The following is a 57671-nucleotide window of genomic DNA, read 5'->3' as shown; positions in this document are numbered from 1 at the left end:
CTCCGTTATTTCGCAAGTCCACGACGATACCGCTAATGCCCTTTTCTTTCAGACTCGCGATCTCTTTTTTGGTGTCATCGGCCAGCCCAACATAGAATCCGGGGACCGTCAGTACGCCAACTTTTTCGTCACCGCGCTCAATCACTTCAGATTTTACTGCGCGATCTTCCAAGCGAATCTTGTCACGGGTTAGCGTGACATTGTAACTTTTAGCATTCGCCCCTTCGGGTAAGATTTTCAGTTTAACTTCACTGCCTTTCGGGCCTTTAATCAGCTCGACCACATCGTCCAGTCGCCAGCCAATCACATCGACAATCGCTTCGTCTTCTTGGCCCACACCAATAATTCGATCACCGGGTGACAACTGTTTGGACTTGGATGCAGGGCCACCCGCAACGAGAGAACGAATCACTGTGTATTCATTTTTTATCTGCAATACCGCCCCTATCCCTTCGAGGGATAAATTCATTTCCGACTGGAATTGCTCAGCATTGCGTGGTGATAGGTAGCTAGTATGTGGGTCAACTTCACGCGCGAAGGCGTTCATGTAGACCTGGAACACATCTTCGCTATGGCTTTGCGTTAAACGCTTTAACGCGCTGTTATAACGCTTGCCCAAAGTCTCTCGGATTTCTTCATCCTCTTTCCCCGTTAAGCGCAGGTTTAAGGCATCATTTTTTACCCGCTTATCCCAGATAGCATCCAGTTCGTCCTCGTTAGCCGCCCATGGCAGCTCAGTACGATCCAGCACCATGCTTTCGTCAGCAGAGAAATCAAAGGGTTTATCCAACACGTGCAGCGCGTACTGATAACGCTCAAAGCGTTTTTTCAGCACACGGTTGTAAATCGCATAGGCCGCTTGTGTCTCACCTTCTTTGAGCTGATCATCTAAACGCGTTTTCCAACGAGATAGACGTTCGACATCATCTTGGGTTAAAAACACACGATTATAATCCAGTGTTTCCAAGTAACGATCAAAAATCGCCGCCGAGAAGGCATCGTCGAGCGCGAACTGCTTATAGTGGGATCGAGTGAAACGAGAAGTTACACGCTTGGAAGCGGTTTCGTGCTGGGGTTCAGCGGACAGTGAAGGTAGTTCACTGAGTTGAAAATTGGCTTCTACGGCCTGGGCAGAGGCTGCCAGCATCAAGCTGGCAGCGATAGCCGAAACGCGGCGTCGACAAAACATGCGTCGAGGAGTCTCCTTTAGGCGCTGAGGTGCTCCGCTTTTACTAACATGGTTAACCCGTTAGTCAGGCGAACACGCACCTCATCCTTATTAATTTCAACAATGGTCGCTGGCAGATTACCGTTGCCCATGTTCACATTCACGTCTTTACCTACGACAACATCGTTGGCGTTGAGTTCGCGACGTGGCTCACTCTCTTTCTTAGTCATTTTAGCGGGCTTTGGTTTACTCGTACGGTCTTTCGCTGATTGCGCGGCCGCCTTCTTGCCTTTAGGTGCAGTCTTACCCGCACTTTTCGCCTGGCCTTCTGACTTTTTCGCTTGTTGCTGCTTACGACGCTCTGCCGCACGCGCTTTGCTTTCTGACAAGGTCTGCGCAGCATGGTCGATATGCTCTTGCTCAAGCTCGCCACACGCATTGCCATCAAGGTCAACGCGTGACGCCCCTGGTTTCACGCTGTGCAGATAACGCCAGGAAGACGTGTACTGACGAAGCGCGGCGCGCAATTGGGTCTTGCTTACCTTGGGATCGCCTTCAAGACGTGTCGCAAGATCTTGAAAAATACCAATTTTTAATGGCTTGGCTTCGCCTTCAACAGTAAAACATTTAGGGAAACGTTCAGCAATGTAGGCAATGACTTCTTTGCTGTTCGCGAGCTTTTCAGTATTTTCCATGTTTTTTCCTGGCCTGCTGCGAGAAACCACAGCAGCGTATCTACGTGTATTTAAGTATGAAAGTGGTGCGTATTATAGATACCTGATATGAAAAAACTACCAAGATTGGCGAAATCACAAGTGTTTTTGCATTTCTTTGACCAAGGTAGCGAGTCCATGTTCATCTTCTTGGTCAAAGCGACCGATACTTGGACTATCAATATCCAGTACTGCCTGCAATTGATTATTGACCCGAACAGGCACCACAATTTCCGAGTTACTCGCCGCATCACACGCAATATGTCCTTCAAAGGCGTGCACATCCTCTACTCGCATTACGGTATCTTGACGATAGGCGGCCCCACATACCCCTTTATCATAGGGGATGCGTACACAGGCTGGTTGACCTTGAAACGGGCCAAGCACTAACTCTTCTCCCTCGTCGAGATAGAAACCCACCCAGTTAATATCTTCAAGCTGGCTATTGAGTAACGCACTTATATTGGCCAGTTTTGCAATAAGGTTGGGTTCCCCTTCGCACAACGCAACCGCCTGTTGGGTTAACAAGCGGTAAAAATCAGCTTTGTTTTCCATAAATCACTGCATCTCAAACAACAAGACCATTACAATAGAAATAATCCAAAGACTTTTCAATTGAGTATCACTATTTATGATCACCTGGCGCTGGCTTCTTGACCAAGCTCGACCCCATCGCACCCGGCTCATTTGGGCTAACGTGGTAGCCATTGCCGCCACCTTGGTCAGTGTGCCTATCCCATTACTCATGCCGTTATTGGTCGATGAGGTGCTATTGGATAAGCCAGACTGGGGACTTGCGGTACTCAACACCCTCCTGCCTATAAGCTGGCAACAGGCGGGCATTTACATTGCCGCTGTGCTGATCATTGTCGTTATCATGCGTATCGTCAGCCAAGGACTTAACATTCTACAAAGCCGCCAATTTACYCTGGTTGGTAAGGCAATCACCTACAAAATCCGCCAACACTTGATCGCCAAGCTTGGGCGGATCAGCATGCGTGAATACGAATTACGCGGGAGTGGCGGCCTCACCTCTCACCTTGTCACCGATGTCGAAACCATCGATAAGTTTATTGGTACCACACTAAGCAAGTTTATTATTGGTCTGTTGACGGTCACCGGCACCGCGGTCGTCTTACTTTGGATTGATTGGCGACTAGGCTTGTTCATCTTACTGATTAACCCTATTGTCGTGGCGTTAAGCCGCACCCTTGGCCAACGAGTTAAGCACCTTAAAACACAAGAGAACCAATCTTTTGAGCGCTTCCAGCAACGTCTCGTGGATACGTTAGACGGTTTGTATCAACTTCGTGCTGCCAATCGAGAACGTGAGTATTTGCGTCAGCTTGACCACAGTGCCAGTGAGATTAAAGACAGTGCTGACAAGTATGCCTGGCAGTCAGAAGCCGCGGGACGCTTATCATTTTTAATGTTCTTGATCGGCTTCGAGCTCTTTCGCGCTGTAGCAATGGGAATGGTCTTTTTCAGTGATTTATCGATTGGTCTGATGTTCGCGGTGTTTGGTTATTTGTGGTTTATGCTCGGCCCAGTCCAAGAGCTGCTCGGGATTCAATTTGCTTGGTATAGTGCTAAAGCCGCGATGACGCGTATTAATGAGGTTTTACAACTGGCCGAAGAGCCGCGTCGACCCGCGGGCATTGACCCAAGTCGTATCGCCGCCCACACACAGGCCTCGGGCTTAACGGTCGAGATTGATAATCTATGTTTCTCCTACGATGAGGATAAGTCGGTACTCAATGGTTTAAGCATGCGTATCCCTGCCGGCCAGCGTGTGGCATTGGTTGGTGCCAGTGGCGGCGGAAAATCAACCCTTATTCAGTTGCTGTTAGGACTGTATCCGGTAGAACAAGGTGATATACGCTTTAACGGCCACTCGATTAACCATGTCGACATGGATGCTCTCCGTCATCAAATTGCCGTGGTATTGCAACAGCCAGTGCTGTTTAATGATACGTTGAGAAATAACTTATGCTTAGGCCGTCACCTTGCCGACACCGCGCTTTGGCAAGCTATCGAGCACGCCCAATTGGGGGATGTGGTGACACAACTCACCGACGGGCTAGATACACCGCTTGGACGACAAGGGATCCGTTTATCTGGCGGTCAGCGACAACGTGTGGCGATTGCACGAATGCTCCTGAGTGACCCTAAACTGGTTATTTTGGATGAAGCCACGTCCGCCCTAGACACGGCCACTGAGCGCGCGCTACATCAAGCAATGCAAACATTTTTGGCGGGACGGACGACCCTTATCGTGGCTCACCGCCTCTCTGCGGTTAAAGAAGCCGATGTGATTTATGTGTTGGATGAAGGACAAGTGACCCAACAAGGCACGCACACAGAGTTAGTCAATGCGCCGGGGGTATATCAAACCTTGTATGGGCAAATACAACAGGCGGCGGGAAAGTAGACCATGACACAGTCACCAGACAAACCGTTTGCGGCGTCCCCACCTTTAACGAGGTGCTCGGGGTGCGATCTGGTGTTACAACCGTGCCAAACGGACTCCGATCACCTTGCTATCTGCCCACGTTGCGCGACCAAGCTCGCGCACGGACGACGGCTGTCTTTTAATGGAGAGATAGCCTTGGCACTCACGATTTTGGTGCTGTTTCTTCCCGCTCACCTTCTGCCGCTCCTTTCCATCGATTTGTTGGGAAAAACCATCACCACATCCGTGCTTACCGGCGCCAAGATTCTCTGGTCTTCATTCCCGTTTGTCGCTAGCCTCGTCGTATTCTGTGCTTCATTTGCGCCGCTTTTGTTCACCTGTGCGTTATTGGTGATGCACCTGTCTCGACGCCAACAATCCATCCGCTGGTTTCGCCCAGCGGTACGCGTGATTGCGCACAGCCGCCACTGGGTGATGGCGGATGTTTTAATGGTCAGCTTAGCCATCGCCTGTTTTAAAATTCAAGACTACGCCACCTTGCACTTTTCCATGGGGCTTGCCTGCTATGCGACGATACAAATCCTACTATCGGTTTTACTGGTACGGGTAAACACGCAAAGATACTGGGATGCCTTTACTCGCCCAGCACCAGAATCCGAGCCATCCCCTCTTATCCGGTGCAGCCACTGCGGCTTAACACAAGGGCACCAGGAAAGCGCTCACTGTCGTCGATGTCATTTACCGCTTCACCGCCGAATGGTTCGAAGCGAGCAAAAGACTTGGGCCTGTTTAATTACCGCTACCATTTTTCTGTTTCCGGCCAACCTGTTCCCAATCTCCATTTTGTTCTCCAACGGCATTCGACTTGAAGACACCATTTTTTCGGGCGTCGCGAGTCTGATTAATAATGGGATGCCAGGCATCGCTGCGATCATTTTTACTGCCAGCATCGTCGTGCCCGTAGCAAAGATACTAGGGCTAGGTTTGATATTAATAAGCTTACGGTGCACCACCGCCATCACACCACGTCAACATATGTGGCTATACCGAGGGGTGAAATGGATTGGAAAGTGGTCGATGATGGACTTATTTGTGATTGCGTTTATGGTCGCCTTAGTCGATCGTGGTCGCATTATGGACTTTATGCCTGGACCGGGTGCCATTGCATTCGGCTTGGTCGTGGTATTAACCATGCTTGCCACTGAATTTCTTGATACGCGTTTGATATGGGATCATCATGAGCGACAAACAAGACATACCCTCACCGATCGTTAAAAGCAGCTATGGCTTGTCTCCCCTATGGATACTGCCTGTATTGGCCTTGCTGATGGCCGCTTGGCTCCTGTTTCAATCCATCAGTGAAGCGGGGCAACGGATTCAAATTGTGTTTAGCGATGCGCAAGGCTTGGAGGCTGGCCAAACCACGATCCGTTACCAAGGGTTGGAAGTGGGTAAGGTGCGAAATATTACACTCGCGGATGACTTGGACGGCATTTATGTTGACGCCAATATCTATCCAGAGGCGACGCAACTGCTCACAAGTGGCACCGAGTTTTGGCTTGTGAAACCACGCGCCTCGATCACTGGGATCAGCGGCCTCGAAACCTTGGTCTCAGGCAACTATATTGCCTTACAACCGGGTAGCGGCGACCCCAGCCTATCCTTCGTCGCGCGTGACGAACCACCGACAGATATCGCAGAAAAAGCCGGCACAACCGTCAAGCTACACGCACCGACATTAGGCTCACTGAATGTCGGTTCGCCGATTTACTATCGGAAAATTCGTGTCGGCGAAATTTACAGTTACCGGCTTGATCAAGATTCGCAAGGGGTGACGCTCTCCGCGTTAATTGAGCCGCAATTCTCGCATTTACTCAAACAAGACTCACGCTTTTGGTCGATCAGCGGTGTAAAAGCCAATGTTGATGTGTCGGGTGTTGATGTGCAGCTCGAGAGTGTGGCGAGCTTGATTGCCGGTGGCATTGCATTCGACTCCCCGAAAGCAAGCCCAACACTTGAGGACAATCGCCCTTTTCAGCTTTACCAAAGCCTTTCGCAGGCCGCACGCGGTCAATCGATACAAATAGCGCTCCCTGAACAACATGGGCTGCCCGGCGCGGGGACGAAGATCACCTATCAAGGATTAGAAGTCGGTGAAATTACCCACATAGACGTCGCGGCACAGCAACAACGCCCAGTCGCAACCGCACACATTGACCCGAGCATGACCTGGCTGCTCAACCAAGACACCTACTTTCAGATAGAGCAGCCCCAAATTGGTTTTGATGGACTAAAGAATCTGGGTAATTTAGTCCTCGGCAACTACTTGACGATCCAACCTGGTTCGGCAGATGCTGATCCCGCGATGCCTGACGATGTATTTACCGCCCGAACCTGGCACCAACAGCAAAAGCAACTGACCGGTGCCCTCACAGTAACCTTAACCGCAGACGATGCATACGGCTTAACCCCCCACACCAAAGTATTGCATCGCGGCATTCAAGTGGGCTTTATCGACCGTGTCGCGCTCAATGAAAGTGACACTGTCACTTTAAAGCTATTGATTTATCCAGAATACCGCCACTTGGTGAAACAACAATCGCAGTTTTTTATTCTCGGTGGGATCACGGGCGAGCTCAGTGGTGACGGTCTCAATGTGGTCGTGCCAGCGATGGAACAAATCGCCGACCCGGCTTTAAGCTTTACCAGCGAAGGGGCGAAAGGCATCAAGGAGACGTATCCACTGTACACCTCCCCTATTCAAGCGAAGCACGCCAAGCAAGATGCACGCGGTGAAACACGCTTTACCTTAGTGGCGAGTCGTATGCCTAGTGTGAGTGAAGGCAGTCCCGTGATGTACCGCAATTTTGTGGTCGGCCAAGTGGAAGGATATCAGCTTAACGGCAACACTGTGTCCATCGCCATTGCGGTGAGTAATCGCTATAAGCATCTGATTAATCCACAAACCGTATTTTGGAATCAATCTGGGCTGGATATCAAAGCCAACCTCAGCGGCGTCGAAATAAATACAGGCTCGTTGCGCTCACTGGTTAACGGCGGTATCGCGTTCGGCACCATGCCTGGTATTAGTAATAAACGAAACGGAGATTGGAAGCTTTACCCCTCAAAGCAAGAAGCCGCTCAATACGGCGTAGATATTAGGCTAACGGTTGACCAGGCCAACGGGGTAAAAGTGGGCAGCGCGATCCGTTATCAAGGAGTCGATGTTGGCGAAGTGATCACCCTAAGCCCCGACTTCGACCACGAAAACGTGACCATTCAGGCTCGTCTCTACCCTGAATACAAAAATGCGCTTGCACGCACCGGCAGCTATTTCTGGCTCACTCAACCCGTCCTCAGTCTGACCAAAACAGAGAACTTGGACTCACTATTTGGCACCTATATCTCGGTGGTCCCCGGCGAGGGTGACTTCACCCAACAGTTCACTCTCCATGACTCACCCAAATACCCAAAAGGGCTGACACTCATCCTGGAGAGCGACGCTCGCCACTCTATCGCCCCTGGCACACCGGTATTACATCGCGATATCGAAGTGGGTATTGTCTCTAGCGTTAGATTAGGCGAGCTGTCTGACCGAGTCATTTTCGAACTACAAATCGCGCCTCAATATGCGCACCTGGTTCGTGAAAACACGGTCTTTTGGAACGAGTCCGGGGTCGATGTCTCCATTGGGCTAACGGGGGCAGATCTCAAAAGCGGCACGATTGATAGTTTGCTGAAAGGCGGTATTGCTTTCTCAACCCCAGACGATCAACCTTTGCAGCCAGTGGCCAATGATCATCGTCACTTCTTGCTGCACAGTGAGAGTAAAAAAGTATGGCAAGAATGGCGAACGGCTATTCCAACACCCTAAGCTGCTTGTACTAAGCGACCCTCGATACGCTCGCTAAAAAATCAGGGACCTCGACGCGCTCGCTAGGTCCCTGATAATACTTATCCTTTAACAAAATTGTGTCACAAACTGGCATGTCGTTATTGATAGACTACACTTTAGTAATCACAACCTAAATATTGGCATATGGCTCCTTGAGCCTTTTCCCTGAACCCGGAACAGGACGTTCCGGGTCTTTTTTTATCGGGAATTTGTGACACCGTCACTTGTTCAGGTAAATGCCGTCCTGTTCAATACGAATTTTACGTTGCTTATAAAGCCCACCCAGTGTTTTCTTAAAGGTCGCCTTGCTGGTACGAAAGAGAGAAAAAATAGCGTCAGGTGAGCTTTTATCATTAAGTGGTAAAAAGCCCCCTTTGCTCTCTAGCATCTTAATCACTTTGTCACTGAGATCGTCAACCCGCGCTTTACCATGTTTTTGTAATGCCAGATCAACTTTGCCATCCTCACGAACGGTTTTTACATAGGCACTGAGTTTTTTGCCGATAAACAGCTTACCGAACGCTTCAGCGCGATAGATAAGCCCCCAATGCTGGTTATTCACCACGCACTTAAAGCCAAGGTCGGTGATGTCAGTAATGATCACCGAGACCTTATCGCCGACTTTTATCTGAGGCGGCTCCTCACTGATAAACTTATTGAACTTGCGGCTAGCAACAATACGCCCGGATGCCTTGTCGGTATAAACCCGCACCACATAGGGTTTTCCCTCCTCCATGCGCGTACGTTGCTCGCTAAAGGGCACCAACAAATCTTTGCTTAACCCCCAGTCGACAAACGCCCCGACCGTATTGACGCCAACACAGCGCAATGATGCAAACTCACCCACTTGCGCATAGGGCGTTTCAGTCGTGGCAATAATCTCATCTTCGGAGTCAAAGTAGATGAACACATTGAGCGTATCACCAACACGGGTATTCTCAGGGACGTAACGGGTCGGCAGCAAAATATTGCCAAAGTCATCGCCATCAAGGAACACGCCAAAGTCTGCCTGTTTCACCACTGATAGTTTGTTGTATTGCCCTAGTTTAATCATTGTCTCAGCGCTGTAGAAAATAATGCCCGTGAGTATACGCAATTTGTCCTTGAGATGTGGAAGAAATACGGTTCGGGTGAGGAAAAAAACACCACCCCATGTCAACCAATACCCCTACATTCTATCCCTTGTTAGCGGCTGCCAGGCTGTTAGGCTTAAATGATTAACCTAAAGGGGGATGCATGGCAGTATTTGATGGTGAACATATTCGGTTTAGCTTTAGCCAATTAGGGAGCGCATTGGGTAAAGCAGTGACCCCTACGCCTTTGGACAACGGCCGGCTTCTAACATACAACGCCGCGCTAGCTGATGAACTCGGCTTAACGACGGCAGACATTCACAGTGAACGCTTTCGTGCAATTCTGTCTGCGGAGGCGTCGCTTGCGGGCCGCAAACCCTTTGCAATGAAATACACAGGGCACCAATTCGGCCAATACAACCCTGAGCTCGGTGATGGTCGTGGGGTGTTATTGGGAGAGTGGCGTGATGATAATGGCACACTCTGGGACTGGCATTTAAAAGGGGCGGGAAAAACCCCCTATAGCCGCCACGGCGACGGGCGTGCGGTGTTACGTTCCACCCTCCGTGAGTATCTCGCGAGCGCAGCCATGAAGGGACTCAACATCCCTACCACGCAGGCATTAGCCATGGCCACCAGCGATACCCCGGTGATGCGCGAGCGCATCGAGACGGCCGCAACCTTACTTCGGGTCTCGGAAAGCCACGTGCGTTTCGGCCATTTTGAGTACTTGTTTTACAGCCAACAGCACGATGCACTGGGTACGCTGGCCGACTATGTCATTGCACGCCATTTTCCTGAGCTTGCCGAGGCCGAGAAACCTTATGCCGCCTTGCTACAAGAAATTGTCGAGCGCACGGCAGAAATGATTGCCAAGTGGCAAGCGGTTGGTTTTAACCATGGTGTCATGAATACCGACAATCTGTCGATTTTAGGCCAGACCTTCGATTATGGCCCCTATGCTTTTTTGGATGATTTCAACCCGAGCAATATTTGTAATCACACTGATTACACGGGGCGATATGCCTTTAATCAGCAGCCTGCTATCGCGCTATGGAACCTCTCTGCGCTTGGCTACGCCTTTACCCCACTGCTTGAAAGTGACGTGATTAACGACATTCTCGGCGGTTATGAACACCATCTCCAGGTAGCTTACAGCAAAGCCATGCGCGACAAACTAGGGTTGTCCGATGCACAGCAAGGGGACAGTGATTTGTTCAACGCGCTTTTTTCATTGCTCGAATCTCAACAAGTCGACTACACCCTTTTCTTTCGCAGGCTCAGTGACATCAAGCAAGAGGCGCTATTAAGTGCAAAGACACTCAGCCAGTTTAACGACCTCGTATCAGATGCCGATGCCTTAACGGCTTGGTTAAGCGAATACCACCAACGGGTGGCAGATCATGACGACAACACTCGCCTCGCTGGCATGCAGGCAACCAATCCTAAGTTTATTTTACGTAATTATTTGGCCCAGCAGGCGATAGAGGCGGCAGAACAAGGTGACATGCAGCCAACTCACAATTTGATGACAGTACTGGCTTCCCCGTTTGCGTCACATTCCGCGCTTGACTCCCTTGCTCGACGTCCCGCCGATGAAGAGAAAGATATGACCCTTAGCTGCTCCTCGTAGCCTAAACGTGCGCCTGAGTCATTTGCCACTGAGGCGCTCATATCAATCCACTAAAATACGCCTCGGTGATCACCGCTCTGACAAGAAAAATCCAACAGATGTCACATTGATGCTTTCATAGGCGGCGTTTTTTGCTATCTTACTGGCTTCGCAACAGAATAAGATGTGAGGAAGGCTGTCCTCTATGCCACTGAAAACCGATGAGCTTCGAACACGTGTGGTTGATACCATGCCTACGCCTGCAGAGGTGGAAGCTGCCCACCCCATCAACGACAATGTTGCTCACCATATTACCGCCGCACGACAGGCGATCAGTCGTATTCTCAATGGCGACGATACGAGGCTGCTAGCGATTGTTGGTCCCTGCTCTGTTCATGATCCCGACGCGGCCCGTGATTACGCAGCCAAGCTTAAACCGCTCGCCGATAAGTACAGCGACCAATTATTGGTGGTGATGCGCACATATTTTGAAAAGCCACGTACGGTTGTCGGTTGGAAAGGCCTTATCAATGACCCGCACCTTGACGGAAGCGGTGATATTCGTGCAGGCCTGTTTACGGCGCGTGAGCTCCTGCTCGATATCAACAAAATGGGACTGCCAACTGCTACCGAGTTTCTCGACATGATCACGGGTCAGTATATCGCTGACTTGATCAGCTGGGGAGCGATTGGCGCCCGCACGACAGAATCACAAATTCATCGTGAAATGGCCTCTGCACTCTCCAGCCCTGTCGGCTTTAAAAATGGCACAGACGGCAATATCCGTATTGCCGTCGATGCCATTCGCGCCAGCAGAGAGTCTCACCTTTTCTGCTCACCCGACAAAAATGGCAGCATGACCATTTATCGAACCGCAGGCAACCCAGATGGGCATGTCATTTTACGCGGCGGTCATCAGCCGAACTATTACCCCAACGATGTGAAAGCCGCCGCGCAAACGCTAAGCGATTTCAAATTGCCTGGTAAGCTTGTGGTAGACTTCAGCCACGGTAATTGCCAAAAGCAGCATCGCCGCCAGCTTGATGTATGCGCGAATATTGCTGATCAGATCCGCCATGGCGAGCAAGCGATTGCCGGTATCATGGCTGAGAGCTTCTTACAAGAAGGCAATCAAACCATGGGTGACGAGCAATCACGCGTTTATGGCCAGTCGATCACTGACCCCTGTCTGGGATGGGCCGATACCGAGCGCTTGCTCGAGCAACTGGCTGATGCCGTCGCGGCGCGCAACACCCCATAATGACTGACGATTTATCGGCGTGACTGGCTCACGCCCCAATTAGGAAAAGACTATGCCTTCATTTGATATTGTCTCTGAAATTGACAACGTTGAGCTAAAAAACGCAGTGGACAACGCCAACCGAGAGCTTGCAACTCGCTTTGATTTTCGTGGTGTTGAGGCCAGCTTCGAACTCGATAAAGAAACCGTGAAAGTAACGGCTGAAGCGGATTTTCAGGTTAACCAAATGATGGACATGTTGCGCAGTAATCTCGCCAAGCGTGGTGTTGATGCACGCGCCATGGATATCCAAGACATGGTTCACTCTGGCAAAACCTTTTATCAACAGGTGAAATTTAAAAACGGTATTGAAACGCCTGTCGCGAAGAAGATCACCAAAGCGATTAAAGATGCCAAGATGAAAGTGCAAACCCAGATTCAGGGCGAGCAAGTACGTGTCACCGGAAAGAAACGGGATGATTTGCAGGCAGTGATTCAATTAATCAAGGAAAGTGACTTTGAGCAGCCTTTCCAATTTGAAAACTTTCGCGACTAGCCCCGAGCACTTGTTATCGATAGCATAAAAAACGGGCCTGTTAGACTTAGGCCCGTTTTATTCGGCAGCGCGTGTCAGTCGCTAAGCGCTTTTTCGTGACAACACTCGCATCATACTACTTGTACTTGCTTTTGATTTCCTCAAGCGTGCCATCGGCGGTCGCTTGATCAATGCCCGCTTGTAGCTTTTCAACATAGCTATCTGGCGTGTTGTTACTAAAGCTATAGTAGAGCTGAGACTCATCCAAGACATGAACTACTTCAAACTGGCTGGTGTCAATATTGTTTTGGCTCATAATGAAGGCACTGACGTTTTCCTCGTAAGCCCACATATCAACTCGGCCCGCCGCCAATTGTTTGGCGAGTAAATCCGCTTTTGGCGAGAGGCGTAGCGCGCCTTCATCGACACCCATTGAGCGTAACAAGTGCTCACCGACGTCATCGCGTACAACGCCGACTTTATAGTTGGCAAAGTCACTCGCATTGTCGATAGTGATCCCTTTGCTTTTAGGGGCCCAGACAACAATTTTTGTGTCTGTAATCGGCCCTACCCATTTAAACTTATCTTCCCGTTCATCCGTCCGTGTGGTTGAAAACAATACGGTATTGGGCTCAGACAGTGCCGTGGCATAGCCACGTGCCCATGGCTGAATCTTCACTTGATCTCGGCTTACCGGATCCCCTGCTGCTTCTGTTGCAGCTTCGAGAAAATCAACCGCAATTCCCTTTAACTCACCGCGCTCTTCATAGTTAAACGGCGGATACACCTCAGTGATATAATCAAGATCGCCTAAGTTTTCAGCGACTGTGGTGGTTGAGAAAACCAGCAAGCTGGCGGCAATGAGTGACTTCATTGGACTACCTCTTTTAACCTTCCATTAAATGTGCTCAGCCAACATTATTATTATTAGCTCATACCAAATTGGAGAAGCTGAATAGGATAAGTTAGCTCATACCAAATTGGAGAAGCTGAATAGGATAAGGCGTGGCCTTGTCACTATTCACTCACCTCCTCTAGTGTAGTCAGCTTCCATGTCCCGTGCGCAGTTTTGCCGGAGGTTGTGATCTAACTTCCGTTTTTTCTATGTACAAACGTTTGAATAATCAGAAAAAAATGAGCCGTTCAGCGCTGATAACAAATTTAAACGCTCTCTCATATACCTCTGCCGATCCCGCACAATCAAGTAAAAAAGTTGAATTAGGTCACCATTCATGCCTAAACTTTGTCCCCAATTACAGCGTAATTATGGGCTATCGCAGACTGACGCCTTTAAAGCGTTTCGCAAGGGATCATTTTTGCCACGAAGGCACCAGATAACGCCCAATACTCATCATCGACCTAATTAAAAGACAACATCGAGTCTGATCATTCATGAATAACCAAAAACGTCCTCTCTATATTCCCTATGCGGGACCAGCCTTGCTAGAAACGCCATTGTTGAATAAAGGAAGCGCATTCAGCGTCGAAGAGCGTAAGTTTTTTAACCTCGAGGGCTTATTGCCTGACGCCATCGAAACGATTGAAGAACAAACTGAGCGTGCCTACCAACAGTATCAGCGCTTCGAGAACGATATCGACAAGCATATTTATCTACGCAACATCCAAGATACCAACGAAACGCTTTTTTACCGGTTAGTTTCCAACCATATTACCGAAATGATGCCCATCATCTATACTCCGACGGTAGGCGCAGCCTGTGAGAACTTCTCCAATATCTATCGCCGAGGCCGCGGGTTTTTCATTTCTTACCCTAACCGCGATCGCATTGATGATGTACTTAATAACGCCTCTCGTCATAACGTCAAAGTGATTGTTGTCACCGATGGGGAGCGTATTCTCGGACTCGGCGATCAGGGGATTGGCGGCATGGGCATCCCGATTGGTAAGCTATCGCTTTACACAGCTTGTGGCGGGATCAGTCCAGCCTACACACTCCCTATTGTGTTGGATGTCGGTACCAATAACCCACAACGCCTTTCTGATCCCATGTATATGGGCTGGCGTCACACCCGCATCAGCGGACAAGAATACGATGCCTTTATTGAAGAGTTTATCCAAGCGGTTCAACGCCGCTGGCCAGATGCCTTGATTCAATTTGAAGACTTTGCACAAAAAAATGCTATGCCGATCCTAGAGCGATATAAGGATAGAGTCTGCTGCTTTAATGACGATATTCAAGGTACTGCCGCGGTGACTGTTGGCTCTTTGATTGCAGCGTGTAAAGCCGCAGGTACTAAGCTCTCCGAGCAACGCATCACATTTTTGGGCGCTGGATCAGCCGGTTGTGGTATTGCCGAAGCGATCATCGCGCAAATGGTATCTGAAGGTATCTCCGATCAAGAGGCGCGCGCACGTGTCTACATGGTCGACCGTTGGGGGCTATTAATTGATGCCATGCCTAACTTACTCGACTTTCAGCAACGACTGGTGCAAAAGAGCGAGGCGCTCAACCACTGGCAGTTAGAAGACAGTAACATTTCGTTGCTCGATGTCGTGCGGAATGCGAAACCGACCGTATTGGTCGGCGTCTCTGGCGCACCTGGATTATTTACCGAGGATGTGGTGAAAGAAATGCATGCCAATTGCCCACGTCCTATCATTTTCCCTCTCTCTAACCCTACCAGCCGTGTGGAGGCGACGCCCTTTGATATTTTGCGCTGGACTGACGGCCAAGCGCTGGTTGCCACAGGGAGTCCGTTCGAACCTGTTCGTTTAGACAATGGCAAGACCTTTCCTATTGCACAGTGTAATAACAGCTATATTTTCCCAGGCATTGGGTTGGGCGTGTTAGCGGTTGCTGCATCCCGGGTGACAGATGGCATGCTGATGGCCTCATCGCGCGCTTTAGCTGAGTGCTCGCCATTAGCCAAGCGTGGCACAGGTGCCCTGCTACCGTCGTTGGAAGATATCACGCAGGTATCAAAACGCATCGCGTTTGCGGTTGCGAAAGAGGCTATTGCTGAGGGGGTTGCCTCAGAACTGTCTGACGAGGCCCTTAAAAAGCGTATTGAAGAGAGCTTCTGGTCACCACAATATCGTGCTTACAAACGGACCTCTTTTTAACGCGAGCCTAACAGAAAAAAGCGTCTACCCCGGCGCTTTTTTTGCTATTATTCCACCTACTTGCCCGCACACGTGACCCCGAGTGCGGCTTAATTCGCGCAAAGGTAATAAAACGTACCATGGCTCTCCAGCGCCTTTTTCGTCGGGCGATTTTCACATTGATTGGTTTTACTGTGGTCACCGCTATCGTGATGGCCGCCAGTGATATCGCGATCACGCTTAACGCCAAAGGCCGTGTTTATCAACAAGCTGAGACGCTACCCGCTCGGCAAGTCGGCTTGGTTCTGGGAACCAGTAAGTATATTGGTAAAACACCCAATCCCTATTATACCTACCGGATTGAAGCCGCGGAGTCGTTATACCATGCGGGTAAGATTCAGCACCTTTTACTCAGTGGCGACAACGCGCACCGCTCGTATAATGAGCCCTGGACAATGAAGCGAGATTTACGTCAAGCAGGGATCCCGGAAGAGACGATTCACCTTGACTATGCGGGTTTTCGAACGCTGGACTCCGTTGTCCGCGCGAAAACCGTTTTCAGTTTGGCGCGCTACACCGTGATCAGCCAACAGTTTCATTGCGAGCGTGCGTTATTTCTCGCCGATGTAAACAATATTGATGCTATTTGTTACGCTGTACCGAGTCCGCAAGGCTGGGCAGGTGTCAAAATTCGCGCACGTGAAGTATTAGCAAGAACCAAAGCGGTACTTGATAGCTTTATTCTCAACGTCAAACCCAAGTTTACCGGCCCAAAAGAGCCAATCAGTGGCGTCTCAACGTCGAACGACTAACCCCAATATCGACCAGTGCCGACCCAATCACAATTTTCACATTACTTTAATCATTTGTTTAAAAACCTGCCTGCAATCGATTAACACGCGGACTATTTACGCGTATATTAGCCGTCGCTTGGAGGCCCACTGTCGCCCAAATGGCAGTAACCCTACCCCTATCAAGCACCTAAAAACTCAAAGCAAAACATTATAAAAAAACTCAATAACGTTTAAAAAAGGACGCCCTATGGATGTGCAAACCCTTTCCTCCCGTGCGTCGGGGCTGGATAGAAAAGCGTGGATCTTGTTTGCTGACATTGCCCTGTTTTTCATCTTGTATAACACCCTGCCGTTTGAAACAGATGTCACAACCGGCCTAAGCTTACTGATATTCATTGCCGTGTTATGGCTTACTGAAGCGATTCATGTCAGCATCACCGCGATCCTGGTGCCCATTATGGCCGTCGCGCTTGGCGTGTTTGAAACACCGGCAGCGATGTCAAATTTCGCCAATCCCATCATTTTTCTCTTTCTCGGTGGTTTTGCCTTGGCAGCCGCGCTGCAAGCACAAGGCCTCGATCAAGCCATCGCCAATAAAGTGCTCACCATTGCCCAAGGCAAAATGTCGGTGGCCGTCATGATGTTATTTGGGGTCACGGCCGCTCTATCCATGTGGATCAGTAACACCGCGACAACCGCTATGATGCTGCCACTGGTGTTAGGCATTTTGCACAAGGTAAATAATCAAAAAGATCATGGCACCTATGTGTTTGTGCTGTTGGGTATTGCCTATTGCGCGAGCATCGGCGGCATAGCGACCATTGTCGGTAGTCCCCCAAATGCGATTGCGGCGGCTGAAGCTGGGCTTAGCTTTGCAGATTGGATGAAATTAGGCCTGCCTGTCACTCTGATATTGCTCCCCATCGCCGTTGCCGTCTTGTATGTGCTCACCAAGCCGAACCTTAACCATAGTTTTAAAGCGGATCAGCGTGACTTCACCTGGAGCAAACCTCGCGTGATCACGCTTGTGATTTTCGCACTGACCGTCAGTGCCTGGATATTCAGTAAACCATTGAATGCCATGCTTGGTGGCCTTAGCAAGTTTGACTCTATTGTGGCGTTATCCGCGATTGTCTTGCTGGGGGCAACGCGAGTTGTGAAATGGAAAGAAGTCGAAAAAACCGCTGACTGGGGCGTGCTGCTACTCTTCGGTGGGGGAATTTGTTTGAGCAATGTCCTCAAAGCAACCGGCACGAGTTTGTTTCTCGCCAACCACCTGAGCAATGCACTGACAGGATCTGGGCTGTTTTTCACTATGCTAGGCGTGGTGGCATTCGTCATTTTCTTGACTGAGTTTGCGAGTAATACCGCCAGCGCTGCACTCCTAGTACCGGTTTTTGCTACCATCGCCGAAGCATTGGGTGTGTCACCCGTTGCACTCTCTGCGCTGATCGCTATTGCCGCGTCATGTGCCTTTATGCTGCCGGTCGCCACGCCACCAAACGCCATTGTGTTTGGTTCAGGCCATATAGAACAACGTGATATGATGCGTGTTGGCTTATATCTCAACATTGTTTGTATTGCTGTCTTGGCGATTTTCACTCGCCTGTTCTGGTAATCACTCTCCCACTACCTGGTGTTTGCGCCAGGTAGTGTTTTTCACGCCTTATCAACCATCAAAATTGTTTCATCCGAGTTTCAGGTTTACACTAGCGCAACGCTAAACAACCCGTAAATAACTATGGCATTTGCAGAAATTACAGGCTGGGGGAAGTGCCTTCCGCCCGCGGTGTTGAGCAATGACGATCTCAGCACAATTTTAGAGACCAATGATGAATGGATTCGCTCACGCACAGGTATTGAAGCGCGCCGAGTGAGTCATGTAGAAACCTCAGAGCTCGCCACCGTTGCCGCTCAACGCGCATTAGCGGCGGCAGGCATTGAGGCAAGCCAGCTTGATCTGTTGATTGTAGCGACCTGCTCACCAGACACGCTGATCCCCAATATTGCCTCCAAAGTGCAAGGCAACTTAGGTGCACTTCGTGCCGCTGCATTTGATATGAATGCCGCTTGTACCGGGTTTTTATACGGATTAGAAACCGCAACCAAGATGCTCCAAGCTGGCCACTATCAGCACGCACTCATTATCGGCGCAGAGCATTTAACCTGGTATTTGGATTGGAGCAAACGCGATACCGCCGTGCTATTTGGTGATGGTGCCGGCGCGGTTGTGGTGAGCAAAAGCGAACAGAAAGTGGGGTTACTTGACGCGCAACTTGGTTGTGATCCAGCAGGCCGTGATGTACTCGCGATCCCTGCCTTTGGCACCGCAATGGATCGCTTCGACCCGGACAATGGCTATTTTGCGTTTGATTTTATCGGCCGTGATATTTTTAAACGCGCGGTTAAAGGCATGGGATCAGCGGCGAATCAGGTGTTAACACGGAATCAGCTCAATGCTGACGGTATTGATCTGGTCGTACCACACCAAGCCAACAAACGGATTATCGAAACCTTATGTGAGCACGCTGGCATCGAGTTAGATAAGGCGTTTATTAATATCCAGCGCTATGGCAATACCTCAGCAGCCACGATCCCCATCGCTTTGTGCGAAGCAGTTGAGCAAGGGGCGGTCAAGCCACATAGCCAGCTACTCACCGCGGCATTTGGCGCTGGCCTGACTTGGGGCGCAGGCTTAATCCGTTGGGGCGAGCGTACAACGCCAATCGCTGAGTCTGACGCAGCGTTACCGCCAACCGATAAAACGGCACTTGAATTACTCGACAACGCCATCCGCCATTGTCAGCATAAAAAACCAGAATAAAATGTCTCACCACAAAGCCGACTTGCGTCGGCTTTGTTATTGGCATCAAGTTAGGTGTAGGAAGGCAGCGCCACGCACCCCTCCCGCATCACCGTGCTGCGCTTTGACAATATCAGGGGCGTTAGCCGCAGACAGTAGGTGTGCCGGTAAGCGTTCAGGAATCGCTTGATACAGCTCATCAAAGTTAGATAGACCGCCACCAAGCACGACCATGTCTGGATCAAACGCGGTTAATACGCCTCCCAGAGCCATGGCTAACACATCAAAGAAGCAGTCAACAAATGCCACCGCATCCGGTTCACCTTGGCGATACTGTTCGATGATTTCGATCGCTGACAACGGCTGATAAAAGTGAGCATAAAGCTGTTCAAACCCACGCCCAGATAAATAATTGTCTAGGCAACCTTTATTCCCACAACCACACGCAAACATCGGCGGGTTATCACCCAACCTTAGCCAGGCATCAATCGGCATACGCATATGCCCGACTTCGCCCGCCATTTGGTTTTTGCCATTAATGACTTTGCCATTGATCACCAAACCACCACCAAAGCCTGTGCCCAAGATTAGCCCTAACACGGTTTTCGCCGATTGCGCTTGCGCATCCCATGCTTCTGACAACGCAAAACAATTGGCGTCATTGCTAATACGCACTTCGCGCCCGACGCGTGCTTGTAGATCAGCCCGTAACGACTGTCCATTTGCCGCGGGCACATTGACGGTCAGCACCGTTCCATCTTCTGCTTGAGAGCCTGGAATACCAATACCAATGGTTCCTTTTTGCCCTAACTCCGCATCATACTTTTCCACCAACCGCACCAATGTGTCGATTAATGCGGGGTAATCTTGCGTTGGTGTTGGGTGACGCTCGGTCGCAACACGATTGAGTTGTTTATCGAAGGCGCCAAATTCAATTTTTGTGCCGCCCACATCAAAGCCGTAATACATGGCTAAGCCACCTTAAATTGTCGTTATTTAACCAGATTATTCAGCAAACCAAGGCAAAAGTCCGTGATTAGCCCCAAGTTTCGTTGTTTTCCAACCAGACTTTTCACTCAGGGGTCGGCATCATTCACAAGGGGTCGGTCATCAAGAAAGCGCGTCAACGCATTGTCTTCCGCAAGGTGTTTTTGTCGTTTGCCTGCGAGGTATCGCTCACGAAAGACATCGAACCATTGGTTTAAGTAATCTGCCGCCTTGTGCTCTTGATTGACAGCAAGCACTTCCGCAGCCACTTCTGCTGTCGCCAGTTGGTTTTCACCGTGAGCATCGCGCACGCGATACCGAGATAATGCCTGAGGTTCAATACTTAAAACCGGAAAGTGATCAAGCCAAGGGCTTTTACGAAAGATTTTTTTCGCCTCCCGCCAAGTGCCGTCAATGATGATAAATAACGGCCGCTTCGCGCTGTCATGGATACGTGCTGGCGCCGTCATACGCGTCGGGGTTGTGTACTGAGCAGGAAAGACAACATAGGGTTGAAACGCTGAGCGGGATAACAACGCCAACATATCAGGATCAGGTTGCGTACGTGACCAGATAAACGCGTAGGTATCCGCGACGCAGTCAGCAATCAAACGCCCTGTATTACTGGGTTTTAGCACCTCGTCATCGTACATGAGTAACATGAACGCGGCATGGGTCTGGCACGCTGCTCGGTACTCACACACACAGAAATGACGAACTAACATGCATGATGGGCAGCGGTCTACACCGGCGCCACGTGCGAGATAGGGACGCGTTGCACGAGCCAAACGGGCGGAATAAAGCGCATGAATAGCGTGACGCGGGGTTGATTGGCGCATGGTAAAATCTGAGGTTGTAAATGGACCGCCTAGTATACCGAACTGAGGTTTGCTGTCAGTATCGCGCGGCCAAGATCACAAAAGCAGAGGAAGACAGGCATTAAACGGTAACCGTCAGGGCTTGTCACTAGCGCAGCTCGACCATGGCACCATCAAAAAGGTTTTTTACCAAGGCAACGTACTCTTCGAGAAAGCCTACCTGCTCTGCGGTCACTGGTTGCTCCCACCGACCCGCCAGCACTTCTTCCATATCTTCAACCACACGGTCAGCCTCTCGTAATATGGTGAAGCGCAATGCAGACGAAAGCCCAGGATTTTGCTCGCAAATGGTCATAATATTAGAGGCGACCAGATCGTGCACAATATCGGCAATGGTATCATCGCCAATGGCTTCACCCGGTTTTTCAAACACAGAGAGATTAAACGCAAAATGTTCGATCAGTGCTTGATACCCGTCTGAGTCTACTACCATGATTACTTGTCCTTAGACTATTCAACTATCGCTATTGTACCGTGCCCGTCGGCTATTTGCGCCTCTTGAAGGCGAAATTAGAAAGCGAGTCACGCTTCGCAGTGCTTAGTGCACTGTATACTATAAACTGATCATCGTTCTATGACATGGTGTCTGCTCACATCGTCCTCTTCCCTTTCAGTCTGGCTCGAATAAAGGGGCCGAGTGGCAACGTCAAATCATACAAACGACTGACGCCAGTCTCCTTGCAGTATAGTCTGGCTTCACTGTGATGAAAGCAAACAACACAACGCGCAATTTAACACGGATCACGCCCAAATCAATCGTTGACAAGGATGTAGGAATCGTCATGAAGGTAAATCACCCTCGCCCATTTGGTAAGAGTATCGTCAGCAAGATTGGGTTGATCATGACCTTCATCACCTTGATGGTGCTGGGCCTGTCAGTCTCGAGCTACATCATGCAGGAGCGCGTCAACCGCGATGTTGGCCGCGCTACTCATCAAGAAATCCCGAGTGCAATTATCACCATGCGCATGCAGCGTGCCGCCAGTGATATGAATGCCAGCATGCTCAAATATGTCATGGGCCGTCATGAATCGCTCGCGGTTTTTCTAGAAAGTCAGCAAGATTTTGAACAATTACTGGCTCGCCTGCGTGAGGTAAAACCCGACGCAGAGCAGCGACTTTCATTGATCAGCCAGCTTTATGAGCGCTTTCAACGTATCGCTCATCAAAAAGTCTTAACAGAGTTTGATCCGGTCGCTGAGCAATGGGCACGTAAACAGGTAATGCGACTATCCATTGATGTGGTGCGACCGATTGATAACTTGATTGCCGAATTAAAGGCCTCACAATCGCTCACACAGCCCGATAACCTGGCCGTGTTGCAATACCTTGATGAGCTGGTCGATGAGAATGGCGATATGCTGACTGAGCTTAACCAATATCTAGATGGGCGAGAAAGTAGCCGACAACGCTTTATGGAAGATATGGCAACATTCGAGCGCTATCTTTCCTTGGCGCAGTTCGAGCTCAACGATCCTGCCTCACTGAAAAAACTGTCCAACATCCGCCACCATTTCACCAGTTTAAAGCGCAGTGGTATCGCCATTTTTAATAACTATCAGCCCAGTGCCAAAGTCGGTGCCATGACCGCAGTGCGAACCTTGAGTGATCAAGAATACCAAGCGCTTGAGGATGCGCTCTCAACGTTCGCACAACAGACAGGAAAAGTGGTTACCCGCTCAATGGTTGATTTGCGTTCAATACTCCACTCAAATCAGCTCAACCTTGGCTATTTACTGATTTTTATCTTGTTCGTCAGTGGCGCGATGTACTTTTATATTTACCGCACATTCACTCAGCCGATTGCCAAACTCGCCGATTCCATGCAGCGCCTGGTGGCTGGCGATATGACCCCACCGGCCAGTAATTTTCAAGATCGGACGGATGAAGTCGGTAAGATCGCTCATGGTCTGGTGATATTTCGTGCGCATATCATTTCTCGTAATCAGGCTCGAGAGCAATTAATGGCCGAAAAAGAGCGCGCAGAAAGTGCCTCTCGCGCCAAAGCGCAATTTCTCGCCACCATGAGTCATGAAATCCGCACACCAATGAATGGTGTGATTGGGATGCTCGATATGCTCCGTCGCTCGTCGTTAACGCCCTCTCAGCAAAGCCTGATTAGCACGGTGCGCGAATCCGCTCTTTCTCTGCTCTCCATCATTAACGACATACTCGACTTTTCACGCACCGAGGCCGGAAAGCTGCAATTTGAACGTGTCACCTTTTCTTTGTCCGACACCGTAGAGCAAGTGATGGACACCGTCAGCCATCATGCCAATAAGCGAAAGGTGACACTGTCACTATTCATTAACCCTCACCTCCCCGATCAACTGGTGGGCGATCCCAACCGATTAAAACAGGTGCTGTTTAATCTGGTTGGTAATGCGATTAAGTTCTCTGGTGGCCAGCACCGTCAGCCTGGTTTTGTAACAGTTAATATTGACGCGATAGATAACCCACAGGCGCAAAAAGCACAGCTGGTGTTTACCATCACCGATAACGGGATCGGCATTGCACCAGATAAACTCGACACTATCTTCCAGCCATTCAGCCAAGCGGAGTCGTCTACCACCCGAGAGTTTGGAGGCTCAGGGCTCGGCTTAGCCATTTGTAAGAATATTATCGATCTCCTCGGCGGTGAGATTGACATTGAGAGTGAGCAAGGAAACGGCACACGATTTACCGTGCGTATCGATTATACGGTAAACCCATTAGCAGAACCTGCAGAGCGACCGATTACTCGCGAGCATGCGCAACAATTATCGGTTGCAGTGGATATTCCTCAAGACGCACTCAATCACGCGGTGTGCCGCTATCTGGAGCACTTGCATATCGCTTATCACCATGATTCATCGCCGTCGAAGGTGGACAAGCAACTGGCCACACACCGGTTATTGATTACCACCCATGCCGAGCCAAGTACATTAATCGCTGAACGCGCGGTCGATCATGTGATTGCACTCAAACATACCTTATCGCTGGCAACCCACCCTGATAAACGCATCGTAGAGCTGTTTGCCTCACCATTAACCTATCGTCGTCTGGTCCACGGTCTACGTGTATGCCTTGGGCTTGAAAGTCCCGATATCAGTATGTTGGCGGAATCTGACGCTATGTTGCCTCTTCCCGACGAGGCAGAAGCCAAAGCACGCGATCCCGAACGCACTCGCGGGTGTATTTTAGTCGCAGAGGATAACCCCACGAACCAACAGGTACTCACCCAGCAACTCCATTATCTTGGCTATGAGGTGGTGATGGCGGATGATGGTGACCAGGCACTCACAGCGTATCAACACCATCAGGTGGATCTTGTCCTGACCGACTGCCATATGCCCAACAAGGATGGCTATGCACTCACCGCCGCTTTACGCGAGATCCAAGGTGCATCGGGTTGGGTGCCTATTATCGCCATTACCGCCAATGCGCTCAGTGGTGAAGAAACACGATGTTTTGAAGCAGGCATGGACGATTACATTACCAAGCCCATTGAGCTGGATCCGCTTGACGAACGCTTAACCTATTGGATTAACCGTCCACACGCGACGACGCGACCTACTCCACCCCCTGTGACAGCCAGCGCCGACGCGCCATCTATACTCGATCCAACGGTGGTTGAGCGTTTATATGGCGGACAGCAACACGCCTATCAAGACATTGTGAATGTTTTCCTCAAACGTAGCGTCCCTGGCCTACGCGCCCTCGCGCAATCGCAACCGCCTTTTGAACACTGGCAAGCATTAAAAGAGGCGGCACACAAACAGAAATCTGCCGCAGGCAGCATTGGTGCGACAGCGCTTCACCAAGCCTGTCTTGAGGCCGAACAAGCCGCTAACAATCAGCAAACAGAAGCACTTGTTCAGGCATTAACCCGTATCAACACGGTACTTGATCATTTGCTGGAGGTATTACCGCGTGATCCTCAATGACCCAATATACGCGGTCACAGACAGATGAATGTGATCCCTTATCCGGATATCCGGAAAATCGGTGTACAAATCGCGCAATCCAGTGCCACACTGACAATAAGTTTTATCAACCATGACGGTAGTGAATAATGAGAAAAACCAAAGTAGTCACCTCCGAGGACATTCTGCTCAAACTGTGTCAGTCCGCCACGGCAGTATTAACCAAAGCGACTGACTCTCCCGTACACCATGCTGCTATGGTACAAAAGATTGCCAAAACCAGCCTCAAGCCTGACCTCGGCTGTTTTGTGCTGTTTGATGGTGGCTTCTCTGGCCTTGTTGTGATCAACTTCTCCTCCGCCGCGGCGTTAGAAATTTACCGCAATTACATGCAGCATATGGGGATCCCCGAAGAAGAGTTAGCCAGCTTACACACCGCAGATGAAGTGGGCGATGTGCTCGGTGAGCTCATGAACCAGATTATTGGCGATTTCACCGGTAAGATTAAGCGTTCAATCCAAACCTCTATCACCCAAAACCAGCCGAAGATGATGGCGGTTAACAAAAATATTACGGTGTCAGTCGATAGCAACATCGACAAGCCACAGGCGCGCCGCGTGAGCTTTACCACTGAGCACAACAATATCTTCTATCTTGAGCTTGCCATGGAGCGTACCGAGTTTATTCAGCTTCAGGACTTTGAAGAAGGGGAAGAGGTTGATCCTGATTCCATTCTGGAAGCAGAAACAGTACGCCAACTAGAAGAAAAGTCTAACGACAAAAGCGACAAAAAAGACAGCGGTAGTAATGACTTACTTGACGAACTAGGGATTTAAACCTCTCTCCTCTTACTGTCGCTAAGACATAAACACAAGTTGCTATCGATTTGTAACGCTTCGCTGCAAAGGCGCGTGTAACTTGTGTTTTTTTCTTCTTTGCTTACTTTTTTCTTGACGATTATTAAGGCAATTCAACGGACACAGCACTTCACAGTTATAAGTGCCCAATTTGATTTGTTTCATATGAGTTACAATCTTGATCACATTTGATAGATATTGTGGTCGTCGTTTCCCCACCTCTCGCCCTCATAAGTCTTTATCTCTCCCCACTTTTTTTTAGTAGGTGAATAATTCCGCATCATTTAGACTGCGCGGCAAAATCAAAAGGCTGGCGACGATCAGCCAAATACCCTACTGGGCACCCTGCCCACCCACTATCATTCGTGAAAAAGGTCGATTCATGAGTCCAGAAAGCTACCTACTCGATTGGCAAACCAGTCAAACTCACTCTGAAACCATGTATCCGCTGCTTAGCCAGCTTTACCGCCAAAAAGGCGTTGAAATTCAACTGTTCGGTCGTCAACTGATCAACGCTAGCACCATTGATATCATTAAGGCACACCGCGTTGCGCGCCGCTATACGGGGGGCACCTTATCGCCCAGCCAAACGTTGCCGTTGATCGAGGTGATGGCTGAATTAGATCTTGCTCCCAGTAAAATCGATATCGGTCAGCTCGCATGGACCTACTGGCAACAGCATGACAGTGAGAACGGCATTCCTGATTTTCTACATCACCAATTGGGGCATTTATTGGGAACGGGTAATCGAGTCGACCCTAAAGACGTAGTACTTTATGGCTTTGGTCGTATCGGTCGCTTACTCGCGCGCTTACTGATTGAAAAAAGCGGTCCCGGCTATCCCTTGCGTTTACGCGCTATCGTGGTGCGTGGCGGAAAAGAAGGCGACCTGGAAAAGCGCGCCAGCCTGCTGCGTCGCGATTCTGTACACGGCCCATTCAATGGCAGCATTACCGTTGATGAATCGCGCAATGCATTGATCGCCAATGGTAATTTTATCCAAGTCATTTATGCCAATAACCCAACAGAAGTCGATTACACCCAATTCGGTATTCATGATGCACTGGTGGTCGATAACACAGGCATGTGGCGTGATGAACAAGGCTTGCGTCAACACCTTGACAGCAAAGGCGCCAAGAAGGTGCTACTCACCGCGCCGGGCAAAGGCGAGCTTAAAAACGTCGTATTCGGTGTTAATCATGATGTGATTAACGAAGATGATCGAATTATTTCTGCCGCTAGCTGTACCACCAATGCAATCACACCCGTGCTCAAAGCCATGCACGATAAATTTGGTATCGATGGCGGACACATTGAGACAGTTCACTCGTTTACCAATGATCAAAACCTCATTGATAATTACCACAAGGGCGATCGCCGTGGTCGTTCTGCCTCATTGAATATGGTTCTCACGTCCACCGGTGCCGCCAGTGCGGTCGCGAAAGCTTTGCCCGCGCTAAAAGGTAAGTTAACGGGGAACTCTGTACGTGTGCCCACACCAAATGTCTCCATGGCTATCGCCAACCTGAATTTAGATAACCCAACTCACAAAGACGAAATCAACGCCTATTTGCAAGATGTGGCCTTGTACTCACCACTCTCTGGGCAAATAGACTTTACCCAGTCGACGGAGTTGGTATCAAGTGACTTGGTGGGATCGCGCTTTGCCGGCGTGGTGGACAGCCAAGCGACGATCGCCGAGGGAAACCGTTGTGTGCTATACATCTGGTATGACAACGAATTTGGCTACAGCTGCCAGGTTGTTCACTGCATGGAACAAATGATGGGAGTACGCTATCCGATGGTTCCCGAGCCAGAAGCGCTTTCTTAACCCGTTTTACCGCCATAAAAAAGGCCCTGATGGGCCTTTTTTATTACGTGTCCGCCACTCAATGTAAGGTTAAGATTGTTCAGCCGCCGTCAAGGGTGACGGTTGGCTGACGGGCTTAAGCACCGCATAAACCAAACCAGTTACCAGCGTACCTGCGGCAATGGCGGCTAAATACATCAACACCGGACTGATTGCATTCGGGATCAACAGCACAAAGAGGCCACCGTGTGGCGCCATCAGTTTTGCACCAATTAGCATAGATATCGCACCTGTCAGTGCACCACCTGCGATGCACGATGGGATCACTCGCATTGGGTCTTTGGCCGCAAATGGAATCGCCCCCTCCGAGATAAAACACAGCCCAAGCACAAACGATGCTTTACCCGCCTCTTGCTCTGCATCATTAAATTTACGCTTGGCTAAGAACGTCGATAGCCCCATCCCTAGCGCCGGCACCATACCTGCCGCCATGATCGCTGCCATCGGCATATAGGTACCACTCTCAATCAGGCCGACGCCAAAGGTATACGCCGCTTTGTTGACGGGACCGCCAAGGTCAAAGCACATCATCGCACCCAAGACGACGCCAAGGATCACCGCATTGGTCGAGTTCATACCCTGCAAGAAGCTGGTAAGACTTTCCATGGCAACAGAGACAGGCCCGCCCACGACATAGATCATCACCAAACCGGTAAACAAACTGGCTAATAAAGGGATCACGAGAATGGGTTTAAGGGCTTCCATTGAGGCCGGCAAACTGACTTTGTCTGCCACAAATTTAGCACTGTAACCGGCGATAAAACCTGCCAGTATCCCCCCTAAGAACCCAGCACCGGTAGACGCGGCAAGCATACCACCAATCAAGCCGGGCGCCAGACCAGGGCGATCTGCAATTGAGAAGGCTATAAACCCGGCCAATACCGGTACCATCAGTGCGAACGCACTGCCGCCACCAATTTGCATTAATGCCGCCGCAAGCGTCCCCTCTTCTTTGAACGCCTCAATGCCAAAGACGAACGAGAGCGCAATAGCCAACCCGCCGGCGACGACCAGAGGGAGCATATGTGATACGCCTGTCATCAAGTGCTTATAGACACCGGTACGTTCACCTTGGTTAGCACTGCTGTTCGATGAACTCGCTTGCGTTGTTTGATAGACCTCTGCGTTAGCAAGCGCATCATCGATCGTCTGCGACGCTTTTTTCAACGCCGTGCCCGTACTGGTTTTGTATAAACGTTTACCCGCAAACCGGCTCAAGTCGACCTCAATATCCGCCGCGATAAAGACGAGATCCGCCGCTTCAATTTCCTCATCTGTTAATGCATTTTTCGCACCTACCGAGCCACGTGTCTCAATTTTTACCTGATAACCTTTCGCTTTAGCCGCTTCTTCAACCGCTTCTGCCGCCATAAAGGTATGCGCAACACCGGTAGGACACGCCGTAATGCCCACTATGCTGACGGTGCTGCTCTCGCTTTGCGTCTGCGCGTGATACGGCTGTGCATGATTCGCGGCGGCATCCAATACCGCTTGGGTATCGGCCATCACCTCATTCAAGCTTGCTTGATAGACAGGCTTGCCGTTAAAGCGAGCCGACTCTTTTGGCTCCCCCACTAAGAGGACACGGTCAGCGTTTTCAATATCAGTTGTCGATACCGCCTGGGTTGGTTGTACACTGGACTGACACTCGATCTGTGCCGTCCATCCTTTTAACATCACGGCCTTTTCTAACAGCCCAGCCGCGATAACGGTATTGGCGACGCCACTTGGGCACGCCGTCACAATCACCAGATTCATACCTTTTACCCCACTCATGGATTGGTTTTATTACGCGTGCACTGACAGCTCAACAGGCGACACGCTGATTTTTTCGATTAATTGGTTCACGTCTTTACGATTGCGCACACCGACCCCCACTTGGGTGACAGCAAGCGCAGAGATAGCGACCGCGCGACACAGCGCCGCCTCTTTGCTTAGGCCGGCCTGGCATCCTGATACCAGCCCTGCCACTAAAGAATCCCCCGCCCCAACGGTACTCACCACTGATTGCGCAGGCGCCACAGCCTTAAGCCAGCCTTCCTTATCGCGCCAAAGCACCCCATCGACGCCGCGAGAAATAACCACATTCGCGATCCCCTGGTTAAACAATTGCTCACCGCGCGCCAGCAACACTGCTTGCTCATTACTGATGGGCGCGTTGAGGCATTGAGCCAGTTCAGCTTCATTAGGCTTAACCAACCAAGGGGTTGCCTCAACGGCTGCGCGTAAGGCATGCTGACTGGTATCAACAACCACTTTTTTCCCTGCATCGCGCAAGGTGGTTATCCAAGTGGTCAACTGCTCGGTCGAGACACCGGGAGGTAAACTGCCCGCAAGCACGATCCACTCATGGTGCTCAGCCAGACTAAGCAAGCGCGCCGTCAATGCCTCAATATCGGCCTGTTCAACCGCCATACCAGGAAAATTCAAATCAGTGACACGTCCCGCTTTTTCAACCAGCTTGACGTTGGTGCGGCTAACGCCCGGCACACGCAAAAAGTGATCGGCAATGCCGTGCTCGGTAAAAAGGTGGGCAAACGGGTCTTGGTTATCTGCGCCAAGAAAACCTGACGCTGCGACCGTCGAGCCCAAATCCGTTAAGACACGTGCGACATTGACGCCTTTTCCCGCCGGGTGCAGTGTATAGTTTTGCACCAAATTGACATCACCAGGCTGCAACGCACTCACTGAGCCTGTCATGTCGAGTGCGGGATTGAAGGTTACGGTCAGAATGGCACTCATGCGTTCTCTCCCAACCCATCTTTAATAGCATCACCCAGTGCCGCAATCGCTTGTTCGGCGTCGCTTCCTTGGGCGGAAAACTGTAACTGGTGCCCATGTTTCACCCCAAGCGCGATCACTTTCATCAAGCTTTTTGCGTTAACCGGCGCCGACTGGGTGGAAGCGTTGGCAACCTGTATATCAGCACTGAATTTTTTCGCCGTATTGACCAACATCGCCCCAGGACGAGCGTGCAAACCATGCGCATTCGTCACCGTATACAGGCCTGTTGGCCCCTCTGCGGTGGGCGCTTCAGACGGCGCCGCTGTATGAGGTTGTACGGGGGCGGGTTCAGCAGACAACGCATCAACCAGCGCTTGTGGCGAGTAACGGCCAGATTCCGCCAGTTGTTTATCAAGCTTCCATTGCATCAAGGTATTAAGCACAGGAAGATGCGCACGGTTGTTGGCTGCGACACACCAAAGCGCACTGACCGACAGGGATTGGTGAGACAATGACGTCGCAGGCATCACCAACGACAATCCGCTCTGCAGCACACCGTCTCCCACACCGAGCAACCAATGCCCTTCACCAAGGTGCACCGGCTGGCCAGCGACGGCTTGGCTTACGCCATCGCTATCTAAACAGTGATGATTTTTGAGCAATCCCGCGCCCACGGCTTGCAAGGTGGTGATATCTGACGCTGGAAAGCCAGTTAACACCATATCGCTGCTAAACCAGCACACGCGTCAACTGACGTAAGATACTCAAGTGTTCATCTGATTTAGCGGCGATACCAATGGCCACGTAAGCGAGGTTTCCCTCTCCCCAGTCAACACCCTGGGGAAAATGAAACACTTGTACCCCTGTTTGTTTAACTTGATCGCGGGTATCCGTTGTGCCATGCGGGATGGCAATACCGTTGCCCAGATAGGTACTGGTTTGGGCTTCTCGCGCCAGCATACCGTCTTGATAGCCCGCGTCGACTAGCCCTTTTTGGGTGAGTGCTGCGGCCATGGCTTTGATAGCCTCGTGCTTAGACGCCGCGTGTTGCTGCATATGAATATCGTGTACGTTAAGTGCCAACATGAGGTCGTTCCTCTTTTTTCAGTGCCGCGGCACGGGTTGATGTTGTCGTCGGCCACATCAGTATCACTTAGACATGGCGGACATATTGGTTGGTCGCAAGTCACCGGTCATTGGCAGTGTTCGCGTTTGACTTGCCACATTCGCTTTACCTAAAAACTGAAACGATTCAGCTTTTAGGTAAAGCGATAGACATTGCTCCCGGCGTTTGGTCAATCTCTTCCACTTATAAGTGCCGGAAGAGATAAGCCGCATCGTCTTTCCAGCATCTTGAGATCAGCCGCCAATAATTGACACAAGCTGAAACCTTTCAGCTTTAAGGCTGAATCGTTTTAGCTTATAATGCAAATAAATTATGGATCTGAAGTGCGTAAACTTTGATCGCATTCACAAAGCCATCAGTAACGATCGGCCTACTTAAGGATCGCTTTATGAAGCTTGATGAAATTGCCCGTCTTGCCGGTGTATCACGCACAACGGCAAGTTATGTGATTAATGGCAAAGCCGACCGTTATCGGATCAGTGAAAAAACGCGAGCACGCGTGATGGCGGTGGTCGAACAACACAATTATCAGCCGAACCGCGCCGCCACAGCCTTGCGTGCAGGCACCACACAAACGCTTGGTTTAGTCGTTCCTGACTTGGCGAACACCAGTTACGCCACGTTGGCAAAACTCTTTGAACGAAAAGCCCACGATCAGGGCTATCAGGTTATTATCACAGGCTCTGATGACGACCCAGAACGAGAAAAAATAGTGGCTGAGACCCTCGTCTCCAGGAAAATTGATGCGTTAATCGTCGCCTCTTGTTTGCCTGCAGATAATACCTTCTACCCCAAATTACAACAGCAAGGCACTCCCATCGTTGCCATTGACCGCGGGCTGGATGCCAACCAATTCGCGAATGTGCTAAGTGATGATGAAAAAGGCGCTTACCAGCTCACCGAGATGTTAATTGCACCAACGGATGTCTATCAAGCAGGACTGATTGGGGCCGTCCCATCGCTGGCCATCTCACAAGACAGGGAGAACGGCTTTCGTGGTGCATTAGCGGCACAAGGCGTAGATGGACAAGTGCGTTACGGCCAAGCTTTCAGCCGTGCTGAGGGACAAAGGCTCATGACAGAGTGGATTGAAGCCGGTGACTTACCCGATGCTTTGCTCACCACGTCCTTCACGCTGTGTGAAGGGGTGCTGGACGCCATTAGGCAAACAGGTATCGCCCCTACTGCACTGTATTTTGCCACCTTTGGTGATAGCCGCATCCTCGATTTTCTTCCTTTCGGCGTGCAGTCTCTCCCTCAACAATTTGAAGCAATTAGCGACGCGGCGCTCAGTCTCGCGGTGTCGGCCGCGCAAGGAGACAACCATCCTGGGGTTATCACGGTTGAACGCCAACCGATTTGGCGCCCCCATCAAACACAAGCCTGGGTCGGGCTGGGTTAATAGCCTGTCGCTTCCATAAAGCCTCGGCCTGTGGCACTGCCATGCACTTCCACAGGCCCTTCCCAATAGGGAAAACTCAAGTCCATCCAGCTCTGTGGATTAAGTGGTTGAGTGATAAGGCTAATGTCCTCACTGGGCACTTTGATCTGCCAACGAATCGGCAAGTTAGCGCCCTCCGCCATCTTGGCATGACTGACCGGCAGCATACGAATATCATCCTGGTTCAGCGTCACGACTCGGCCATCAGGAAACAGTAATGAACCAAACATAAACGGCTCGGTGCCGCGTATTTGGGTAACCATTAACGCACGGCCATCATCTAAGTTAAGCCCAAACCAATCCCATCCCGTTTGTTCGGCGGCCATCGCGCCACTCGACCACTCCTTATCAAACCAGCCTTTTCCTGTCACGGGAATGGTTTCACCCGCAATGGTTAGCACACCCTTGACGGTTAGCTGTGGCAAAGAAAAATAATACGAAGCCGACGGCTGACTGGCATGACGGACACTATATCCCTCTTCACCGTGCTTGACCTGTTGTCCATTTTCGCGCACCTCCAACGTAAAGCCTACTTGCTTACCTTGCGCAGGCCACATTGCACGCACATTGGCAGGAAAAGGTTGTTTACCGCCCTGCCATTGCCAATCGTCTAACCAAGCCTCAAAAGGTGACAGCGTCACTCCTGCTTGATCAATCCCACCACGGGCAAAGCGCTCCGACTCCCATTGTTTATCATCGCTCGTGATAGCGACATGCGCCATATACAGCTGCTGACTCGCCCATCCTTCTTTACGATCCGGTGCTAATGCGCGGCGAAACAATGTCCATTGCACGCCATACGCTTTTCCATTAGCGTCGGTTAAGGTCGCGGTCAAATACCACCATTCAGTGGCAAAGTCTGAGTGTGCCGCCATGTCTTTGGGATAGGAAGGCGTATGGTCTGGGGTGACAGGGGCAAAGCCACTTTGCGAATCAAAAACGGCAAAATTTCCACTGGTATCAGGAGACGATGCGGACTGCTGACCCCACCATACCAGCGCGCCGAGCGCGATGATCACTCCGCCTCCTAACAATGAACGTATCATTTTCCGCTTCCATCGCTGAATCACTTCACTGCCTCTTTTTTACTGCGCATCACGCAACGACGCCGCCGCGGTGCGTTTTAGCATGCGATAAACAGGCCAAGCCCCTGCGACCATAAGCGCCAACATGGATAGCCCGATCGTGGTGGCATAGCTGATCGGGAAGACGCTCATGGTCATGGTCCACCCAAACGATGCTTTCAGGACAACATGGATCAACATGCCCGCCAGCACAAGCCCCAACGGGATAGCAATCAGCGCACTGGTGAGACCAAGCAACACTAACTGTCCTCCCCCGAGCGCAATGAGCTCACGCCCTGACAAGCCAAGGTAACGTAGCAAGCTGTATTGCCGTTGGCGCGATAGCTCGGTCGCCAAGGTCGAAAAGAACAACCCACATATCGCGACCACCAACATCAGTGCACACAAGCTTTCGGTCACAGTAAACGTACGATCAAAGATACGCATTGCATAACGCATGATATCCGCCTGGTTTTGCACCTGCCCGGTGGTCAGCGAAAAACGGTGATTGATGCGATCAACGAATTGCTCTGTTTGCGTGTCCTGATTCAAGACCACCGCCAGTGATGATCGGCCTTGCTTTAGCCATTGTCCCGCATCACTGCGTGTAGACACCACAAGCTGTCCGTAGGGGTTGCCATAATCGTAATAGATCCCAGCGACCTGCCAGCGCTCGCCCATCGGCGCGGGAAGGTTGATGGTCTCCCCCACGCCCACGCCAAATTTAGCCGCTAATGCCTCGCTGAGTAATACGGCACGTTCTTGGTGCACTTGTGCCCAATAATCAGGCTGAGCCGCCTTCATCGCCAACGTTTGTTTCTCAGACGGACGGTTTCCTACCGACAGCACTTCAAGCCGCCCTTGGTTTGCCGTCAGCTCCCGCCGGTAGCTGGTCCAAAATTGCGCCACGTCTTCATTGTTGACCAACCATGTTTCCATCTCATCGAGAGCGGCATGACTCGGCCGAACATAAACGTCCGCAGCCAAGCGCTGCTGTAGCCAAGTTTCAGTGCTGGTGCGAAAGCTACCGACCATGGTTTCCATACCAATATGCGCCGAAATCGCGAGCATAAATGCCATCGCCGCCACACCACGGTAACTTAAACTTGCCGCCGCATCGGTGAAAAACCATCGCCATCGCGCGCCCGTATAGGCTGCTGCGCTGGCATGAAACAGCCAGCCACACAAATAAGGCAGCGCTAAAGCAGCACTTAACATGGTAAAGGCAATCAAGGTAAAGCCTTGCCATTGGCTGGTCTCCCAATACGATACGCCCCACGCCGCCACGCCAAGCAACACCGCTAAAATCGCCTGCACGGCATACTCTCGATGTGTGCCACGCATCAAGGTCATCCGTTGCGATAAGCGCCCTGGTGAGGTGCTGACTAAGCGCACCAGCGGCCAAGCGGATGCCATCGCCGCCCCCAAAATAGCGAGGAGTAAACTGTAGAGTCCCCATTGCCACTGCCAATGCATGACTAAAGTGATATCTGCGCCGTACAAATCAGACAAGGTCGTAGCAACCGCGGGGAGTAATTGGTTGGCAAGCAACATACCCAACACATTGCCACTGACCACGCCAAGTAGCACCCAAAGTAATAACTCTGTCGCCATAACACCAGAAAGCTGGCGTCCATCAACGCCTAGCTGCCGAAGGGTACCGACCAAGGGCTGGCGCTGGGTCATGGAAAGGGAAATCGCCTGATAAAAAATAAACAGCCCCACCACAAAGGCCAACAATCCCATCGCGAGCAAATTTAAGTGAAAAGCGCGGGTCAGTGGGCCTAGTTGGGTTGATTGGGTTTTGGTCAGCGTCAAGGCTGAAGGTAAATTGTCACGAATCGTTTGTCGTTCCGCTTGAGACAAATCCCCGCATAACACCTCGGTAAACCCAGTACGAGGCGAAAGCTTACGCAGTAGCGCCATATCCGCCACCAAGTAGGTGCCCATACTCAGCGCATCATTATCGATAATACGCAAAGGGCCGATCGGCGGGTAATCCAGCAAATCGATCATTTGCCCCTCTTCCCAGCCTTTGTGCTCAGCCATGGCTTCGCCTACATAGACAGGATAAGGCACTGAAATGGCATCCATGGGAGACAATGAGGGGGCGTCATCTGTACGATGATTCGCGATAAATGGCAGCATCGCGATCGCATCCACTCCCATCAGATGAATATCGCTAAGTGACGGTGTCACAACGTCGAGACGATCAATCGGCACACATTGCGTCAAGCCTTGACGGCGCAAGCCAATGTAAAAAGCATGCGGCACGCGCTGTGTTCGCTCGGTATGATGAATGCTAAACGGGTACGGATTACTAAAAAGCTGTGCACCTTGGCGATAGCTTTGCTGCGCATGCTGGTTTATCGATAACACACCAACCAGCAAAGAGACACCCAGGGTTAACCCAAGCCAGACGAGAAAGACTTGAAACGGATGGCGGCGATAATGCCCCCATAAAGCGCTAGCGACGGGCCCGAACACTGAGCACGCCTCCTTGTAGCCCCACACTACCTTGCAAGTAGCTGGCCACGGTATCACTGTGTGTCACCAATAGCAGCCCAGCTTCCTGCTGACCGGTTAGCGTGATAAGCAGGCGCATCACCGCGTCCGCATTACGCTCATCCAAACTTCCCGTTGGCTCATCGGCAAGTAGCAGTTTGGGCGACATATATAACGCGCGTGCGATGGCGGCGCGCTGCTGTTGACCACCAGACACTTCTTCTGGGTAACGATTGAGCAATGGCATCAAATCAAGCTGAGAGACAATTTGTCGCCACAGACAACCGTCTTCTTTCAAGCCTTTTAATTGGCGACAAAAGCGAATGTTATCCGCAATAGAGAGGGTGGGAAGCAGGTTAAATTGTTGGAAGATCAAGCCGATGTTTTGACGTCGAAACTGCGTGCGTGCCGCCTCGCTCAATCGGTGAAGGGGGGTATCGTCAAACCAGATCTCGCCACTGTCGGGTTTATCCAATCCCGCAATCAAATTTAACAAGGTACTTTTACCCGACCCACTTTCGCCCATCAACGCCAATTGGCTAGTCGACGACAGCGACATCGCGGCGCCTTGCAGCACAGGGTGGAAATCACTCCCATCCTGATAACCTTTACACAGCCCTTTAATTGCTAACATGCCAATGCACACCCTTATAGTGTCTTAAAAACAGCAATAAACGAGAACTAGGTCACACTGTTTGATTAATTTGGCAATGTACCCCAATTAAGAGGCTGAGAAAAGCGTTAAAGCCGATGGGCAGCTTCCCAATTAATATTTCGTTTATCCTTAGCCATCATTAACAAGATTATTTAGCCAAACGCCTGACTTTACCCGAATCAAGGACCCTATCCATTTGACCACTTCTTCCACCCCCAGCAGCACATACACCCAATAAACCGGCCACTCAAAAACCGCTGCGGCGGCCAATACCACTGGAATGCCGATGAGCCACTGTGCAACAAAATCTTGCCCCAAGCAGTAGCGCACATCACCACCAGCACGTAGTACCCCAACAATCATCGCCATGGGGATCGTTTTCACCACAATCAACGCACACATCGCCCAATAAAAATAAGCCGTGATCTGTGCGGTCTCACCCGTTAATGCAGGGAAGAAACTTAACACCCAGGGCTGAATCATCAGCATCAAACAGGCAATTGCCACGCCGGCGATAAAATTAAATACCGCGACCTGCCAGGCTTGGTGGTAAGCGGTGTCCGTTTGTTGCGCCCCAAGGTTATTGCCGACCAAAACGGCGGCAGCATTGGCGGTGCCAATCAAAAACGACAGTGAAAGTGACTCGACGGGCGTGATAACCGCAATAGCCGCCAAGCCTGCTTCGTTAACGTGACCGATAATCGCGTGGTAAACGAACAAGCCTGACGACCACATTAAAAAATTAAATGCCGTCGGTAACGAAAGTGATAAAAAGCGCTTTACGGCGAGTAACGTTAATGACGCACGCCAATCAGCCAAAGAGAAGGCAACCAAGTGTTGACGGCGATACAAATAGACATACAAGGCAACAACCTCAACCATACCGCTAAGTACAGTCGCCACCGCTGCCCCTTTCGAGCCCAGTTCAGGCGCGCCCAGATTACCGAAGATAAATACCCAGTTGAGCACCACGTTGACACTGATCCCGACCCCACTAAAAAAGGTGCTGATCCCTGGCTTATGCATGGCACGAAGCCCGGCAGCCAACCCTGATACACTGGCCAGACAAAACAGGGATAAACCCGCAATTTGCAAGTAGTCTTGGCCCAGCGCAATAACGGTGGGATTATCACTGGCAAACCCCACAATGACATCTGCATAAGCCCAAAAGACAAACGCACTTAACGCCGCCGTGGCATTGGTTAAAGTCACAGTCAGCGCCGTTTTTTCACGAAAGCCTTGCCGATCACCCGCGCCCCAATATTGTGCCACCAGCATAGAGCCGCCGGTCATGGCGCCGAGAATCAGTAAGGAGGAGACAAACATCGCTTTACCGGCAATACCAATGGCGGCGACATCCGCTTCACTCAACTGTCCCACCATCAGGATATCGACCAAACTGCGGCTCGAAAACATCATGGTTTGCAGCGCAATCGGTACCGCAATTAAAAGTAAGCGTTTTAAAAACACAGGATCAAAGAAAGGACGGGAAAGTACGGTCACACACGACTCCAACCTATAGGTAACCTAGTTAGTTTACGTGCCTTTAAAACAGAAAAAAACGCCCGAGGGCGTTTTCTTATCTGCGAAGACACTCCGATTAATGTGGCATCACCATTAAGCCATCGGCTTGATTGTTCGGCCAAATACGGTACTCAGCATGGTATTTGACGATCGATTTATAGGCAGTCACTCTCGTCGGTGCTATCCATGCCTGATGCGCCCAGGCTACGACCGCCTGCTCAGGCCCCCGGACATAAACGCTCAGTGGTGAGACCAAGCGCTGCTCATCATCAAAAGCCGATTGCATCGCGTCTGGACACACGGCCATTGAATGCTGCCCACCCGATATGATTTTCACTTTTCGGTCAATCGTATCTTGTGTATGCACGCACCAACCCGCTTCAACCGCACAATCAATCCACTGCTGTAATTGCGATTTGTGGACAGGCTTGGCAGGTTCGCCAACCGGAAACCACTCGGCATACACTGTTTGTATTTGAGCAAATTCAGCGCCGAGACCCGCCTGCGTGCCAGCACTGCGGGCACGTTGAGTCCAACGTTGTAAGTCCGCTTTAACGCTGTGATGAAAACGTTGTTGCTTCACCGCTTGCGCCACCCAGCGACCAAGAAACGCCTCACGCGCATGGGGCGCATCGGCCACTTTTTTGGCGGCGATCGCTGCCGCGAGATCGTCAAAGGCGGCGGCCATCACAGTTTGAATTTCGGTGACATAACTCATGGTTCTTTGCTTGCCATTAGCCAATAGAAAGCGGCAGAGAGTATCGCACAAAGGGCGATCGCGCCAACCATCCCCCAGGGCGTACCGTCTGAAGCAACGGCAACCCCTGCACCAACCAACGAGCCAATACCAAACCGCATTGTCCCCGCTAAAGAAGACGCGGTGCCTGCCATTTGCGGATAGCAGGCCAACAAGCAAGCCATGCTGTTGCTGCCGATGGTTGAAATTACCCCAACATACATCATCACTGGAATCACGGTGCCCCAAAGCCCAATGTCTAACCATTGGAACACGGCAATGGCTATCCCCGCAGCCAGCTGCAACCCCAGCCCTAAGCGCAGCATCCAATGCGAGCCCATTTTGCGCACCAAACGGCCATTAATAAAGGTCATCACAATCAGACAGACAATGTTTAACGCGAACAAGTAGCCAAACATCTTCGCGCTCACACCGTAATAATCAATGTAAACAAATGAGCCTGCGGTTAAGAAAGAGAACATCCCAGCAAAGGAAAAACCTGAGCAGAAGATCATTCCTACGGCAAACGGTGTTTTAAGCATGCGGGCATAGTTACGCAATGACGCGCCAATACGCATAGGCGGCCGATTGTGTTTAGGTAAGGTTTCAGGGATCCTGACAATAATGCAAAGCATCACAAAACACGCCCAACCAGCCAGTACCCAAAAAATCGCGCGCCAATCAAACCAAGTGAGCAAATAGCCACCAATCATCGGTGCCGCTAAAGGCGCAATCGTCATCACCAAGGTGATAAAAGACATGGTGCGCGCAAACTCTTCACGCTCAAACATATCACGCACCAAGGCTTGAATAATCACCGCGGCAGCGGCTCCGGCAAACCCTTGCGTTGCACGTACAACTGTCAGTACGTCTATATCTTGAGCCATTGCACTGACCACGGCACAAACGAAAAATAGTGCCACACCGGCCAGCATCACTGGTTTGCGACCATAACTGTCAGAAATCGGACCATGAAAAAGCTGTCCAATGGCAAAGCCGGCCGTGTACGCAACCAAGGTTGATTTCACCGCACTGCTTGGTGCATTTAAATCCGCGGCAATCGCTGGCATCGCCGGGAGGTACATGTCGATCGCTAACGGTGTCAACGCTGCAATCGCACCAAGCACCAAGATCAAAAGCCAGCTTAATTGAGTCGGGGACGACGTGACAGCCGATGATTGCGACATAACTCTCCTTAACGTAAAAGACAGGACAAAGGGAAATAACGTGAGCGTGGTCAAAGTGTAACAATTTATTGTGTCGCCGTGGGAAAGAATGTCTTTCTTTTGGTCACGTTGTCGTAACACATGCTTCTCGATGAGCAATTAAAAAGCACAGCCCATGCTGTGCTTACCGTTACTCACCGAGAGGCAACAATGACGGGGCTAACCAGTCACCTGCGTTAACCCAGTAACGCGATCTCTTCGTCTGTTAATGGACGATATTCACCAGGCTCTAAGTGTTCGTCTAAGACCAAGTCACCGATTGACTCTCGATGCAACGCATCGACTTTATTGCCCACTGCCGCAAACATACGTTTTACTTGATGATACTTGCCCTCTTGAATAGTGAGCAGTGCCTCATAATCATCAACTTTCTCGAGGGTTGCCGGTAGCGTGGGTTGCTTCTCGCCTCGTAGCATCACCCCTTCTTCAAAGGCTTTTGCCGTCTCCGCGCTGATCGGATCAGCCAGCCACACACGGTAGGTTTTGGTGCACTGATGTTTAGGAGATGTAATACGATGTGACCACTGACCGTCATCGGTAAACAACAGCAGTCCCGTTGTGTCCGCATCCAAGCGCCCAGCAATGTGTAACTTTTCCGCATTGACTTCATCGAGCAATACAAAGACCGTCGGATTAAACGCATCCTCATGCGAGCACACCACGCCAGCAGGCTTGTGCATCATAAAATAGCGCGGGCCTGACAACGTAAGGGCACGTCCCTCAAACGCCACTTCCACTTGATCGCTCACTTTGACGGCACCCGACTTGATCACCTCACCATCAACCGTCACCAGCTCGCTTTTAAGCACACGCCCTGCTTGCTTTCGTGTCACCCCTAAGGTTTCACATAAAAATTTATCTAATCGCATATTACCGCTTATTGCACCTTTGTTTGCCGCGGATTATACGTCACATTGCGGCTCAGACACAGATCAAGTTTTACGAGATCTGACGGAAAAACACGCCGTGATAGGATAAACTGATTGTCATCGTCCACGTGATGGACATATGACAATGCAAGCAAAACAAAACGCTTTTTGCTGAGACGCCGAGTCTGTCACAACCTGCCAATCAAAATATTGTTGGTGATTGAGCATGCCAATTTGGCGAGTATGATACGGTCGTCTTGACCAATCAGTGATAAAGAAGGAAACACCATGATTGTCTCTCTTCGCCGCCCCGACGCCGATGCCTTTGAAACCTTATTGACGCTGTCACACGAACAGCACGACCACGAAGCGCTGCCCTTTGATCGTACTCCTGTCGCGGCCACTTTCAACACCTTGCTCTCACAACCCGAGCGTGGTGATGTTTTTCTGATTGATGTTGAGCATGAGGGAGAAACCGAAACGATTGGCTTTTTAGTCGTCGCTTACAGCTTCAGCGTGGAAAACGGCGGTAGCGTCGGTGTGATAGACCAATTCTTTATCCAACAAAGATGGCGACGGCAAGGCGTGGGGTCGCAAGTGATCCCACACGTTGAAGCGCGAGCCAAAGAAAAAGAGTGTGTAGCCGTCATCCTCGAGGTCAATATTGGCAACAAAGGCGCTCGACTTTTCTATGAGCAGTTCGATTACCAGCCTCGCCGACAGCACTGTATTATGACTAAACGACTTTAATTCTGTACCTGACGTCACAAGTCAGTAAACTAAACGGCCTCACTTAGGCCGTTTTTTCGTTATGTATACCCTACGCCCCTATCAATCTGACGCGGTTAAAGCCGTGCTGCATTATTTTCGCCGCCATGCGTCTCCTGCTGTCGCCGTGTTACCGACCGGTGCGGGAAAAAGTTTGGTGATCGCAGAGCTCGCACGTATCGCCAAAGGTCGAGTACTGGTGCTCGCTCATGTGAAAGAACTTGTCGAGCAAAACCATGCCAAATATGAAGGCTATGGATTAACGGGCGGGATCTTTTCCGCTGGACTCGGCCGCAAAGACTCTGACGACAAAGTGGTTTTTGCGTCAGTTCAGTCAGTGGTAAGAAACTTGGATGCCTTTGCAGACCAGTTTTCCTTACTGGTGATAGATGAGTGCCACCGTGTTCCTGACAACCAAGACAGTAGTTATCGCCGCGTCATTGCGCATCTGCAAACGGTCAACCCTGGCCTCAAAGTGTTGGGACTCACTGCCACCCCTTATCGACTCGGACAAGGCTGGATTTATCAATACCATACCAGTGGCAAAGTGCGCACGACTGCTTCCCGGTTTTTCCGTGACTGTGTTTTTGAGCTGCCGATTAGTCACTTACTTGATGAAGGCTTCCTTACCCCTGCCCATGTTCTGGATGCTCCGCTACTTAGCTATGACTTTTCCCAAGTATCACGCACCGCGAACGGTTATTATCGGGAAGCGGATCTCGAGAAGGTTGTTGCCAATGCCCCTCGCGCGACACCGCAAATTGTCGAACAAATTATTGCGTATGCACAAGAACGCCAAGGGGTGATGATCTTTGCCGCCACGGTCAATCATGCGCGGGAGGTTCTCTCTTATTTGCCAGACGGTTCCGCCGCGTTGATCGTGGGTGACACGCCTGGTATCGAGCGAGATCGCTTGATCAGTGCTTTCAAACAAAAAGCGCTCAAATACTTAGTGAACGTATCGGTACTCACGACGGGCTTTGATGCGCCTCATGTGGACTTGATCGCGATTTTACGCCCCACGGAATCGGTCAGTCTCTATCAACAAATTGCCGGGCGTGGTCTTCGCCTCGCGCCAGGAAAGCAAGATTGTTTGATTCTCGACTACGCCGGGAATGTCTACGACTTGTACCAACCAGAAGTAGGCATGCCCAAACCTGATAGTGACAGTGAGCTGGTGACGATCCCCTGCCCCGCATGCGGGTTTAATAACAGCTTTTGGGGCAAACTGGACGACATTGGCTTTTTGATTGAACACTATGGCCGCCAGTGCCAAGGCTATTTTGAGGATGAAGATGGCGAACGCGAGATCTGTGGTTACCGCTTTCGTGCCAAGTTTTGCGATGAGTGTGGCGCCGATAACGATATTGCCGCACGTCGCTGTCACCAATGTGACGCCCCCTTAATTGATCCAGACAAAACACTCCGTGAAGCACTCAAGCTCAAGGATGCACTCGTGGTCGCATGCACCGACATGACCCTCACCGCGGGCAAAAACCGCTATCAAAAACCACAACTTAAAGTGACCTATCACACCCACGAGGGCAACGATTTACACGAGGTGTGGCCGCTGGCGAGCAAAAAACAAAAACAAGACTTCCTGGCACGATTTGTCCGACCACACCTGGTCGATCGGCACCGCCCCTTCGACGCCACCGCCCCGACCAAAGTGGCCGCGTCACAGCACCGATTTCGTCCGCCCGACTTTGTGATTGCACGTAAACAAGGCCGATTCTGGCATCTGCGTCAGAAAATCTTTGATGTGGAGCGCTTTATTGGCCAAGACAGGCTAACGGCCATGTTAGCGCAAAGCCGAGGGCAAGCCTTCGCAGAATCCGACGCGAGTTGAAAGCACTAAGGGTCAATTCAAAGACGCCTCCACGAGCAAAAGGCACCGTGTGGGCGGCTTGGGCGGTGATGAATCCCGCCGATAAAGCTTGTTTTAGTGGTCAAGCAGTGCTAATATCCGCGCTCGTTTTTGGGTGCTGAGTTAGGTCGCTACGCTCAGTACTGTGTTTTCACTCTAAAGAGAGTTATTAATTATGTTTAAGTTCGAAGCTGAAGTACGTACAGAAAAGGGTAAAGGTGCGAGCCGCCGCCTACGTCATCAGAAGAAATTCCCTGCGATCGTTTACGGTGGCAACCAAGAGCCTGTATCAATCGCACTTGACCACCCAGTGGTTGTTAACCAAATGGACAAGCCTGAGTTCTACGAAGGCATCATCCTGGTTATCGATGGCCAAGAAGTAAAAGTTAAGCCACAAGACATCCAGCGCCACGCGTTCAAGCCAAAAGTTGAGCACATGGACTTCATCCGCATCTAATCGCATTTGCGATCATGATGAGATGAGAGAAGGCGCCTTTGTGGCGCCTTTTTCATTGTGAGTTCTTCCTCTGCTTTTCCGTTCCTACCTCGTCATCTTCTTCACAAACACCACCACAAAGAGCGCCATGGTAAAGCTCCCCAGAAAAGCCTCAAAAGCAGCAATAAAGCGAGCAAAGCCAGACGGTGTAATATCGCCATATCCTAGGGTGGTAAAGGTCACCACGCTGAAATACAGCGCATTCAGCAACTCATAAAAGCGGGCTTCGACGCCAGTCAGATCCGGATAAATCGGGTTGGCTTGTGTGGTACCCAGCGCAAAATACGCCAGCGCACAAGACGCAATCACTAATACGGAAAAAATCACTACCCGTAACGGATCCTCACCGTAACCACAAAACAAATCGACCGTCTTCGATAGTGCGCGCTGAAAGCCGAGCTTCGGCATCTGATAACGGCGAAACCGCATTTCCTTTTTGAAAAAATATCCCGCTACATCAAACAGCCCTTGTTTTTCACATTGTTTGCGGATGTTGCGGCATACCTCTTCCGATTCTTGGAACAAAGATTGACGCCGAGACGGATCCTTTTCCAAAAAAGCCAACCGCTCTTGCTTAAGTTGCGCACCCCAATCGACATTTTCGAGCCCCGTGCGCGCCATATCCGCCCCCAATAAATTGCTACCATCGAGACGGGTACAATTAAGGTTGGCGCGCAGCAAGTTCGCTTTCATTAGCGACGCATTGCGTAAGTCCAGGCCAAAGCAATGGGCTTCGGTTAAATTCGCACGATAAAAATCCGCACCTTGGCACGAGTAACCTTGCTTGTTACCACGATTGACCAAATGAATGTCAGTCAAGTTGGTGCGCGCCAGCTGAAAACCATCCAGTGGCCGGCCCGAAGCTGCCCACGCTTCTACATCCGCTTTTACGTCATGGTGTCGCTTGTCAATGTTAGGATCATGCCAATAGCAAAGACCGGACTCACCCGCTTGCTGATCACATTGCCACCCATTACGCGCTTTAAACCCACATACTTTACCGCTCATCGCTCGCCCTCCTATTTCTATTTTAGAAAGGACGTGCCAACTCGCCAGCGAACATGCCGTTCAATCAAGGGAGAGGGAAAGCAAATAACTAAGACGAGGAGTCGTCGTTTAGTTCATCGAACAAAGAAGGTTGGTAAGGCAGGGGCTCTGCGTCTAAAGCCGCGTCTTGCGCCTGTTTTCTTTTCGCGCGCAAGATGCGCAGGTAGCGCTGATGGCAAAGGCGGACGACATTGCGTTTTTGCTCGTTGGTAAACGCATACCAGTGAACACGCTCGTCGCGGCTGCGAAAGCATCCTTTGCAATAGCCTTTGTTGTTGACCTGACAGATGCCTTTACACGGGTTCGGCACCTCGAAAAAATCGAGCTGTTCCACGTCGACCTCCCTGCTGATTCTTTCATTCAAGCGGGTGGGCAACGAAATTGCAAATTTAGATTAAAACAACCCCAGTTGCGGCAGCGCCAACGTATCAAACTCTTTGCCGATAAAGGGCAAAATGCCGTCAGCAATCGGTTTTAACTGTTTATCAATATAATGCTGGTAATCAATCGGGCTACGCAAATAATCGCAGGGTTCCGGGCCATTTACCGTGATCACGTATTCTATCCAGCCACCCCGCTGGTATTGCTCGGGACGCCCAAGTTTACGGTTTTCACTTTCTGCCATCCGCGCCGCGCGCACGTGCGGTGGCACATTTTTTTGATACTCTGCCAATGGTCGGCGCAGCCGTTTGCGATAGACCAATGCATCGTCATGCTCACCCTGGTTGGTACGCTCTACGATGTCGCGAATAAACCCGTCTACTTCGTCACCATCAAACACACGTTGGTACAACTGTTTTTGGAAGGTTTGTGCCAACGGGGTCCAATCGGTACGAACGGTTTCTAACCCCTTAAACACCAGTGTTGCCTCGCCAGACTGTCTGTCTACTACGCGGCCGGCGTAGCGCTTTTTACTACCCGTTTCTTGACCCCGAATGGTGGGCATGAGAAAGCGTTGGTAATGGGTTTCGTATTCGATTTCTAAGGCCGAGTCTAATCCATATGTGTCGCGTAAATGGCTTTGCCACCACCGATTGATTTCACTCACTAATTGCTGACCAATACGGTCCGCTTGTTCGCTCGATTGCTCACCGCCCAAGGACACAAACGTCGAGTCCGTATCGCCATATATGACCTCAAAGCCCTGCGCCTCAATCAATTCACGGGTGGTTTTCATGATTTCATGGCCACGCATGGTAATCGACGATGCCAAACGATGATCAAAAAACCGACACCCTTGTGAGCCCAGCACCCCATAAAAGGAATTCATTATGATTTTTATCGCTTGTGAAAAGGCTTTTTCACCGGCTTTTTTTGCCCGGTCACGGGCTTGCCACAAATCATCAATCAAGGCGGGGAGGTAATGTTTTTCACGATGAAAGACGCCGCCTCGAAAGCCTGGCACCGTGTCCGCGTCCTGCCCTGCCTCTTGCGCTCTAAGTCCTTCGATAAGCCCCAAGGGATCGATAAGGAAGGTGCGGATAATAGAGGGATACAGCGATTTGAAGTCCAAGACCAACACCGAGTGGTACAACCCAGGCTTTGAGTCCATCACATAACCGCCGGGGCTTGCTATCCACCCTTCACTGGCAAGGTTAGGCGCCACATATCCCGATCGGTGCAGGCGTGGTAAAAACAAGTTGGTAAAGGCCGCTACCGAGCCCCCTACACGGTCAAGCTCCACCCCGGTTAACCGCGATCGTTCAATGAGAAAGTCGAGTAAATGGGTGTGATCAAATATACGGTTGACTAAAACACAGTCTTGTAAGTTGTAGGTGGCCAGTGCGACTTTGTCGTGATGAAACATGCGATTGATGGAGGCCATGCGATCATGGGGATTATCAATCGCTTTTCCCTCTCCCAATAACGTTTGTGCAACCGCCTCTAGCGCCCATGAACGAAACCCATAAGTCGCGGTTTTTAGTGCGTCGATACCATCAATCACCACCCGCCCCGACAAACTGATAAAGCCAGGTTTATTGCTCCCCCCATCCCGCCAATAAGCTCGCTCTCCGCCGCGCCCAAGACGTAGATCACGTTGATAGATGTGGGCGCGCTTCACAAGCAAGCGAAAGTCAAAATCAATCACATTCCAACCCACCACAACGTCAGGATCGTAATAGGCAAACCATCTTTCTAGCGCGCTCAGTAATGCTTCTTCGTCATCGACCCACTCTATCCAATCAGGGGCATTGTCTTGCGGGCTGCCCACCATGATCACTCGGCTGTCTTTTTCACTCGCGAGCCCCACTGAATAAAGTTGCCCTTTTTGTGAGCATTCAATATCCAAAGACACATGATGCAATGCGGGGGTGTAGTCTGCTTGTTTCGCTTTGCCTTGCGTCACCTCTAGGTAACCTTGACGTTGACGTGCTTGACCGGTGAACAACAAGCTGCCACAAATGTACCGCTCCATTAAATAGCGGTCGGCGAGCCGAATATCCCCCTCATACAAAGGAATAGCCGCCCCACTTATCACCCTCTGCCCCTCTTGCGCGCGCCTCACACTACTGAAATAACAAGCCGCCACGGGGGTGTGTTGAAAGGTGGATAATGACACCGCTTTACAGTAAGCGTGAGGATCAACCGATGGGAGTAAAGCATCCACTCGCGCTTTTTCTTCTTGAGGCACAAAAAACACGCTTTGCTGATCATCAATACACAGCTTTACGGGACCATCTGGTGTCGATAGCCACAGTACAATCGACGTAGTTTGGCCGCGATCACGCTGTTGGCGCGTGATCACGAAGCCTTGCTGCATGTAGGACGAAGAGAGTGAGGACACAGGCGTTATCACGGTTGCATTGTGTAGGTCATACGTTCAGTGTAACAAACCCCATCAACCACTGTATAGATAAACAGCCCTAAGTAAGTTGGTCGGGATCCTCAGCGCGCCCGGCAACACCAATGACAACTACCCCAACCACCACGACCACAGCCGCGCTGGTGAGTCGCATATTCATCATGCTACTTTGATCCCAAGCCACCAGACCCATTAAGGCGAGCAAGACGGCCACCCAAATGAGCTGTTGTGCCAACAATCTCTGGGGTGATGCCATCATGCGCCAAAATACCCCAGCAGCGAACACAAACAATGCACCAGCAAGGACAGCAAACCCAACACCGCGCAGCGAAAGAAAACCATTGGGTAAGGTAAAGATGATTAGGGGCAGCACCAACAATAAACTCATCCGTAAACTGGTCGCCACGATGACGTCGGCTTGATGAGCACATTGGGTCACTTGTAGCCAAAAACTCGCCCATGCAGCACCACTAATCAGCCCTAGCACCATGCCTAACGGACTGGGGGCATACATGCCCGGCGCGAGTAAATATCCCAGTCCCGCGAAAATCAACATTAACCCTATCCACAACCAATGTTGATGCGTTGAACGGGATACCAGCCCCAAGACACCTTGCACACTCGCCACCACGACCAATCCCAAGGTCGCGATATCAAGTAATCGGCAGGCGAATACCGCACTGGTCACCGCCAGGAAAAGCAAGCCTGCAAGGCGCCATTTGGTAAAAGGCGGCATTTGACGCGAGGCGAGTGCTTCCCCTTGCCAACGGTTGGCCACGTCCTTTAGCGGGGAAAGTCGCTGTCCTACCAACGCCATGAAGGCGGCAGATAACAACCAAAGGCCAATGTAACTGGCCGGATCAATCCATTGATTAATCACACGGCGGCCCACCTCGGCATTGATCACCGCAACCACAACCACCACTAACGCGCCAATGACACGATTCGCTCTTTTCATTCGTCCTCATACCTTATTACTGATTCTTTCAACAAGACCGAACGCAGCCACCCATTCTTTCAACCCTTTGTTGTCTCTTGCGGACGCGATACAATACGCGTTTGTTCGTTTCCGGGAAGTATGCATGTCAGATCCGAAAAGCAAAGCGCTCAAAAAAATTGCTAAGTGTCTCGAGCTCAGCAATTCCGCCAATGTGAATGAGGCAGCGCAGGCGATCAAAATGGCCGAGCGGCTGATGCGTAAGCATGGCCTCGACCAGGACGACATTGACTTCATCAGCATGGGCAAAACGCGCTCAGAAAAGCTATTACCCGCTTCAATTGGCCAATCGATCTTAAAAATCATTCGCGGTATCAATAGCCGGTTTGGGGTGGAGTGTGTGCTCGTCAATCACAAGGGGCTGAAGCAGGCCGAGTTTATTGGTGATGCAGACCGTGCCATCTTTGCGGCCTTTGCCTTCGATGTGGTCTATCGTGATATGAATGAACATATCGGCCAGTTTCGCAATAGCTTTGCAGGCACAGGCACCAGTACGCAAGAGGTGACGCGGCGCGTACAGTCATTTACCACAGGCTGGCTTGAGGGCGCGCTCGATAAACTTCCTCAGCTTGACGCGCGTGATAGCGACGACAAAATCAAAAGCTATATCGATAAAGAGTTCGCCAATATTGACCGCGAGACCTTTAAGCAGCAACTGAAAGAAGCCATGGCGGCCATGACCGATGATTATGAGCGTGGAATGAAAAAGGGCCGTGAAATCTCAGTCAGTCGTCCCGTAAGTGGTCGAGGCCCTCAAAAGCGTCTGACGGGAACCCGCAAGTCATAATCTTGTTGAGTGACAGGCCGGCTTATGTCCGGCCTGTGTCAGCACTTTCCCATCGATAAGACACCTGTGTTAAACCTCGTCAAATCAAGGTTAAATCCCTTTTCTCCGGTTGAGTTACACTGCGCTGGCGTCTAGCCTAGGATCAGTGTCACGTTATCAATGGCTATTGGCGCTGTCCGCTGGCAGTCCAGTTGCTATGAGCTAATGTGAGCCTATAACAAGCAGCAAATGCGTAAAATAATTCTTCATATCCTTACTGAGGAGACAGTGGCATGAAAAAAATAGTGACAAGCCTAGGGTTATTAATCGCGGTGGCACCTACCGCCTATGCACAGCAAGACAGTGGCCTATATATGGGTGGCCGCATTGGTCCTTCGTTTTTAGAAGACAGCTGTGTGACTGACACCGATTGCGGAGATTCAGAGCTCGGCGCGGGGATAATCACCGGGTATGATTTCAACGATTGGTTTGCGCTCGAAGGCACCTATGATTACTTAGGCCGCTTTGATACCGCATTTGACCAATCAGGTACCACTGTTGGCGCCTCGGGCGATCTGACTGCGTTGACACTTGCGCCCAAGTTTTCTTATCACTTCAAACCTGATACGGCGCTTTACGGTAAGCTTGGTGGCGCCATGTGGGACTTTAATAGCAACGCCGGCGATCGTGATGATGTGTCACTGATGGGGGCGTTAGGTGTCGATCACCAAGCGACTGAAAAACTTAACGTTCGCCTTGAATATCAGCACATCAACGATATGGATGATGGCTACTTCTCAAGCGTCGATAACAATTTGGTCACTGTCGGTATGACGTATCACTTTGGACGCACTAACCACGAGCCAATGCCAGAGCCGATGGTTGAAGAGCCAGTGATGGAAGAGCCAGAGCCTGCACCAGAGCCACAACCCGTGGCTGAACCACAATCAATAGTGCTCTCGGAAGCCGGCGAAACCGAAATGTTTGGTTTTGATAAAGCCACACTCTCTGAACAAGCAGCGGCATCGTTACAGCCCTTAGTTGATCGCTTGCTTCGCCACGAAGAAGCCACCGCGACGATTGTGGGTCACACGGATAGCAAAGGCCCTGCGGCTTATAACCAGAAGCTGTCTGTTGAGCGCGCGCAAGCGGTGGCAGATGTGTTCTTGGATGCGGGTATCGATGCGAGCCGCCTCACCGTCGAAGGCAAAGGCGAAGCCGATCCCATCGCCAGTAACAACACGCCGGAAGGACGCGCACAAAACCGCCGCGTTGAGGTTACCTCGCCCGAGATCGTGTACGTGGAAGTCAATTAACGCCACCCGCGCTTAAAATGACTTAAACGCCCAACAGGCCACCGTTTGAGCGGTGGCCTGTTTTATTGTGCTCGCGAGATTAAAAATTGACGGAGGGCGCGACAACACCTTGTAAATGGTTCTGCATCAAACGGTCTATTTCGATTCTGTCTTGATCACTCACGCCCGCCACCCGCGGGTATCTTGGCGCTGAGCGATCGTTATGATAAGCGCCTTCCCATCCCTGAGTGGTGGTTAAAAAGGCGCGAGCAAAGTCCGTCGAATAGCGCAAACACCCTGCCATTACCGTATCCACATAGGATTGCGCAATCGGCTTATCTGCATCTGGGGCACGCCGTGCATCAGCAACGTATACATACACGGGACCATCCAGGATAACGTCTTCGGGCAAAGCAATGTTTGATTCGGCTAACTGTAAACGCTGATAACCTGCTTCGCGCCGATCAAAATCGGGCAGTGATTCTGGGTCAATGTTTACCAATACCCCGTTGCATTCACCCTCCCCTTCAAGCACCACCAGCGGTGAGATAAATGCCTCACTCACATTGCTCCAATGGCGGCTAAGTCCACTGACAGTCACCGGACAGGCCCACCCTGAGTCGCCTGTCAGCGCCCGTGAGGCTGGATTCATCAAACTCCCGTACCCAAATAGATACATGACGTTGCAAACTCCTTTATTGCATTCGCTGGCAGAACCAGAGGCGCTGCCTTGCTTTTCTCACTGAAATTGCCAGAATATCCGGCAATGTTGTCAACAAGGAAGTGATAATGGAACCACTCGATAAGCTGGAAGCACATTTTAAGCGCCTTTCGCATTTTCAGCACCTTGCCGCAATCTGCGGTTGGGATCAAGCAACCATGATGCCAGAAGGCGGCAACAAGGCTCGCGCCGAAGCCATGGCAGAGCTCGCGCTGTATTGTCATCACCAACTGACTCAACCCGAGCTGGGTGATTGGTTTGCAGATGTGGACGCAAAATCCTCGTCACTGACGACGACGCAACACGCCAGTCTAGAAGAGATGAAGCGCGAGTGGCAGCAGGCCAGCGTGTTACCCGACACCTTGGTCAAAGCGAAGTCTTTGGCTGGGGCTAAATGCGAGCATGCTTGGCGCCAGCAGCGCCAAGACAACGATTGGCAAGGCTTTGCCAAAAACTTGAAAGAAGTGGTTGCGCTTGCGCGTGAAGAAGCTCATATTCGTGCCGATCAAAAGCTTTGCTCGCCTTATGATGCGCTGCTTGATTTGTATGAGCCGGGGATGACGGCAGAGCGTATTGATGAAGTGTTTGGTGCACTCAAACAATGGCTGCCGGAGACTATTCAAGCCGTGGTCGACAAGCAAGCCAAGCAGCCAGCCATCACGCCTAATGGCCCCTTCCCGCAAGCGCAACAAAAAGCCCTAGGTGAGCAAATCATGAAGCAGCTTGGGTTTAGTTTTGCCCATGGTCGCCTTGATGTCAGCACCCACCCATTCTGTGGCGGCGTGCCCTCCGATATACGGATTACCACCCGCTATGATGAGCAAGATTTTACCTCCGCCTTGATGGGTGTGATTCATGAAACCGGCCATGCGCGTTATGAGCAAGGACTACCTAAAGACCTAGCCGGTTTACCGGTTGGCCAAGCACGCTCAATGGGCGTACACGAAAGTCAAAGCCTATTTTTTGAAATGCAGCTCGCCCGCAGCGAACCCTTCGCAACATTAATCTGTCAGCAAGCCAAGCAGGCCTTTAACCGCCAAGACGATCCCGCGTTTCAGGTCGAAAACCTCCACCGCGTGCTCACTCAGGTATCACCTGGCTATATCCGCGTCGACGCCGACGAGGTCACCTACCCCGCGCACATTATGCTGCGCTATGACATTGAACGCGATCTGATCAGTGGCAAGATGGAGGTCGAGCATATCCCTGAGCGCTGGGACAACGCAATGCAGCAATACCTTGGCCTCAGCACCGCCGGGAATTTCAAAAACGGCTGCATGCAAGATATCCACTGGACCGATGGCAGCTTTGGCTACTTCCCAACCTATACGCTGGGGGCCCTCTATGCCGCACAATTGATGCAAGCGATGCGCCAGCAGTTGGATGTGGACGGCATTATCGCCAGCGGCAATCTGTCACCGATTTTTGATTGGCTGTCCCAACATATCTGGCAACGCGCCAGCACCACCTCAACCGATAACCTACTCAAAGACGCCACCGGCGAAACCCTTAACCCCGCCCACTTCCGCGACTACATTCAAGGGCGGTATTTGTAAGCCTCTCTACATTCCCCACGCCAGCCCAGCTGGCTTGGGTTTCTTCAGGTTAATCTGTTAATTCCATCACATTTCTGTACAATGCGCGCTCAGTCGTATTTATCTTTACACCCTCCTCGCTGGGCCGTGAATTTATCGCTTGTCATAAACGATAAGGGCCTTGGTTGAGTACAGTCGCTAGGAAACTCTTTTGATTTCAATCGCCAATATCACCATGCAATTTGGTGCCGAGCCGCTATTCGAAAACATCTCTGCCAAATTTGGTAACGGAAACCGCTACGGGTTAATCGGTGCCAATGGTTGTGGCAAATCAACCCTGATGAAAATCATGAGTGGTGCCCTCACGCCCACCGCAGGCAATGTGTCCGTCACACCAGGACAAACCTTGGGCGAGCTCAGCCAGGACCAATTTGCCTATGAGCAGTATTCAGTGATTGATACGGTGATGATGGGTGACCGCAAGCTGTGGGAGATCAAGCAAGAGCGAGAGCGCATTTATTCTCTGCCGGAAATGAGCGAAGAAGACGGTATGGCCGTGGCGGAACTAGAAAGCCAGTTCGCCGAAATGGACGGTTACACCGCCGAGAGCCGCGCGGGCGACATTCTGCTACAAGCGGGTATTGCCGAAGAGCTGCATTTTGGCTTGATGTCGCAAGTCGCACCGGGCTGGAAGCTACGCGTGCTGCTCGCGCAAGCGCTGTTCGCCAATCCTGATATTTTGCTGTTGGATGAGCCAACCAACAACTTGGATATTCACACCATCAACTGGTTGGCCGGTGAGCTTCAGCAGCGCCAGTGCACCATGATTATCATTTCTCACGATCGTCATTTCCTTAACGCCACGTGCACACACATGGCCGATATCGATTTTGGTGAGCTTCGTGTTTACCCCGGCAACTACGATGACTTTGTCGCAGCATCTAGCTTGGCACGCGAGCAATTACTGGCCAGCAATGCCAAAAAAGAAGCCGAACTGAGTGAGCTGCAAGACTTTGTTAACCGTTTTGGGGCCAATGCCTCCAAAGCCAAACAGGCCAGCTCTCGCGCGAAACGCATGGAAAAAATCCAACTTGATGAAGTCAAAGCATCCAGTCGCGTGCACCCTTACATCCAGTTTACTGAAAGTAAAAAGCTGCATCGTCAAGCGGTGGAATTGCGCGAGGTAGGCCATGCCTTTGACGATTCGCCCCTGTTCCGCGGTGGCCACTTCTTACTGGAAGCCGGCTCGCGTCTCGCCATTATTGGCGAAAACGGGGTGGGTAAATCAACGCTGCTACGCTGTTTGGTCGGTGAGCTTGCGCAAAGCGAGGGCACGATCAAATGGTCAGAGAACGCATCCATTGGTTACTGTGCGCAAGATAACAGCGCTGAGTTTGATAACGATCTCACCGTGTTTGAGTGGATGTCGCAGTGGCGTACGGCCAAGCACGATGATTTGATGGTTCGTGGCATTTTAGGCCGCTTACTGTTTTCGGCTGATGATGTGAATAAAAAAGCCAAAAGCTGTTCAGGGGGCGAGAAAAACCGCCTGATGTTTGGCAAATTGATGATGCAAGATATCAATGTGATTGTGATGGATGAGCCGACTAACCACATGGATATGGAAGCCATCGAATCTCTCAACAAAGGGCTAGAGCAATTCCCTGGCACCTTAATTTTTGTCAGCCACGACCGTGAATTTGTTTCCTCACTGGCCACCGACATTATTGAGATAAAAGATCAGCAATTGATCCACTTTAATGGCAGTTACGATGAGTACCTCGCCCATTWAGAAAAAGTGCGTGCCGTGGCTTAACGCTGAGACTCGCCAACACTTTGCCGCTGAGGTGCTTTATTTCAGCGGCGATCCTCGCTATACCTAGATCACGGTTCTCTTTTCTGCTTAATGGATGATCATGATGAAATACGCGGCGACCTTTCTGACGCTCTCAAGTCTTATTTTCGCAACACCAAGCTACGCACTGTTCGGCCAAGGCGATAAAACGACCGATGTGATGACGCAAATGGCGACGCAATTCGCGGATGACCAGGCCAGCCAATCTCCCCTTGTCCAGTCGATTGCCGACCAAGTGGATGTAAGTTCAACGCAAGCCGCCGGCGGCGCTACTGCATTGTTAGCGATGGCAGCTAATAACCTCACCGGTAACAACCAACAAGAGCTTGCCAATCTCCGCCCCGATTTAACATCACTGTCTTCGCTACTTGGCGGTTCAGGCGTCAGCAGCGGCATTGGCTCTATCAGTGCATTATACGACGTCACACAGCAACTCGGGATTGACCCTGCAACGCTTCAACAATTTGTGCCCATTGTGCTTGAGTACCTTGGGCAACAAGGTGCCAGTCAAGGGTTGCTCAGTTCCCTTACCCAACTTTGGCCCTAACCTCACACTCGCTTTCCACACGCGGCCTTGAGGGTCGCGTGTTTATTTAACAAACCGGCAAGAAAAAAGCATCGAGACGCGTTATCATATCCGCCTTGTTGTTCAACGCCGTGTGATTATGCCTACCTTTTCTCTCTCTGCGATCCCCATCGGGATCCGCTATATGCTCCTCTCTGCACTCGGGTTCGCGCTCATGTCGGCCTGTGTGAAATATGTCAGCATCAACGGCATCCCAGTGTTTGAGATTGTGGCATCGCGAGCCTTGGTCTCGCTAATCATCAGTTATACCGATGTCAGACGCAAAGGCCTATCACCTTGGGGCAACAACAAACCGTTACTTTTATTGCGCGGCGTATTGGGAACCATGGCATTAATGTGTGTGTATTATGCGGTAACGACGCTGCCACTCGCCGAAGCCACCGTGTTGCAATACACCCACCCAGTATTTACCGCCATCCTAGGGCTCGTGCTGCTCAAAGAGCGTTTACAAGGGGCGACGTTAGTGTGTATCGCCCTGTGTTTAACCGGGCTCTATATTATGGTGCAACCTAACCTCAATGCATCCATTGACGATGCTCTTCCTACCTTTAGCGTGGTAGTGGCGTTAATGGGCGCATTCGGCAGCTCGATTGCCTATGTGATTGTGCGCAAACTCAGTCGCACCGAAGACAGCTCAGTGATCATCTTGTATTTCCCCATGATCGCCTTACCGGTTTCCACCGTGCTGATGTGGCCGTCTTTTGTACTGCCCAGCCTGTCACTGACCTTGCTGTTGGTCTTAGTCGGCATCTTTACCCAAGTTGGCCAATACGGCTTAACTAAAGCGATGCAAACCCAACAAGCGGGACAAGCCTCTGCCTACGCCTATATTCAAATCGTGTTCTCGACATTAATTGGGGTATGGATATTTAACGAAGTGCCCTCGATCTGGACATATATCGGTGGCGGGTTAATTGTCTCTGGCGCATTGTTCAATGCAATGGGGCATCGTCTCTTTAGAAGACGCGCGAGTGTTTAGTTTCGCGCCCGCTTAGAAATCAGATGACCGTGAGAGCGCGCTCTACATAGACACCGTACTCCCTCAGGGTGAATGGCTGCTTGGAGGGTGTTCATAGTTCTGTGTCACCCAACGTTTAAAGATCTACGTAGTCGTCGAGCCGCCCTTCGAAGTGGATGCTCAGTTGGGACAATGTCAGGTTCCAATTCTGCACCGGATGCGTCCACTTCTCTGACGCCTTCAACATACCTGCATACAGCAACTTGAGCAATGCGTTCTCGTTGGCAAAGCCACCCTTGGT

Annotated in this window: 45 protein-coding genes and 2 pseudogenes (1 of these 47 running past the window's edge); 23 read left to right on the top strand and 24 right to left on the bottom strand. The window is 50.9% G+C overall.

Going from position 1 to position 57671, the window contains the following annotated elements:
- The 3 genes from prc to BZG23_RS03895 form a co-directional block, all read right to left on the bottom strand.
- Positions 1-1189: the 5' portion of a carboxy terminal-processing peptidase gene (prc, locus tag BZG23_RS03905; RefSeq protein ID WP_077606186.1), read on the bottom strand. 821 nt of this gene lie to the left of the window's left edge; the window shows 1189 of its 2010 coding nt (coding positions 1-1189); it begins with the start codon at positions 1187-1189; its stop codon lies beyond the left edge, outside the window.
- A 17-nt stretch (positions 1190-1206) separates the two neighbouring features.
- Positions 1207-1863 (bottom strand): RNA chaperone ProQ, encoded by a 657-nt coding sequence (gene proQ / locus BZG23_RS03900; RefSeq protein ID WP_077606185.1) that lies wholly within the window; start codon positions 1861-1863, stop codon positions 1207-1209.
- Between the two features lie 114 nt (positions 1864-1977).
- The gene (locus BZG23_RS03895; protein WP_046073208.1) at positions 1978-2436 is read right to left on the bottom strand and encodes a GAF domain-containing protein; all 459 of its coding nucleotides are present in this window, start codon (positions 2434-2436) and stop codon (positions 1978-1980) included.
- Positions 2437-2512: 76 nt separating this feature from the next.
- Here BZG23_RS03895 and BZG23_RS03890 point away from each other — a divergent pair, with 76 nt between their 5' ends.
- Genes BZG23_RS03890 through BZG23_RS03880 form a run of 3 tightly spaced genes read left to right on the top strand, consistent with a single transcriptional unit; the run spans position 2513 to position 8168 of the window.
- Positions 2513-4312: an ABC transporter ATP-binding protein gene (locus tag BZG23_RS03890; protein WP_077606184.1), complete on the top strand. Its 1800-nt coding sequence runs from the start codon at positions 2513-2515 to the stop codon at positions 4310-4312.
- Between the two features lie 3 nt (positions 4313-4315).
- Complete coding sequence (locus BZG23_RS03885) at positions 4316-5569, top strand: paraquat-inducible protein A (protein WP_077606183.1); 1254 nt, start codon at positions 4316-4318, stop codon at positions 5567-5569.
- Entirely contained in the window at positions 5532-8168 is a 2637-nt protein-coding gene (locus BZG23_RS03880) for a PqiB family protein (RefSeq protein ID WP_077606182.1), read from the top strand. Before BZG23_RS03885 ends, BZG23_RS03880 begins: the two co-directional genes overlap by 38 nt.
- Before the next feature lie 241 nt (positions 8169-8409).
- Here BZG23_RS03880 and BZG23_RS03875 read toward each other — a convergent pair whose 3' ends face one another.
- Positions 8410-9243, bottom strand: coding sequence for a CvfB family protein (locus BZG23_RS03875; protein ID WP_077577800.1), 834 nt, complete (start codon positions 9241-9243; stop codon positions 8410-8412).
- Between the two features lie 182 nt (positions 9244-9425).
- On the opposite strand from BZG23_RS03875, the gene BZG23_RS03870 reads away from it, so the two are divergent.
- The 3 genes from BZG23_RS03870 (at position 9426) to BZG23_RS03860 (ending at position 12670) form a co-directional block, all read left to right on the top strand.
- Positions 9426-10895 (top strand): protein adenylyltransferase SelO, encoded by a 1470-nt coding sequence (locus tag BZG23_RS03870; protein WP_077606181.1) that lies wholly within the window; start codon positions 9426-9428, stop codon positions 10893-10895.
- Between the two features lie 184 nt (positions 10896-11079).
- Positions 11080-12135, top strand: coding sequence for a 3-deoxy-7-phosphoheptulonate synthase (locus BZG23_RS03865; RefSeq protein WP_077606180.1), 1056 nt, complete (start codon positions 11080-11082; stop codon positions 12133-12135).
- Between the two features lie 52 nt (positions 12136-12187).
- Positions 12188-12670 (top strand): YajQ family cyclic di-GMP-binding protein, encoded by a 483-nt coding sequence (locus BZG23_RS03860; protein ID WP_046073201.1) that lies wholly within the window; start codon positions 12188-12190, stop codon positions 12668-12670.
- Positions 12671-12785: 115 nt separating this feature from the next.
- Here the strand turns inward: BZG23_RS03860 and BZG23_RS03855 are convergent, their stop codons facing one another.
- Complete coding sequence (locus tag BZG23_RS03855; protein ID WP_077606179.1) at positions 12786-13523, bottom strand: substrate-binding periplasmic protein; 738 nt, start codon at positions 13521-13523, stop codon at positions 12786-12788.
- Between the two features lie 518 nt (positions 13524-14041).
- On the opposite strand from BZG23_RS03855, the gene BZG23_RS03850 reads away from it, so the two are divergent.
- The 4 genes from BZG23_RS03850 (at position 14042) to BZG23_RS03835 (ending at position 19330) form a co-directional block, all read left to right on the top strand.
- Positions 14042-15733 carry an NAD-dependent malic enzyme gene (locus BZG23_RS03850; protein WP_077606178.1) on the top strand — a complete coding sequence of 564 codons (1692 nt, stop codon included), beginning with the start codon at positions 14042-14044 and terminating at the stop codon, positions 15731-15733.
- A 119-nt stretch (positions 15734-15852) separates the two neighbouring features.
- The gene (locus BZG23_RS03845) at positions 15853-16524 is read left to right on the top strand and encodes a SanA/YdcF family protein (RefSeq protein ID WP_077606177.1); all 672 of its coding nucleotides are present in this window, start codon (positions 15853-15855) and stop codon (positions 16522-16524) included.
- 229 nt (positions 16525-16753) lie between these two features.
- A complete protein-coding gene (locus BZG23_RS03840; RefSeq protein WP_077577794.1) occupies positions 16754-18124 on the top strand; it encodes an SLC13 family permease in 1371 nt (456 codons plus the stop codon).
- Positions 18125-18241: 117 nt separating this feature from the next.
- Positions 18242-19330: a ketoacyl-ACP synthase III gene (locus tag BZG23_RS03835; RefSeq protein WP_198532111.1), complete on the top strand. Its 1089-nt coding sequence runs from the start codon at positions 18242-18244 to the stop codon at positions 19328-19330.
- Positions 19331-19375: 45 nt separating this feature from the next.
- On the opposite strand, the gene nagK is transcribed toward BZG23_RS03835, so the two are convergent.
- The 3 genes from nagK to BZG23_RS03820 form a co-directional block, all read right to left on the bottom strand.
- Positions 19376-20278, bottom strand: coding sequence for an N-acetylglucosamine kinase (gene nagK / locus BZG23_RS03830; RefSeq protein ID WP_046073198.1), 903 nt, complete (start codon positions 20276-20278; stop codon positions 19376-19378).
- Between the two features lie 107 nt (positions 20279-20385).
- Positions 20386-21135: a tRNA-uridine aminocarboxypropyltransferase gene (locus BZG23_RS03825; protein ID WP_077606175.1), complete on the bottom strand. Its 750-nt coding sequence runs from the start codon at positions 21133-21135 to the stop codon at positions 20386-20388.
- A 127-nt stretch (positions 21136-21262) separates the two neighbouring features.
- Positions 21263-21607: a DUF3802 family protein gene (locus BZG23_RS03820; RefSeq protein ID WP_046073196.1), complete on the bottom strand. Its 345-nt coding sequence runs from the start codon at positions 21605-21607 to the stop codon at positions 21263-21265.
- Positions 21608-21956: 349 nt separating this feature from the next.
- On the opposite strand from BZG23_RS03820, the gene BZG23_RS03815 reads away from it, so the two are divergent.
- The 3 genes from BZG23_RS03815 to BZG23_RS03805 all read left to right on the top strand — a co-directional run bounded on the left by BZG23_RS03815 (position 21957) and on the right by BZG23_RS03805 (position 27767).
- A complete protein-coding gene (locus tag BZG23_RS03815; protein ID WP_198532107.1) occupies positions 21957-25100 on the top strand; it encodes an ATP-binding protein in 3144 nt (1047 codons plus the stop codon).
- Positions 25101-25228: 128 nt separating this feature from the next.
- Positions 25229-25915, top strand: coding sequence for a DUF3334 family protein (locus tag BZG23_RS03810; RefSeq protein WP_046073195.1), 687 nt, complete (start codon positions 25229-25231; stop codon positions 25913-25915).
- 403 nt (positions 25916-26318) lie between these two features.
- Complete coding sequence (locus tag BZG23_RS03805; protein WP_046073194.1) at positions 26319-27767, top strand: glyceraldehyde-3-phosphate dehydrogenase; 1449 nt, start codon at positions 26319-26321, stop codon at positions 27765-27767.
- Between the two features lie 69 nt (positions 27768-27836).
- On the opposite strand, the gene fruA is transcribed toward BZG23_RS03805, so the two are convergent.
- The 3 genes and pseudogenes from fruA to BZG23_RS03790 form a co-directional block, all read right to left on the bottom strand.
- Positions 27837-29564 (bottom strand): PTS fructose transporter subunit IIBC, encoded by a 1728-nt coding sequence (gene fruA, locus BZG23_RS03800; RefSeq protein ID WP_077606173.1) that lies wholly within the window; start codon positions 29562-29564, stop codon positions 27837-27839.
- A gap of 30 nt (positions 29565-29594) precedes the next feature.
- Entirely contained in the window at positions 29595-30548 is a 954-nt protein-coding gene (gene pfkB, locus BZG23_RS03795) for a 1-phosphofructokinase (protein ID WP_077606172.1), read from the bottom strand.
- Positions 30545-31616 (bottom strand): annotated as a pseudogene (locus tag BZG23_RS03790) (HPr family phosphocarrier protein). The gene pfkB and the pseudogene BZG23_RS03790 overlap by 4 nt, the downstream one beginning before the upstream one ends.
- Positions 31617-32044: 428 nt before the next feature.
- Between BZG23_RS03790 and cra the strand changes: the two are divergent.
- Positions 32045-33058: a catabolite repressor/activator gene (gene cra, locus BZG23_RS03785; RefSeq protein WP_046073190.1), complete on the top strand. Its 1014-nt coding sequence runs from the start codon at positions 32045-32047 to the stop codon at positions 33056-33058.
- On the opposite strand, the gene BZG23_RS03780 is transcribed toward cra, so the two are convergent.
- The 7 genes from BZG23_RS03780 to rsuA form a co-directional block, all read right to left on the bottom strand.
- Positions 33055-34143 (bottom strand): lipocalin-like domain-containing protein, encoded by a 1089-nt coding sequence (locus BZG23_RS03780; protein ID WP_077606171.1) that lies wholly within the window; start codon positions 34141-34143, stop codon positions 33055-33057. The genes cra and BZG23_RS03780 overlap by 4 nt on opposite strands.
- Before the next feature lie 39 nt (positions 34144-34182).
- Positions 34183-36648 carry an ABC transporter permease gene (locus BZG23_RS03775; protein ID WP_077606170.1) on the bottom strand — a complete coding sequence of 822 codons (2466 nt, stop codon included), beginning with the start codon at positions 36646-36648 and terminating at the stop codon, positions 34183-34185.
- Positions 36629-37300, bottom strand: coding sequence for an ABC transporter ATP-binding protein (locus tag BZG23_RS03770; protein WP_046073188.1), 672 nt, complete (start codon positions 37298-37300; stop codon positions 36629-36631). Before BZG23_RS03770 ends, BZG23_RS03775 begins: the two co-directional genes overlap by 20 nt.
- A 150-nt stretch (positions 37301-37450) precedes the next feature.
- Positions 37451-38824 carry an MATE family efflux transporter gene (locus tag BZG23_RS03765; protein ID WP_231637374.1) on the bottom strand — a complete coding sequence of 458 codons (1374 nt, stop codon included), beginning with the start codon at positions 38822-38824 and terminating at the stop codon, positions 37451-37453.
- Positions 38825-38921: 97 nt separating this feature from the next.
- A complete protein-coding gene (locus BZG23_RS03760) occupies positions 38922-39563 on the bottom strand; it encodes a DUF2913 family protein (RefSeq protein ID WP_046073186.1) in 642 nt (213 codons plus the stop codon).
- Positions 39560-40768, bottom strand: coding sequence for a Bcr/CflA family multidrug efflux MFS transporter (locus BZG23_RS03755; protein WP_046073185.1), 1209 nt, complete (start codon positions 40766-40768; stop codon positions 39560-39562). Before BZG23_RS03755 ends, BZG23_RS03760 begins: the two co-directional genes overlap by 4 nt.
- 215 nt (positions 40769-40983) lie before the next feature.
- Positions 40984-41676, bottom strand: a complete 693-nt coding sequence (gene rsuA, locus BZG23_RS03750; protein ID WP_077577783.1) for a 16S rRNA pseudouridine(516) synthase RsuA — start codon at positions 41674-41676, stop codon at positions 40984-40986.
- Positions 41677-41964: 288 nt separating this feature from the next.
- Here rsuA and BZG23_RS03745 point away from each other — a divergent pair, with 288 nt between their 5' ends.
- From BZG23_RS03745 to rplY, 3 genes are all read left to right on the top strand, one after another.
- A complete protein-coding gene (locus BZG23_RS03745) occupies positions 41965-42426 on the top strand; it encodes a GNAT family N-acetyltransferase (protein ID WP_046073183.1) in 462 nt (153 codons plus the stop codon).
- A 61-nt stretch (positions 42427-42487) separates the two neighbouring features.
- Positions 42488-44293, top strand: coding sequence for a DEAD/DEAH box helicase (locus BZG23_RS03740; RefSeq protein WP_077606169.1), 1806 nt, complete (start codon positions 42488-42490; stop codon positions 44291-44293).
- A 193-nt stretch (positions 44294-44486) separates the two neighbouring features.
- The gene (gene rplY, locus BZG23_RS03735) at positions 44487-44768 is read left to right on the top strand and encodes a 50S ribosomal protein L25 (RefSeq protein ID WP_046073181.1); all 282 of its coding nucleotides are present in this window, start codon (positions 44487-44489) and stop codon (positions 44766-44768) included.
- An 84-nt stretch (positions 44769-44852) separates the two neighbouring features.
- On the opposite strand, the gene BZG23_RS03730 is transcribed toward rplY, so the two are convergent.
- From BZG23_RS03730 to BZG23_RS03715, 4 genes are all read right to left on the bottom strand, one after another.
- The gene (locus BZG23_RS03730) at positions 44853-45815 is read right to left on the bottom strand and encodes an ion channel (RefSeq protein WP_077577781.1); all 963 of its coding nucleotides are present in this window, start codon (positions 45813-45815) and stop codon (positions 44853-44855) included.
- A gap of 88 nt (positions 45816-45903) precedes the next feature.
- A complete protein-coding gene (locus BZG23_RS03725) occupies positions 45904-46188 on the bottom strand; it encodes a DUF1289 domain-containing protein (protein ID WP_046073180.1) in 285 nt (94 codons plus the stop codon).
- Between the two features lie 60 nt (positions 46189-46248).
- Positions 46249-48615 (bottom strand): DNA polymerase II, encoded by a 2367-nt coding sequence (locus BZG23_RS03720; RefSeq protein ID WP_077606168.1) that lies wholly within the window; start codon positions 48613-48615, stop codon positions 46249-46251.
- 103 nt (positions 48616-48718) lie between these two features.
- Positions 48719-49615: a hypothetical protein gene (locus BZG23_RS03715; RefSeq protein ID WP_077606167.1), complete on the bottom strand. Its 897-nt coding sequence runs from the start codon at positions 49613-49615 to the stop codon at positions 48719-48721.
- Positions 49616-49739: 124 nt separating this feature from the next.
- Between BZG23_RS03715 and BZG23_RS03710 the strand changes: the two genes are divergently transcribed.
- A complete protein-coding gene (locus tag BZG23_RS03710; RefSeq protein WP_077606166.1) occupies positions 49740-50441 on the top strand; it encodes a DUF2786 domain-containing protein in 702 nt (233 codons plus the stop codon).
- 272 nt (positions 50442-50713) lie between these two features.
- Positions 50714-51736, top strand: coding sequence for an OmpA family protein (locus BZG23_RS03705; protein WP_046073176.1), 1023 nt, complete (start codon positions 50714-50716; stop codon positions 51734-51736).
- 79 nt (positions 51737-51815) lie between these two features.
- Here BZG23_RS03705 and BZG23_RS03700 read toward each other — a convergent pair whose 3' ends face one another.
- Positions 51816-52394, bottom strand: a complete 579-nt coding sequence (locus BZG23_RS03700) for a gamma-glutamylcyclotransferase family protein (protein WP_077606165.1) — start codon at positions 52392-52394, stop codon at positions 51816-51818.
- Positions 52395-52504: 110 nt separating this feature from the next.
- Between BZG23_RS03700 and BZG23_RS03695 the strand changes: the two genes are divergently transcribed.
- From BZG23_RS03695 to BZG23_RS03680, 4 genes are all read left to right on the top strand, one after another.
- Entirely contained in the window at positions 52505-53992 is a 1488-nt protein-coding gene (locus BZG23_RS03695) for a carboxypeptidase M32 (RefSeq protein ID WP_077606164.1), read from the top strand.
- 190 nt (positions 53993-54182) lie between these two features.
- A complete protein-coding gene (locus BZG23_RS03690; RefSeq protein ID WP_077606163.1) occupies positions 54183-55787 on the top strand; it encodes an ABC-F family ATPase in 1605 nt (534 codons plus the stop codon).
- Positions 55788-55887: 100 nt separating this feature from the next.
- Positions 55888-56373 (top strand): DUF2780 domain-containing protein, encoded by a 486-nt coding sequence (locus BZG23_RS03685; RefSeq protein WP_241837175.1) that lies wholly within the window; start codon positions 55888-55890, stop codon positions 56371-56373.
- A gap of 118 nt (positions 56374-56491) precedes the next feature.
- Positions 56492-57391: a DMT family transporter gene (locus BZG23_RS03680; protein ID WP_077606161.1), complete on the top strand. Its 900-nt coding sequence runs from the start codon at positions 56492-56494 to the stop codon at positions 57389-57391.
- A gap of 115 nt (positions 57392-57506) precedes the next feature.
- Here BZG23_RS03680 and BZG23_RS16450 read toward each other — a convergent pair.
- Positions 57507-57671: pseudogene (locus BZG23_RS16450) on the bottom strand (IS256 family transposase); the annotation flags it as partial.

Source organism: Salinivibrio sp. ML290 (assembly GCF_001995695.1).
Taxonomy (GTDB): domain Bacteria; phylum Pseudomonadota; class Gammaproteobacteria; order Enterobacterales; family Vibrionaceae; genus Salinivibrio; species Salinivibrio siamensis.
Note: the sequence above shows the minus strand (reverse complement) of the source record. Positions and strands in the feature narration are given on the sequence as shown.

Coding starts and splice junctions, on each gene's coding strand:
- BZG23_RS03700 (WP_077606165.1), bottom strand. CDS start 52,394: ATGTATCTATTTGGGTACGGGAGTTTGATGAATCCAGCCTCACGGGCG.
- nagK (WP_046073198.1), bottom strand. CDS start 20,278: ATGTATTACGGCTTTGATGTGGGCGGCACAAAAATTGAATTTGGCGCC.
- BZG23_RS03755 (WP_046073185.1), bottom strand. CDS start 40,768: ATGTCGCAATCATCGGCTGTCACGTCGTCCCCGACTCAATTAAGCTGG.
- BZG23_RS03745 (WP_046073183.1), top strand. CDS start 41,965: ATGATTGTCTCTCTTCGCCGCCCCGACGCCGATGCCTTTGAAACCTTA.
- rplY (WP_046073181.1), top strand. CDS start 44,487: ATGTTTAAGTTCGAAGCTGAAGTACGTACAGAAAAGGGTAAAGGTGCG.
- BZG23_RS03760 (WP_046073186.1), bottom strand. CDS start 39,563: ATGAGTTATGTCACCGAAATTCAAACTGTGATGGCCGCCGCCTTTGAC.
- BZG23_RS03720 (WP_077606168.1), bottom strand. CDS start 48,615: ATGCAGCAAGGCTTCGTGATCACGCGCCAACAGCGTGATCGCGGCCAA.
- BZG23_RS03850 (WP_077606178.1), top strand. CDS start 14,042: ATGAATAACCAAAAACGTCCTCTCTATATTCCCTATGCGGGACCAGCC.
- BZG23_RS03845 (WP_077606177.1), top strand. CDS start 15,853: ATGGCTCTCCAGCGCCTTTTTCGTCGGGCGATTTTCACATTGATTGGT.
- BZG23_RS03710 (WP_077606166.1), top strand. CDS start 49,740: ATGTCAGATCCGAAAAGCAAAGCGCTCAAAAAAATTGCTAAGTGTCTC.
- BZG23_RS03875 (WP_077577800.1), bottom strand. CDS start 9,243: ATGATTAAACTAGGGCAATACAACAAACTATCAGTGGTGAAACAGGCA.
- BZG23_RS03730 (WP_077577781.1), bottom strand. CDS start 45,815: ATGAGCGGTAAAGTATGTGGGTTTAAAGCGCGTAATGGGTGGCAATGT.
- BZG23_RS03815 (WP_198532107.1), top strand. CDS start 21,957: ATGAAGGTAAATCACCCTCGCCCATTTGGTAAGAGTATCGTCAGCAAG.
- proQ (WP_077606185.1), bottom strand. CDS start 1,863: ATGGAAAATACTGAAAAGCTCGCGAACAGCAAAGAAGTCATTGCCTAC.
- pfkB (WP_077606172.1), bottom strand. CDS start 30,548: ATGAGTGCCATTCTGACCGTAACCTTCAATCCCGCACTCGACATGACA.
- BZG23_RS03885 (WP_077606183.1), top strand. CDS start 4,316: ATGACACAGTCACCAGACAAACCGTTTGCGGCGTCCCCACCTTTAACG.
- BZG23_RS03840 (WP_077577794.1), top strand. CDS start 16,754: ATGGATGTGCAAACCCTTTCCTCCCGTGCGTCGGGGCTGGATAGAAAA.
- fruA (WP_077606173.1), bottom strand. CDS start 29,564: ATGAATCTGGTGATTGTGACGGCGTGCCCAAGTGGCGTCGCCAATACC.
- BZG23_RS03680 (WP_077606161.1), top strand. CDS start 56,492: ATGCCTACCTTTTCTCTCTCTGCGATCCCCATCGGGATCCGCTATATG.
- BZG23_RS03780 (WP_077606171.1), bottom strand. CDS start 34,143: ATGATACGTTCATTGTTAGGAGGCGGAGTGATCATCGCGCTCGGCGCG.
- BZG23_RS03880 (WP_077606182.1), top strand. CDS start 5,532: ATGAGCGACAAACAAGACATACCCTCACCGATCGTTAAAAGCAGCTAT.
- BZG23_RS03855 (WP_077606179.1), bottom strand. CDS start 13,523: ATGAAGTCACTCATTGCCGCCAGCTTGCTGGTTTTCTCAACCACCACA.
- BZG23_RS03705 (WP_046073176.1), top strand. CDS start 50,714: ATGAAAAAAATAGTGACAAGCCTAGGGTTATTAATCGCGGTGGCACCT.
- rsuA (WP_077577783.1), bottom strand. CDS start 41,676: ATGCGATTAGATAAATTTTTATGTGAAACCTTAGGGGTGACACGAAAG.
- BZG23_RS03685 (WP_241837175.1), top strand. CDS start 55,888: ATGATGAAATACGCGGCGACCTTTCTGACGCTCTCAAGTCTTATTTTC.
- BZG23_RS03860 (WP_046073201.1), top strand. CDS start 12,188: ATGCCTTCATTTGATATTGTCTCTGAAATTGACAACGTTGAGCTAAAA.
- BZG23_RS03865 (WP_077606180.1), top strand. CDS start 11,080: ATGCCACTGAAAACCGATGAGCTTCGAACACGTGTGGTTGATACCATG.
- BZG23_RS03715 (WP_077606167.1), bottom strand. CDS start 49,615: ATGAAAAGAGCGAATCGTGTCATTGGCGCGTTAGTGGTGGTTGTGGTT.
- BZG23_RS03810 (WP_046073195.1), top strand. CDS start 25,229: ATGAGAAAAACCAAAGTAGTCACCTCCGAGGACATTCTGCTCAAACTG.
- BZG23_RS03870 (WP_077606181.1), top strand. CDS start 9,426: ATGGCAGTATTTGATGGTGAACATATTCGGTTTAGCTTTAGCCAATTA.
- BZG23_RS03740 (WP_077606169.1), top strand. CDS start 42,488: ATGTATACCCTACGCCCCTATCAATCTGACGCGGTTAAAGCCGTGCTG.
- BZG23_RS03895 (WP_046073208.1), bottom strand. CDS start 2,436: ATGGAAAACAAAGCTGATTTTTACCGCTTGTTAACCCAACAGGCGGTT.
- BZG23_RS03825 (WP_077606175.1), bottom strand. CDS start 21,135: ATGCGCCAATCAACCCCGCGTCACGCTATTCATGCGCTTTATTCCGCC.
- cra (WP_046073190.1), top strand. CDS start 32,045: ATGAAGCTTGATGAAATTGCCCGTCTTGCCGGTGTATCACGCACAACG.
- BZG23_RS03770 (WP_046073188.1), bottom strand. CDS start 37,300: ATGTTAGCAATTAAAGGGCTGTGTAAAGGTTATCAGGATGGGAGTGAT.
- BZG23_RS03695 (WP_077606164.1), top strand. CDS start 52,505: ATGGAACCACTCGATAAGCTGGAAGCACATTTTAAGCGCCTTTCGCAT.
- BZG23_RS03805 (WP_046073194.1), top strand. CDS start 26,319: ATGAGTCCAGAAAGCTACCTACTCGATTGGCAAACCAGTCAAACTCAC.
- BZG23_RS03820 (WP_046073196.1), bottom strand. CDS start 21,607: ATGGTAGTAGACTCAGACGGGTATCAAGCACTGATCGAACATTTTGCG.